This window comes from Novosphingobium sp., assembly GCF_027486195.1.
Classification (GTDB): domain Bacteria; phylum Pseudomonadota; class Alphaproteobacteria; order Sphingomonadales; family Sphingomonadaceae; genus Novosphingobium.
In genome coordinates this window covers 57672-106239 of sequence record NZ_JAIXPP010000060.1, presented here as the reverse complement: position 1 = coordinate 106239, position 48568 = coordinate 57672, and the positions used below count along the sequence as shown (strand labels likewise).

Here is a 48568-nt window from a genome sequence, read left to right as displayed (position 1 = left end):
GCGGCGGACGTGCAGATCGTGCCGGACGCGCACGAGGCGGGCAAGACCCACGCGCCGATCATGTTCACCACCGACATGGCGATCAAGCAGGACCCGGCGTTCCGCGCCATCGCGCTGCGTTTCAAGGACAAGCCCGAGCTCTATGCCGATGCCTTCGCCCGCGCGTGGTTCAAGCTGACCCACCGCGATATGGGGCCGAAGACGCACTATATCGGCATGGATGTGCCGGCACAGACCTTCACCTGGCAGGACCCGCTGCCGGCTGATGGCCACCCGCTGATCGGCGCGGCGGAAATCGCGATGCTCAAGAGCAAGGTACTGGGCGCAGGCGTGACCCCGGCGCAACTGGTGCGCACGGCGTGGGCTTCGGCCTCCACGTGGCGCGGATCGGATCTTCGCGGCGGCGCCAATGGTGCGCGCATCCGCCTTGCGCCGCAGAAGGACTGGGCGGTGAACGATCCGGCGGAACTTGCCAAGGTGCTTGCCGCGCTGGAAAAGGTGCGGGCGGACTACAACCGCACCGCGCCGGGTGGCCGCACCGTCAGCATGGCGGATCTGATCGTGCTGGCGGGCAATGCCGTAGTCGAGCAGGCAGCGGGCAAGGCCGGTGTTGCGCTTGAGTTGCCGTTCACGCCGGGCCGGGTCGATGCCACGCAGGAGCAGACCGATCCTGCCGCCTTTGCGCCGATGGAGCCGAAGTCTGACGGCTTCCGCAACTATCAGGGCGCGGATGCGTGGCAGTCTCCGGCTGAGGCGCTGGTCGACAAGGCCAGCCTGCTGGGGCTGACCGTGCCGGAAATGACCGTGCTGGTAGGCGGGCTGCGCGTGCTCGATGCCAATGCGGGCGGATCGAACGCGGGCGAGTTTACGGGCCGTCTCGGCACGCTCTCGAACGATTTCTTCGTCAACCTGCTGAGCATGGACACCGTGTGGAGCAAGGCGGGTGCCGCCTATGAAGGCCGCGACCGGACGAGCGGCGCGCTGAAGTGGACCGCGACGCCGGTGGACCTGATCTTCGGCTCGAACTCCGAACTGCGCGCGGTGGCCGAAGCCTATGCCAGCGAAGATGCGCGCGAGCAGTTCGTGCGTGATTTCGCCAAGGCCTGGACCAAGGTGATGAACGCCGACCGTTCGTAAACTTGTGATGTGAAGGAAAGGGCCGGGGCGCAGGCAGCGCCTCGGCCCTTTCTTGTTTCAGGCGTTCGGGCGGTTGGCGAGGAGGTTGTCCACCACGCTAGGATCGGCAAGCGTGGAGGTATCGCCAAGGTTGCCGACGTCGTTCTCGCCGATCTTGCGCAAGATGCGGCGCATGATCTTGCCGGAACGGGTCTTGGGCAGGCCGGGGTCGAACTGGATCACATCGGGCGTGGCGATGGGGCCGATTTCATGGCGGACCCACTGGACGAGCTCCTTGCGCAGCGCCTCATCCGGCTCGACATCGGCGTTGGTCGTGACGAAGGCGTAGATGCCCTGGCCCTTGATCTCGTGCGGCATGCCCACGACTGCGGCTTCGGCAACCTTGGGGTGGGCGACGAGCGCGCTCTCGATTTCGGCAGTGCCCATGCGGTGGCCGCTGACGTTGATCACATCATCAATGCGCCCGGTGATCCAGTAATAGCCGTCCTCGTCGCGGCGGCAGCCGTCGCCGGTGAAGTAGTATCCGGGGAAGGTGGTGAAGTAGGTCTGGAAGAAGCGCTCGTGATCGCCCCAGACGGTGCGCATCTGGCCGGGCCAGCTCTGCGTGATGACAAGGCAGCCGTCCGCCGCGCCTTCGAGGAGCTGGCCCTCGCCAGTGAGGAGTGCAGGCGCCACGCCGAACATGGGCTGCGTGGCCGAGCCGGGCTTCAAGGCGGTCGCGCCGGGGAGCGGGGTGATCATCGCGCCGCCGGTCTCGGTCTGCCACCAGGTGTCGACGATCGGGCAGCGGCCTTCGCCGACGACCTTGTGATACCATTCCCAGGCTTCGGGATTGATGGGTTCGCCCACCGAGCCTAGCAAGCGCAGCGACTGGCGGCTGGTCTTCTTCACCCACTCGTCGCCCTCGCGCATGAGGGCGCGCAGCGCGGTGGGGGCGCCGTAGAAGATCTCGACGCCGAACTTGTCGACCACCTGCCAGAAGCGGCTGGGATCGGGGAAGTTGGGCACGCCTTCGAACATCACGGTCGTCGCGCCGTTGAGTAGCGGGCCGTAGACGACATAGCTGTGGCCGGTGACCCAGCCCACGTCGGCCGCACACCAGTAGATCTGGGCAGAACCATCAGACTTGGGCCGATAATCGAAGACGTACTCGTGCGTCATCGAGGCCCAGACCGAGTAGCCCCCGGTGGTGTGGAGCACGCCCTTGGGCTTGCCGGTCGAGCCCGAGGTATAGAGGATGAACAGCGGGTCTTCCGCGCTCATCTCTTCGGGCGGGCAGTCCACGGATTGCTGCGCGGTGGCGCTGGCCCAGTCCACATCGCGGCCTTCGACCACTGGCACATCGGCGCCGGTGTGCTTGAGGACGATGACTGTATCGACGCCGGGGCACTGCTCCAGCGCTTCATCGACATTGGCCTTGAGCGGCACGTGCTTGCCGCCGCGCAGGCCTTCGTCCGCCGTGATGACAAGGCGGCTGTCGCAATCGCTGATGCGGCCAGCGAGGGCATCGGGCGAGAAGCCCGCGAAGACGATCGAGTGGATCGCGCCGATCCGCGCGCAGGCGAGCATGGCGACGGCGGCTTCGGGCACCATCGGCAGGTAGATCGTCACGCGCGAGCCGCGCACGACGCCGCGGGATTTGAGCAGATTGGCGAAGCGGCAGACGCTCTCGTGCAGTTCGCGGTAGGTGATGCGGCGGTCGGGGGTGTCCGGCGAATCCGGCTCCCACAGGATGGCGATCTGGTCGCCGCGCTCCGCGAGATGGCGGTCGAGGCAATTGGCAGCGAGGTTGAGCGTGCCGTCCTCGAACCACCTGATGCCGAAATCAGCCTCGTGGAAGCTCGCCGTGCTGACCTTGGTGAAGGGCTTGATCCAGTCAAGCCGCGCCGCTTCATCGCGCCAGAAAGCGTCTGGTTCAGCCAGCGAACGCGCATGCATCGTCTGATAGCGCGCTTCGTCGATCAGGGCGGAGGAGGCCCAGTTCTCGGGGACCGGATAGATGGTCTGGCTCATGGGGCGTCCTCTCGGCTGGTTTGGTTTGACGCCGTATAAGACTGAATCGGCGGGGTTTGCCAAGCCTTGAAATAGCCCCTCCGACCCGCCTGAGCCGGGCCACCTCCCCGAGACAAGCTCGAAGGAGGGATGGGCGGTCAGTGTGCTCCGGCCATGGCGGTGAGGAACATCAGGACGACGGGGTGCGGCTCGATTGTCGCCAACTGGGCCTTCACCGATGCGAAGGCTTCGTCTGCGGCGCTGAGGGCGAACTCGATATCGGCCTCGGTCATCGCGGCACAGAAGAACATGTTGTGCCAGGGGTGAACGTAGACCCCGCGCTTCAGCATCGCCTCGCCCCACGCGAAGCCGATGCGGTAGTCGGGGTCGCCCTCGAACAGGATCTGCGGCATCTGGACGGGGCCGGTCTGGCGCAGGGCAAAGCCGTGCTTCGCGGCGAGCGCATCGAGGCCTTCGCGCCATAGCGTGCCGAGGCGGATCGAGTTTTCGAGGTAATCGGTCTCGCGCAGGATCTTGAGCGTCTCGACCCCTGCGGCCATGGGCACGGCGGCGAACCAGAACGAGCCGGTGACGTAGATCTGGCCCGCACCCTCGCGGCAGCGGTCGTTGCCGAGCAGGGCGGAAATCGGGTGTCCGTTGGCGAAGGATTTGCCCCAGCAGCTCATGTCCGGCCGGACGCCGACGAGTTCCCAGCTGCAATCGCGGATCAGGCGGAAGCCTGCGCGCACATCATCGACGATGAGCATCGCGCCGGTTTCGTCGCAGAGTTCGCGGGCGCGCTTGGCATAGGCCGGATCGGGAAGCGCCTGATCGATGAAGGCATCGTGCTTGAAGGGCGAGGCGAAAATGGCGGCGAGATCGTCGCCTGCTTCGGCGACGGCGGCTTCGAGGCTGGCGATGTCGTTGAACTGATATTTCGAGATGAACGCGCGTTCTTCCGGCACGATCCCGGCCGGCATCGGCGTGCACCACGGGGCCGCGCCGTGATAGGCACCGTCCGCCACGAGAATGCGGCGCTTGCCCGTCTGCGCGCGGGCGGTGGTCATCGCCATGGTGGTCGCATCGGTGCCGTTCTTGCAGAACATCGCCCAATCGGCGTGGCTGACCATGCCGACCAATGCTTCGGCTAGCTCGACGAAGTGCGCGCTCGGGCCGGTCATCGTATCGCCAAGCGCGAGCTGGGCAACGGCGACGTCGTTCACGCGCATGTTGTTGTAGCCCAGCAGGTTGGGGCCATAGGCGCACATGAAATCGAGGTAGCGGTTGCCATCGACGTCCCAGATATAGGCGCCTTCACCCTTGCTGAAAAACTGTGGGTAGCTTTCGGGCATGAGCGTGGTCGCCTCGTGGCCGTACATGCCGTTCGGCACGACTTTCAGGGCGCGTTTGCGCAGAGCTTTGTCGGCGGCGTTCGTGGTCATCGGGCTCTCCCTCGTATGGTTCAGGCGGCCTGGTGCGCAGACGTGCGCAGCGGCAGGTATTCGGGCAGGAACGTGCGGGCATAGGCCTCGCGCGCGCGGCGGGCCTGCTCCTCGTAGGCGTCGGTGATCGTGCCGTGGCGGTGGACCGAAAGGGTCCAGATCGCATCGTTGATCACGAGCAGTTCGGTGAAACGTTCGATCAGATCGAGGCTGGGGGCGATCTCGAATAGCTGGCTGAGTTCGGCCATCGAGCGCTGCGCGAGTACGCGGTCGTTTTCGAGATCGCGCGCGCGAATCGTGGCGGAAAGGCCCGAACCGAGCAGGAGGCGGCGTGCGGCGGCGTGGGCGTTGTAGTGATCGCGGCCATGGCCATAGCGCGCGGCGACATAGTGCTGCCAGGTCTGGATGCCGGGGGGCAGCGGCTTGTCGAGCAGATCGACGAATTCGCGCACGTAGCGTTCGGCCAGCGCCACGAAGACTTGCCCGGCATCAGGGAAGAAATGGTAGATCGAGGGGGCAGAAAGGCCCGCTTCCTCGGCGAGGGTGTAGATGCTGATCTGCGCGGGCTCGAGCGTTTCGAGCAGGCGATCGGCGGAATCGAGGATCGCCTCGAACCGCTGCTGGCTGCGCTTCTGGCGCGGGCGGCGGATCGCTTCGGCGGAACCGGGCGCCCCCGGCCTGGGGAGAATTGTGACCATGCAGCGAAGCCTAGCGCCGAATTTGCGCGGTTCAACCCAAATTCAAATAAAAATCCGAATTTAAGTCAAATTCGGCTTGACGCTGCTGCGGAATGGGGGAAGCTTTGCGTCATGGGGATCAGGGCTCGCGCCTGTGCGCTGCGGAGCCGAAGCGGGGGGAATGATTATGCGTCGGGCCAAAGTGAAGCAGTGCCTCGGGATCATTCTGGCGGGAAGTGCGCTGACGCTGGCCATGCCGGCCTTTGCGGAGGAAACCGCGCCGCCTGCAAAGGATGCGGGTATTGCCGAGATTGTCGTTACAGCGCAGCGCCGCGCGCAGAACGTGCAGGACGTGCCGATCGCGATCGCGGCGATCAGCGGGGATGCGCTGAGCGAGACCGGCATCCGCGATCCGCGCGACCTCACGCTGCTGGTGCCGAGCCTTTCGATGCAGGCGGGGACGGCGGCCTCGACCACATCGCTGTTCATTCGCGGCGTGGGCATCGGCGATTTCAATTCCAACACCACGGGCGCAGTCGGCGTCTATGTCGACGACGTGTTCCTTGGTGCGAACGCGGGCAAGCTGTTCAACGTGTTCGATTCCGACGGGATCGAAGTGCTGAAAGGGCCGCAGGGCACGCTTTATGGCCGCAACACCACGGCAGGCGCGATCCGCTTTGCGAGCCGCAAGCCGACCGACGACCTGAGCGGCGATTTCTCCGCGCTTTATGGCCGGTTCAATGAAGTGCAGCTGGAAGGCGGCATTGGCGGGCCGATTGCCAAGGATCTGCTCAAGGTGCGCGTGGCGGGGTTCCTGAACCGGCGTGACGGGACGACGCTGAACCGTGTGACTGGCAACAACGTCAACAACATCAACCTCTGGGCGCTACGCGGGATTGCCGATTTCACACCCGCGCCCAATGTGCTGCTGCGGCTTTCGGTGCACGGCGGCAACAACACCGGCGGGGCGCGGCAGTTCCAGCATCGCGGGCAAGGCGTTGATTTCTTCGGCAACCCGTCATTCCTGCCCGATGGCACGCCGACTGACGCGTTCGGCTACGCGGACACCGACAAGAACGTCTATGCCGGTGACTACAATGTCGAAGGCAAGGAGCGCATTGGCGTATTCGGCGCCTCGCTGCTGGGGCAGGTCGATTTCGGCGGGGTCCAGCTGACCTCGATCACTGCCTACGAGCAGGTGAACCGCGCGACGCTGGAAGATACCGACGCCAGCCCCAACGACTTCGTGGTCGCCTACTACGAAGACCGCCCGCGCCAGTGGAGCGAGGAGCTGCGCCTGCAATCGACGGGCGAGCGCAAACTCAACTGGATCGTCGGCGCGTACTATTTCCACGACACGCTGGCGACCGACAGCAGCTTCGATCTGCTGCGCAGCTTGCGCGATCCCGGCGATCTGCTCGGCACGTTCGATCCGGTCAATTCGCTGGGGCTGCTGCGCTATCCCTATACGCAGCGGACGCGCAGCTTCGCGCTGTTCGGCCAGGCGGATTACAAGCTGACCGACAAGCTGACCGCCACAGTTGGCCTGCGTTGGTCGAACGACCGGATCAACATGGATTACCACAGCCTGTTCGATGCGGTGGGCGGGGTGGTGCCAGTGAAGGCCTACTCGGACGTGACCCTGCCGCTGCTCGATTTCAACGGCACCAAGACCTTCCGCGATCTCTCCTGGCGCGCGGCGCTCAACTACAAGACCGGCGATACGCTGGTCTATGCCTCGTTCTCCAAGGGCTACAACAGCGGCGGGTTCGCGGGCGGGGCCTCGACCGATGCGCTGCAGCTTACGCCGTTCAATTCGGAGAAGCTCTATGCCTATGAAGTGGGGCTGAAGACCGAATTCCTCGACCGGAAGGTCCGCTTCAACACCTCGGCATTCTATTACGACTACCGCGATCTGCAGGTTTTCGTGTTCGATCTGACCGGACCCATCCCGGTGCAGCGCAAGCTCAATGCGGGCAATGCGGAGATCTACGGGCTGGAGGCGGAACTCACCGTGCGTCCGACGCGCAATCTGGATCTGTTCGGTGCGGCAACCTTCATGCACAGCGAATACAAGAAGTTCGCCGCGCTGGGCGGGGTGAGCTATTCGGGCAACCGGCTGGTCAATGCCCCCCGGTTTGCATTTTCGGGCGGAATCAACCTGACGGTGCCGCTGGCCGGAGGGTCGGCGATCAAGGCGCGGGTGGACGGGACATACGTGTCCTCGATCGCGCTGTTCCCGGACAATGCGGCGAGCACCGAAGTGAAGGGCAACGGCAGGATCAACGCGCGGCTGGCGTGGCAATCGCCGTCCAAGACCTATGAGGCGGCGCTTTGGGTGAAGAACCTCAATTCGGCGCGGGTGATATCCTCAATTGCGCCAGTGATCACGCAGGACCAGATCAACTACAACGATCCGCGAACCTTCGGGATCCAATTGATCGCGCACTTCTGATCTGCGCGGCGAGCTTAGAAAAAGGCGGCAATTCCTGATGCTTGACGTACATGGCTGGCTTGAGAAGTTCGGCGCGGCGCTGGCCGCCGGGGATGGCGCGGCGGTGGCGGGCCTGTTCCTGCCCGATGGCCTGTGGCGCGATTACCTGGCGCTCGGCTGGACGCTGGCGACGCATGAAGGGACTGCGGCGATCACCGCCTTCGCAAGCGCACGGGCACAGGATTCCGGCATCGGCGGCTTTGCCAGCGATGCGGCCACCGGGGCGAGCGAAGGCTTCATCAGCTTCGAGACGGCGCTGGGCCGGGGCGAAGGCTATGTGCGGCTGGTGGGCGAGCAGTGCTTCACGCTGCTGACGGCGCTCAAGGAACTCAAGGGCTTCGAGGAACCGCTGCGCGGGCGGCGCCATTCGGGTGTGGTGGACGAAACCGGCCAGCGCACCTGGGAAGACGTGCGCCATGACGATGTCGAGCAGTGGAACGAGAGCAATCCGCCCTATGTGCTGGTGATCGGCGCAGGGCAGGGCGGCCTTGCGCTGGGCGCGCGGCTCAAGATGCTGGGCGTGCCGTGCCTGCTGGTCGACAAGTACCCGCGCGTGGGCGACCAATGGCGTTCGCGCTACAAGTCGCTGCTGCTGCATGATCCGGTGTGGTACGACCACATGCCCTACGTGCCGTTCCCGGATCATTGGCCGGTCTACACGCCCAAGCAGAAGATGGGCGACTGGCTGGAATACTACGCCGGGATCATGGAACTGGGGATCTGGACCAGCACCGAATGCAAGGGAATTTCCCGCGATCCTGCCACGGGCAAGTGGCGGGTGGAGCTGCTGCGCGACGGGAAGCCGGTGACGCTTGTGCCCGAACATCTGGTGATGGCGGTGGGTAATGCGGGCTTTGCGGTCACGCCGGAACTTCCGGGACAGGAAAGCTTCAAGGGCCACCAATTCCATTCGAGCGAGCATCCGGGCGGCGAAGGGCTTGAGGGCCAGCGCGTGGTCGTCGTCGGCGCCAACAACTCCGCGCATGATATATGCGCCGATCTGGTGAGCCATGGCGCCGAGCCGGTGATGATCCAGCGTTCCTCCACGCTGATCGTGCGGCAATCGAACATGGAGACGCTGCTGGCCGGTGCCTATTCGCAGCAGGCGTTCGATTCCGGACTCGTTACCGACAAGGCGGACCTGATCAGTGCGTCAGTGCCGCTGCGGCTTGCCGAGAAGGTCAACAGGGCGACGTGGGATGCGCTGCAGGTTTCGGAAGCGCCGTTCTACCAGCGGCTCACCGACGCGGGATTCCAGGTCGATTTCGGGCCGGACGGCACGGGCATCGCGATGAAGTTCCAGCGTACTTCGTCAGGCTATTATGTCGATGTCGGCGCTTCGGAAATGGTGGCTGACGGGCGGATCAAAGTGCGTTCCGGCGTCACCATCGAGCGCATCGATGAAGACGGGCTGGTGCTCTCTGACGGCAGCCATGAACGTGCCGACCGCATCATCTACGCAACCGGCTTCGGCGATATGAAGCAGTGGGTGGCGCGCCTTATCAATCCCGAGGTTGCCGAGCGCATCGGCAAGACCTGGGGCTATGGCTCGGGCTTCCCGGGCGACGAAGGCCCGTGGGAAGGCGAGATGAAGAACCTGTGGAAGCCGACGCCCGAACCGGGACTGTGGTTCATGGCCGGAAATCTCGCGATGGCGCGCAGTTACTCGCAGTACCTTGGGCTGCAGCTGAAGGCGCGGTACGAGGAACTGCCGGTCGAGCCTTACGTCCCCGCCTGAAGCCGGGGGCGCGCCGCCAACGCGCCTCCGATCATCACGAGGCCGAGAACGACCGCGGCTGAACACGCGAGCAGCACGGTATCGATCCCCTGCGCCTCGATCATCATGCCCGCTGCCGTGGGCAGGATCGCTGCACCCATAAGCTGCGCCGAGGCGGCGAAGGGTAGGCTGCGGCGGGTCGGATCGGCCTCAAGCAGGAAGCCGGTGAGCGCGGGGGAGAGGAGCATCCACACGAAGCCGTAGCCGACGATGAGGCTCCAGCCTGCGGCACCGTCTGCACCGCGCAGGAACAACAAGGCGACGATGAGGATCAGGGCGAGGCCGGTGCCGACCGCCTTCGCCCCGGCATGCCCGCGCTCGCCCACGGCAATGGCGACCAGCGCGCCCGCCATCTGCCCGACCATCGAAGCGGTGAGCATCGGCGCGATGCGTTCGGGCGCGATGCCGCGCGCTTCGAGCCAGAGGCCCATGTAGGCCCAGATCCCGATGACCGCGCCGACCAGCAATGCTGAGGCGCCGAGGCCGATCCAGCCGGAAAGCGGGATGGCACCCTTGCTGGCGGCGCTCTCGGCATGGGCGGCGGGGGCGAGCCGCGACGGCACGAGCGGCAGTGCAAGCGCGGTGAGCGCGGCGATCACGGCGAGGGCGTGTTGGACATCAGCCGCCGAACCGGGGGAGGCGGCGCTCGCGAACCATTGCAGGATGGCGTACTGGCTGGCGGACTGAAGGAACAGGAACGCGGCCGCTGCGGCGTTGAGGCCCCTGGACTTCGCGATGGCACCGGCCGCGACGCCGACCAGCAGGCCGCCGCCCGCTCCCGACACTGCGCGGACCAGCAGCAGCGGGATTGCGTCCGGGAGCAGGTTTGCTGCGATGGTAATGGCGATGCCGATCAGCGCGACCATGCGCGCCGGCGTCCGCCCCAGTAACGCGATCCCGCCCGCACTGCCCAGCGCGATGGCGGCGATCTCTATGGCCGCGAGGAGGCCAAGGCTGGCCTCGCCGATCCGGCCTTCATGGACATAGCTGCCATAAAGCAGCGGCTGGACGCCAAGCACGAGGAGCCCTGCTGCACCGATCAGGAGGCAGGCGCCGAGGGAGATGCGGGTGGGTGCGGGGCCGGTAGTTTCCTTGTGCGCCGCCATTCCATGCCCTCGATGATCCAATAATTATCCGGTTTATTGGGCAGGGGGCAACCCGAGTCAAGCGCGGGGGGGCGCCGCGACCGAAGCGGCTCCTCGTGATGGAACTGGAGGCGCTGAGGGCGAACCCTTCCGCAGACACTCAGGCATCACTCGCTTGGCGGTGGCCCGCTCAAGCCTCTTGTAATCGGTTGCGCAACCACGCAGACCGTACTCGTCATCTGGTGCGGTCGCTGCACCGCCTCGGCAGGAGTTTTCATTGACCCTCAGTCGCCGCGATCTGCACCGCATCCTTCTCGGCACCGGAGCGGCGGCGCTTGTGCCGGGGCTTGCGCGCAGCAGCCTTGTCCAGGCGGCCGAGGCGGCCGGTTCCGATCCGCTTGCGCTGGTCGACCCCGAACTGCGCGCGGCGGCGCGCGCGATGCTCGCGCAGAAATTTCCGCCGATGACGCGTGAGGCTCTGCCGGCAATGCGCGCCGCTTGGGCGCCGCCGCCGCTGCTTGCCGCGCCCGAGGTCACGCTCCAGACGATTCCCGGACCGGCGGGCGCGCCGCCCGTCGCGATCGAACTGATTGTGCCGGAGGCATCGGGCAAGCCAAGGCCGGCGATCGTGCATATCCACGGCGGCGGAATGATTTCCGGGCGCGCCCGCAACCTGACCGCGTTCTGCCAAACACTTGCGGCGGAATTCGGCGCGGTCGTGGTCAATGTCGATTATCGCCTGTCGCCGGAAACGCCGTTCCCGGGCCCGGTACTCGACAACTACGCCGCGCTCGAATGGCTTGCGGACAATGCGCAGAGTTTGGGTGTCGATCCGGCGCGCATCGCCGTGATGGGCGAAAGCGCCGGTGGCGGGCTGGCCGCGATGGTCGCGCTGATGGCCCGGGATCGCGGCAAGGTGGCGCTGTGTCAGGCCGTTCTGATCTATCCCATGCTCGATGATCGCACCGGTTCGACCCGCAAGGTGCCGCCGCATATCGGAACGATTGGTTGGTCGGCTGAGGCCAATCGGTTCGGCTGGTCGGCGTTTCTGGGCGTACCGGCGGGATCGGACACGGCGCCCGCCGGCAGCGTTCCCGCACGGGAGAGCAAGCTGGCAGGCCTTGCCCCCACCTTCATCGGCGTCGGCGCGCTCGATCTGTTTGTCGACGAGGATATCGCGTTTGGCGGGCGCCTTATCGCGGCAGGGGTGAAAACGCGGATCCATGTCACGCCCGGCGCATGGCATGCCTTCGATTTCGTCGTGCCGGAAGCGCGCGTGGCGCGGGAAATCACTGCGGCGTGGAAAGCGGAATTGCGCGCTGCCTTCGCGGCTTAGCGCGCGAGATTCCGGTCGAAGAATTTCAGGATTACGGCGTAGGCCTCGCGCGATTCGGGCATGTCCGGCTTGTAGAAGAAGCCGTGGAACAGGCCTTCCCACACATGCAATTCCGCCGGAACGCCGAGCGCGACGAGGCGGGTGTGGGTCTTGACCGCCGAACTCAGCTCGAACCCGCGCGTTGCGGTGAGGATCAGAGTCGGCGGGAACAGGCGCAGCACGGCATCGGATGAGCCGGGCGAGACGAGCGGGTCCTTGGGGTCCGCGTCCTTGAAATAGGGCAGGGCGGTCCATGTCGGCGGGGTGGTGGTGGGCCATGCCGGGGCAGGGCGCGCCTCGCCCACGGCGGCGGTCATGTAATCGGCATCGCCGCCGAAGCCGTTGGACGAACTGGTGAGGCCTGCGCAGAAGATGCCAGCCGCACCGGGGCGGGGCAGGCCGTGCTTCTGAAACCATGCCAGGGACATGCCGGTGAGCATCCCGCCGGCCGAGCAGCCATAGATGCCGATCTGCTCCGGGCGGTGGGATTTGAGCAGTTCGCGATAGACCAACGCCACGTCCTCGCTTGCAGCGGGGAACGTGTGGTCCGGGCCCTGCCTGTAATCGACCGAGACGACCCGCACTTTGCCGAGCGCGGCAACGGGAATGGCTTCGAGCTCTGCGCAGCCGGGGAAGCAGCCCATGAAGCCGCCGCCGTGCAGGTTGATCAGCACGCGGCGGGCATTGCGCGGGGCGATCCCGGCCTTGGGAGCATAGTCGAACACGCGCACCCCGCCGATGCGGTGCTCGCGCATGGTGGTGGCAAACGCCGCCTTCGCTTCGGCGAGGTAGGGTTCCATGAACACCGGCACACCCCCCACCTGCTTCACTTTCTCGGCGTTCTGCATGTCGTGCAGATGGTCGGCCATGTACTGCTTTGCCTCGGGGCTGAGCATTGACGAGACCGGCACGGCCATTGCGGGCACGTGAACCGTGCCGTCTGCATCCACGGTAACCTTGGGCGGCGCATCCGCTGCGATAGCCGCCTGCGGGACGGTCAGTGCCGCGACGGCCAGCAAGAGCGCGCCAGCCAACCGCATCGCGCGGGCGCAGATGGGAAACATCGGGCTGATCATGGCGCGGGTTCTCTCCTGATGATCCGCGGCGAGGACTTCGCGCCTGCCGTCCCGATCCTGGCACTTGCGTAATCGATTGCAATTGTGACCGCAAGGTGTAAGAAGGTAATCGATTGCGCGCGAGTGTGTGCGCCAATGACCGCGCCAGAGATTGCGGCAAAGCTAGAGGGATTTAGGGTGACGTTCACACGCAGATCGTTCGGCCTTGCTGCTGCTAGCGCCGCCGCGCTGACAGCCATGCCGCTGCGGACCCTTGCGGCTTCGGCCGCGCCGGTGGACGATCCGCTACGGATGGTCGATCCTGAACTGCGCGAAGGCGCAAGGATGATCCTGGCCCGGCCGCTGCCCGATCCGCTTGATCCTGCCGCGATCCGGGCGATGCGGCTGAAGACCCCGCCACCACCGCCGCCGCTCGCATCCCCGGCCATCGATCTGCGGCGCATTCCCGGGGCGCCTGGGCATCCCGAGGTGCCGATCGCGGTGATCGGTGCGCGCCCTGGCGAAGCGCCACGTCCGGCGGTGCTGCATATCCACGGCGGCGGATTCATTGTTGGCCGGATGACGGACACGTTCCCGGCTTCCCAGCGCGTTGCAGAGGAAATGGGCTGCGTGGTGGTGGAGGTTGATTACCGGCTTTCGCCCGAGACCGCATTCCCCGGACCACTCGAGGATTGCCATGCCGCGCTGGTCTGGCTTCACGCAAATGCAGCCGCGCTGGGCGTGGATCCGGCGCGAATTGCGGTCATGGGTGAGAGCGCGGGCGGCGGCCTTGCGGCCATGGTGGCCATCGCCGCGCGCGACCGCCGCAGCGTGCCGCTGTGCTATCAAGTGCTGATTTACCCGATGCTCGATGATCGCACCGGCAGCACGCGCCGGGTGCCGCCGTTCATCGGCACGATCGGCTGGAACGAGGTGGGCAACCGGGTCGGCTGGGCCAGTCTGCTTGGCCAGCCCGCCGGCGGTGCATCGGTGCCGCCGGGCTCGGTTCCCGCACGGATCGGCAGCTTTGCCGGTCTGCCCCCGGCGTTCATCGGCGTGGGTGCGATCGATCTCTTTGTCCAGGAAGACGTGGCCTACGCGCAGGCACTGATCGCGGCCGGCGTGCCGACGCAGTTGTTGGTCATTCCGGGCGCCTACCACGGCTTCGATTTCATCGCGCCCGCCTCGCGCGCCGCGCGCACCTTCACTGCATCGTGGAAGGCGGCGCTGGCCGCCGCCTTCCAGCCCGCGTCCGTCAGAACCTGAAGCAAACACTCGCCCCAAAGTGCGAGCAGGCAACGGTTTGACACTCGTTGCACAATCGATTACGCAAATATCCAAGAACGAGGGAGGATACCATGAAGCCCAATCACCATCGCAACCAACTGCGCGCGTGCCTCACCGGTGCCGCCGCCACCATCGCCATGATGTCCGCTGTGTCTGTCCATGCGCAGGAGGCGGCCCCGCAGGCCAGCGAAGCGGCCGGCTCTGACGAAATCATCGTCACCGCGCTCAAGTCCGGCTCGCTCAAGCTCGATCAGGTGCCGATCGCGATCCAGGCATTCGGTGGCGACACGCTCAAGCAGCGCAATGTGCGCGATGGATCGGATCTGATCCAGCTCATCCCCGGTGCCTCGCAGGCGCAGGAAATCGGCGCGGGCTACCGCATCTTTTCGTTCCGTGGCTCGGGCGCGGGCGGCCCCATCGGCGATGGCCTGATCGGCTACTACCTCGATGATACCCCGTTCGGCGTGCCCAACAACCAGGCCGCGCCGCCGGTGCAGTACTTCGATATCGACCGGATCGAGGTGCTGCGCGGACCGCAGGGCACGCTTTATGGCCTCGGCTCGTCAGCGGGCACGATCATCTATCGCACCAAGAACCCCGATCTCGAAAAGATCACCGTTGCGGGCGAGGCGGAGCTTTCCAAGACGGGCGATGCCGGTGATCCCAACTACCGCGGTGCCGCCGCTATCTCGGTCCCGCTGATCGAGGGCAAGCTCGGCCTGCGCGTCAGCGGAGGCTACGATCGCCGCGCGGGCTATGCGGATATCTATTCGGGCGCGCCGACCGGCACCCCGCGCGAGAAGGACGCCAACGACGTCACCTCGAAGGACATTCAGGCGGTTCTGCTGTGGAAGCCCGATGCGCTCACCACCGTGCGCCTGCGCGGCTGGTACTTCAGCACCGATCAGAACTACCTCAATGTCATCAACTCGGTGAAGCCGCCCTTCGCCTCGTTCCAGGGCGACGTGGTGGGCTATGATCGCCGCCGCGCCTGGTATCTTTCCAACACGATCACCCGCGATATCGGTGATCTCACGCTCACCAACGCGACCTCGTATCAGAAGTCGCTGCCCGGCGGTTTTCAGGTCGGCCTCAATCTCGGCGCGCCGCTTGGCATTGGCACGCTGATCAACGGGGGCGATGCGCGCAACTTCGTCAACGAACTGCGCCTTGCCACCAACAAGGGCGGGCCGTTCAAGGGCGTGGCTGGCGTGTTCTATCAGAACGCACGGAGCCTCTATACTTTCAACCTCAACTTCCCCGCCTTCGCGCTGAGCGGCCAGACCGTGACCAAGACCGAGAACGCAGCGCTGTTTTCCGAGGCCAGCTACGAGCTGTTTGACGGCAAGCTCGTCCCGCTGGTCGGCCTGCGCTATTTCAAGGACAAGCGCACCGCGGATTCGATTTCCAACGGCGTTCCCGTATCGATCAAGGCAACGCCCGACGCTGTGACCTGGCGCGCCAACCTGGCGTACTATCCGGTGCCGAACTGGACGGTGTTCTTCAACGCCGGAACCGGTTTCCGCAGCGGCATCCTGCAATCGCAGGCCCAGGCCGATGCGGTGATCGCGGACGGCGTGCCCAGCGGGCTCTCGCTCACGCCCGACAAGCTGCGCAACCTCGAGATCGGCACCAAGGGCACGCTGTTCGATGGCGCGCTCCGCCTCGCGGTAAGCCTCTACGATATCAAGTACACGAACATCCAGAGCGCCTTCAACACGTCGATCGGCCTTGCCGCCTTCGCCAATCTGGGTGACGGCAAGGCAAAGGGCATCGATCTCGAAGCGACCTGGCGCACGCCGATCAAGGGGCTGACGCTCAACATGATCGGCAACATCAACGATTCCAAGTTCACCAAGGTGATCCCCGCCTTCAACGGCGCGGATCCCCGGATTGCCAATGGCAAGCGCCTGCTCAACACGCCGACCCATAACTTCCGGCTCGATGCGACCTACGAGACGAACGTCGGCAAGTACGAAATGTTCGTCACCGGATCGGCGACCACGGTCGGCCGCTTCCGGCTCGGCGATGCCACAGTGAACGAGATCAACCCCTATCAGCTGTTCCAGGCGAGCATCGGCCTGCGCCGCGATCGCTACGAGCTGCGCCTCTTCGCGGACAACCTTTCCGACGAGCGCGGGCCGACCTCGGCCAATGGTCCCACGCTGCTGGCTGGGCCGCGCCCGCGCACCATCGGGGTCACGTTCCGCCTCAACACCAACTGATCTGGCGGTGGCTGCGCCCGGTTTCCCTTGTGGAGCCGGGCGCTGTCCTGCCAAACGTTCACAAGGCGGAAAAACGATGGCCCAAAGCACTGCACGGGCAGGGGGGTTTGATCGCCGCAGCCTGATCAAGGGCGCAGGGCTTGCGGCGGGGTTATCGCTCGCCCCGGGCACTTCCGCCGCTGCAGCGGCCATGCCTCAAGAGGACGCGGCCTTGTCCACCGATCCCGCCGCCGTCACCGCGCGCACCACTGCGGGCCTGATCCGCGGCTATCGCCAGGGCGGCGTTCATATGTTCAAGGGCGTGCCTTATGGCGCGCCGACCGGCGGGGCCAACCGCTTCCGCCCACCCCGGCCACCTGCGCCATGGCAGGGTGTAAGGTCTGCGTTGCATTACGGCCCGATCGCCCCGCAGGACAAGGGCATGGGCCGCTTCCACGATGAGGAAGCTTTCATCTTCCGCTGGAACGATGCCGTGGCGGACGAGGACTGCTTGCGGCTCAACGTCTGGACGCCGGCGCTTGATGCGGGGCGGCGTCCGGTGCTCGTCTGGCTTCACGGGGGTGGTTTCGCGGCGGGGTCGGGCCACGATATCCCGGCCTTCGACGGCGAGAACCTTGCCCGAACCGGCGATGCCGTTGTCGTCACGCTCAATCACCGGCTCAATCTGCTCGGCTTCCTCGATCTCTCCGCATGGGGCCCGGATTTTGCCGAGAGTGGCAATCTTGGCATGCTCGATATCGTAGCCGCGCTGCGCTGGGTGAAGGACAACATCGGCGTGTTCGGCGGCGATCCGGACCGGGTGACGATCTTCGGCCAATCGGGTGGCGGGGCCAAGGTTTCGGCGCTGATGGCGATGCCGGCGGCGCGCGGCCTCTATCACCGCGCTGCGATCCTCAGCGGATCGTTCGCCGGGTTCAATACGCCTGCGCGCAGCGCCCGGCTCAGCGCGCTGCTGCTGGCGGAACTGGGGGTGGGGAGCGGCGAGATCGCCAAGCTTCAGGCGCTCCCTTATGCCGACTTGCGCGCTGCGGCAGATCGCGTTGCCGCGCGGATCAACCCGCCCTTCGACGGATTCGTCGATGTGCGCCGGATTCCGCAGATCCTCGATTATGCGCCGGTGATCGATGGCCGCACGATCCTTGCCGATCCAGCTGGTCCGGCTTTGCCCGCCACCGATCCGGCGGTTCCGCTGATCATCGGCTCCACGCTCAATGAATTCGTGACCGGCATCAACCAGCCGGACAGCGACGCCATGGACGAGGCAGCACTGCGGGCCCGGGTCGACCGGTTCCTGCCCGGCCGCGCCGACGCCGTGATCCGCGCCTTCCGCGCCGCGACACCCGCAGCAAAACCGTTCGACCTGTGGTCGCGCATCGCCACCGCGCCGATCCGGCAGGCGGTGATCGATCAGGCCGCGCGCCGCCTTGCTGCAGGAGCGCAGCGCACGCACTTGTTCTGGTTTGCATGGCGGACTCCCGTGCTCGATGGCCGTCCGCGTGCATTCCACTGCCTCGATATTCCGTTCTGGTTCGATAACGCAGCACGCTGCGCTTCGATGACGGGCGGCGGGCCTGAAGCGCAGGACCTGGCAGCGCGCATGTCGCGCACGCTGGTTGCCTTTGCCGCGGGCGGCGTGCCCGATGGCGCGGGCCTCCCGCCATGGCGTCCGGTTGCGCCCGGCGATTTCCCCTCGCTCCGGCTGGACGCAAGCCCCGCGCTCATTGGCGAGATCGATGCGGCCGAACGCGCCAGCCTGCGCTGAGCGCCCCCATTGGCCGCCCGCAGCGGTCTGTGTAAGCTGCGCCGCGTGCGGCTCGCAGGGTTTTGCCCGGTAGGCGATGTCCGGATACAAAGGGTCACATGGTCAGCGTCAAGAATATCAAGGAGTTTGCCGAACTCGCCGGGGTCTCCACCGCCACCGCTTCGCGCGCGCTGACGGGATCGGGCCGGGTGAGTGAGGAAACGCGCAAGCGCATCGCCGCGCTTGCCGAAAAGCTCGGCTACCAGCCCAATGTCGCCGCGCGCAACTTGCGCACGCAGCGCACCATGACGATCGGCGTGCTGGTGCCGCTGGGGCATGAGGCGCTGCAGCACTTGTCCGATCCGTTCTTCAACACGATGACCGGGTTTCTCGCCGATGCCTTTGCCGAGCGGGGATATGACCTGCTGCTCTCGCGCGTGCTCCCGCGCAACGATCGCTGGATCGATCGGTTCATCGGCAGCGGGCGTGTCGATGGCATTGTCGTGGTCGGCCAGTCGGATCAGGTTCATGTGATCGAGACGGTCTCGCGCCGCTATATGCCGATGGTGGTCTGGGGTGGCCATTCACCAGGCCAGCATCATTGCTCGATCGGTTCGGACAACCGGCTCGGCGGGCGCATGGCCGCGCTGCACCTGATCGAGCGGGGCTGCCGGCGGATTGCCTATGCCGGGCCGGTCGAGGGGAGCGAGTTCGGAGACCGCGTCGAGGGTGCGCGCGGTGCGGTGCAGGAAGCCGGGCTCGAAGGCCTGACCGCGATCCCCACGCATTTCGAACCCGATGCGGCCTACGCTGATTTGCGCCAGAAGCTCGGCGCGCTGCCTGAAATGCCCGACGGGATCGTTGCTGGGTCTGACGTCACCGCGATCAGCGTGATCCGTGCGCTGAGAGATCTGGGCCGCAGTGTGCCCGATGATGTGCGCGTGATCGGGTATGACGGCCTGCCGATCGGGGAGCACATGGCGCCGCCGCTTTCGACGATCGACCAGCAGTTGCGGCACGGTGCGGACTTGATCACCCAGACCCTTCTGCGCCGGATTGCCGGCGAGGAGACGGCCTCCCAGCAGATCGAGCCGCAACTGATCGTGCGCGGTTCGACCTAGCGTTCAACTCGCGCCGATGCGCCGTCGAGTTCGATCCTGAAGAACGGAGCCGGGTATCCCGCAAAGTGGGCGCGGCGCTGTGTGGCATCCTCCAGAATTGCCGGATCGGCGAGGCCGGGATAGTCGGCAAATCCAATGACCGAGAGGTCGTCCAGCACCCACCAGCTGTATTCCTGCGCAGGCGCTTCGGCGGGGGTCGCCGCGACGAGACCCGATCCGTTGAGCAGGGTGAACGGCCCGAGTGGCGATGGCGCAACGGCGCCGTAAAGACCGCTCGGCGCAGGCGGGGCGTCGTCTGCAAAGACTTTGGCCTGGGTGGACCAGAACAGGTAGTAGCGGCCCGCCACGCAGCGCATGTGCGGACGCTCCAGCTCGTTGTTGAGGCCTGACGCGTCGATCACCGGCCGGCGCAGCCGCCAGCTGCCCGCCGGATCAGCCTCAGCCACGCCGATGACCCCTGTCCAGCGCGAGGCGGCGCGGGCGGAAGACCCGGTGAAGAAAAGATAGGCCCGCCCCGTTGCCGGATCGCGGAACCAGGCAGGGTCCCGAAAGCCCAGGATCTCCCCTGCGCGCCCCTCGGTCTGGTTCGCGGGGAGGTAGTGCTGGCCATCTGCAACAATCGATTCCGCAAGCGCGCTCCAGTGGGACAGATTGAACGCACCGTCCGTGTGGGCAAAACGGCAACTGGCCTGAAACAGGCGCTGCTCGAAGCTGGGGCTGGAAAGCCCGCAGCGCCCTGCTGCAGTGAAAAACACCGTGAGCGACGAGCCTGCTGCATCCAACACGGCAGAGCCGGACCATTCGCGGCTTCCGGGGGTGAAGCCTTCGGGAAAGACCGGACCATGTAGTGTCCAGACACCGTCCTTCCCAGACAGGAGATGGATACGCGCGACGGCATGGCGCGCGTCCGGATCCGCAGCTGCCGGAGCGGTCAGCACCATCCATAGCGATGCGCCGTCAAAGCGCGGCAATCGGCCATCCGGATACTCGATCGGCCACATGTCCCAGAGGTCATGGCCGGTGATCCGCGCAGCCACTTCGTGCGTGAACGCCGGGATCGTATTGTCAGGCCCCTGGTCAAGCAAGGCAAGATCGGCCGAGGTCCAGCGCCGGTCGAAAACGCTGGATCGCGGGGCGGGCGCTGCATCAGGATCCTGGACCTTCGGTGCCGTCATCAAATGTCCCTCATGCTGCCGACCAGCAAGGCACCTTGCCCGCAAATCCTTGCAAACAGGCGCTTCCCCGAAAATGCCGACCAGAAACGTGCTGGCCATGCCGTAGCGGGCAGTGTATGAAAGAGCAATCGATTACGCAATGATCAGTTTGCCGTGCTCAGCCATTCTCCTTAAGCCGCGCGCTGCGCACTATGCCGGTGGCGGGGCGGGCAGCTTCGCTTCATGATGATTGCGCTAGGCACCGGTGCCCGCACGCCGGGGAGCGGGCACGCAACAAGGATTGGGAGAGTGCCATGGATGGGCCAATCAACCGCAGGCAGGTGCTGCTCGGGAGCGGTGCGCTGCTGATGCCCGCGCCCGCCTTTGCGGCACGCGCCGCACTCCGGATCCCGGCCGGCGGCGGTCCGCTCCCGCCCGAATGGACCGCAGCAGAGACCATCGCCTTGTGGGCTGCCGCGCCGCCCGGTGCGCCCGCCACGCCCCCGGTCCACTCAGCCACGCTTGATCCGGCCTTCATCACCGGCGTCGCCCGGCCTGAGCTCAGGGTGTTCCGCCCGGCGCAAAGCAACGGCCGCGCGCTGCTGGTGATCCCAGGCGGAGCCTACACCTTCATCTCGATCCGCAACGAAGGAACCGATGTCGCCCGCGTGATGACCGCGCGCGGCTACACGGTGTTCGTGCTTGTCTATCGTCTACCGGGCGAAGGCTGGGCAAACCGTTCCGACGTGCCATTGCAAGACGCGCAGCGGGCTATGCGCGTGATCCGCTTCGGCGCTGCGGGTTTCGGAATTGATCCGGCGACAGTCGCGGTTCTTGGTTTTTCCGCAGGGGGGCACCTTGCGGCTTCGCTGATCACCGCCGCCGCCGAACCGGTCTATGCCCCGCGTGATGCAGCCGATGCGCTCGATGCGCGCCCCTGCTGTGCGGGCCTGATCTATCCGGTCATCGCGGCAACGCCGCCGCACACGCATCTGCTTTCGGCGCAGCGCCTGCTGGGGCCTCAGCCCACGGAAGAGGTGATTGTCAGCCGATCGCCCGCACGCCATGTCGATATGGCGACACCGCCGACATTCCTTGTCCACGCGATTGATGACGAGGCCGTACCTTACGAGAACACGATGCTTTTCTTCGACGCGCTGCGAGCGGCACGGCGTCCGGCAGAACTGCATCTTTTCGAGGAAGGCGGGCATGGCTTCGGCATCGGTCCCGCGAATGCCCCGGCCGGTCAATGGCCGGCCCTTTTCGCGGCATTTCTTGATCGCCATGGCTCACAGCTTGCGGCCTGAGTGCGAGGAGTGGCGCACAGCGATCAGTGTTGCTCACCGGGTTCAGGGAAGCAGCAAAGGCATCCGGCTGTTGCATGCAGGTAAAATTGGTCGGGGAGACAAGATTCGAACTTGCGACCCTCTGCTCCCAAAGCAGATGCGCTACCAGGCTGCGCTACTCCCCGACTGGGCCCCCCTAGAACATGCGGTGGCGGTGCGGCAAGGCGCAATCGAGTTTCCCGCGACCGTTCGGGGATAGGGAGCCTTGGTATTTCACCTTAGTACTGGCATATTCTATAACAGTTCCGCCCCGGGGGCAAAGTGGCGGACGAGCGGGAGCAGGTCGGTCTATGGCGGAGTTTTTCAAGCGACTGCGGTGTATGGTTGGCAAGCATTCGCCGTCGCGGCGTTCGGTGCGGTATGAAGGGCATCTCAAGATCGGGCCTTGCAAGTATTGCGGCCGGCAGCTCGAGAAGGGCGGGGATGGGCGCTGGGTCACCCGTCACCTGACCAGCAGCGCTGGCAAGCCCAAGGTCATCGAGGAGGATTGAGCCGGGTGGTTGACCTTCAGAGGGCGCGCGCCCAATTGGCTAGCGGGTAATACCGACCCTGAGCCAAGAGGAGCGATCATGACCACCTGGACTTCCACCGACCCCATGACCGGCGATGTGCTGTGGCAGGGTGAGGATGCGGACGTCGATGCTGCGGTCTTGGCAGCCCGCGCGGCGCAGGGCGGCTGGGCACTGCGCCCGCTGGCGGAACGCATCGCTATTGCAGAGCGCTATGCCGAAGTGGTGAAGGCGAATGCCGAGGATTTTGCCCGGGTCATTGCGCGCGAGACGGGCAAGCCCCTGTGGGAAGCCCGCACCGAAGTCGGCACGGTGGCGGCGAAGGTTGCCATTTCGATCACCGCGCAGGCCGAGCGGGCCGGTGAGCGGTTCGGCGAGGCAGCCGGCGTGCCGCAGGCGCTGCGGCACAAGCCGCATGGCGTGCTGGCGGTGCTGGGTCCCTACAATTTCCCCGCGCACTTGCCCAACGGCCATATCGTGCCGGCGCTGCTGGCGGGCAACGCCGTGGTGTTCAAGCCATCCGAACTGACCCCGGCCTCGGGCGCCTATATGGCAGGGCTATGGGCTGAAGCAGGTCTGCCCGAAGGCGTGCTGGTGGTGACGCAGGGCCGCGCCGATACCGGCCGCGCGCTGGCCGCCCATCCTGAGCTCGACGGGCTGCTGTTCACGGGGTCCTCGAACACCGGCCTCGCGCTGCATCAGGCCTTTGCCGCGCGGCCGGACCGCATCCTCGCGATCGAGACCGGCGGCAACAATCCGCTGATTGCATGGGACCTTGCGGAAAGCGACGTGGATGCTGCGGCCTCGCTGGTGCTGCAATCGGCGTTCCTTTCGGCAGGGCAGCGCTGCACCTGTGCGCGGCGGCTGATCGTGGGGCCGGACGGCGATGCGCTGATCGCTGTGGTTGCTGCCATGGCTGACCGGATCATTGCGGGCGGGCCGTTCGACGAACCGGCGCCGTTCATGGGCCCGGTGGTCGATATGAACGCTGCGGCCCGTGTCGAGCGGGCGTGGGACGCGCTGGTGGCGATGGGCGGAAAAGTGATCCGCCCGCTGGTGCGCCTGCGCGCAGGCACACCGCTGCTTTCGCCTGCGATGATCGACGTCACCGGCCTTGCCGTGCCCGACGAGGAAATCTTCGGTCCCGTGCTGCAGGTGATCCGCGTGGCCGATTTCGATGCAGCGATGGCGGCGGCCAACGCGACGCGTTTCGGCCTTGCCGCCAGCCTGATCGGCGGCGACGAGGCGCTCTACCGCAGGTTCTGGGCTGCTTCGCGCGCTGGGGTCGTCAACTGGAACCGGCCGACCAACGGCGCGGCGTCCTCCGCTCCGTTCGGCGGCGTGGGGGTTTCGGGCAACCACCGCCCGAGCGCCTATTACGCGGCGGATTACTGCGCGTGGCCAGTGGCAAGTCTGGAAAGCCCGGCGATCGCCGCGGCAGCGCTGACGGGGCTGCGCGGGTAGCACCACAATCCGGGGTGAGGAGGACGCTGCCAGCACACCTCAAGCGCACTTCAGGTTGGTGGGCCCGGCAGGATTCGAACCCGCGACCTAGCCGTTATGAGCGGCCAGCTCTAACCGCTGAGCTACAGGCCCACCTTGATCGTCCGGTTAATGCGCTGCCGGGCGAATGGCAAGCGCGGCTCAGACCTCTACGCCGGCGATGATATCGGCCACGCCGGCAGGACGGATCTGGCGCTGTTTGAGATAGGTGAAGACGGCGCGCCACCAGTCGTAGAGCTGATCGAGGCCGTCCGCATCGCGCACATAGGGCGTGAGGCCGGGGCGCAGCGAGGGGCTGTGGAAGGAAAACACGAGTACCGGCAGTCCATCGTCGAGTGCGATGTCGATACCCTTGATCGCTTCCTCGATGCTCACGCCTTCCGGGGTCAGCGGGATGCGTTCGAGCATCGCCATGCGAGCAAGCAGGCCGCGCAGCTTGGGCATGCGCCACAGCATGGGATAGAGCATCGGGCCTTGCTGGCGCAGCATGCCCCAGAACACGGTGGTGAGCGGCAACTCCATCAGGCCGCCGGGCTTGTCGACCCACCACGGCACGACCGGGTGCTCGGTGAAGTTGGGGCCGCCGGTGGAGCTGTAGTCGAAACGGGCGCGAACCGAGGTGTCGATCGCGAGCCCGGCTTGCGAGAGGATCCCGGCGCTGGCAGGCCCGACGCCATACCGGCCGGCGCGGTAGATCAACGGGGCCTTGCCGAAGGCGCGCTCGATCGTGTCGTTCAACGTGTTGAACTTCGCCGCTTCCAGCTCCGGCGCAAGATTGCCCGCGTAGCTGTTGAAGACGTTCACTTCCTCGTCGTGCGGCGGGCTTACCCAGGGATGGAGCTGGACGCCGATTTCGGCACGCCCGGCAGCAACGGCCTCACCCAGCGCCTCGACCGCGGCGGGATCGGTCGCGATCGGGTAGTCGATCAGGTAGATCGGGGCGACGCCCACGCCTTCGCAAAACTGCTGGAAGCGGGCGAGGCGCGGAACGTGGCTGAGCCCGTGGCCGGTGCGTCCGAGCGGCTGCGTCCAGTCGAACTCTTCCTCGGTATCGACGGTGACGATGAAGCGCTGGCCGAAAGCGGGCGCGAAGCGCACGTGCTGCCTCGCACCCGGCACATCGAGAATGTTCGGCTGAGCCACGCCTGCTACGGTTCCCTTAGCCGGTCTGGTTACCGACGACACCCTTGTGGCTAGGTGTATGACGTGCGGTGGTCAAGAGTGGGAGAGTTACATCCACACTTGCCTCTTCGCGCACCATGAGGCCGCCGGCCGCGCGCAGCTCCGCCCCGCACAGGCGCAGCGCAAAGCTGCTGCCGAGCATGCCGCCGGGGCTGGCGAGACTATCGGCGACGAGCGGCGCGCTTTCGCTCGCGGCGGCGAGCGAGGCGGGAAACGGAAGCCGCAGGCGCACCGCATAGCCCTGCGGGCCGGCGCCGACGCTGAGCGACAGGGCCATGCGCTCACCCGGTGCCGCAGCGCTCGCAATCAGGGACAGCAGTCGCCAGAGCGTGCGCTCAAGCTCGTCCGGCTGCACTGCGACGGGCAGCGGACCATCGGGGAGATCGTGTGACAGCACGGCTTCGCGCGGGGCGAGCAGGGGATCGAGCTGGGCGATCAGCCGGGTGAGCAGCGCGGTGAGATCGGTCTCCCCCTCGGCTGGTGCGCCGGCGGGAGCGGGGGCGGTTTCGAGCAGGGCGAGCCGCTCCACATCCTCGAACCCCGCCAGCATGCGGGCGGCATCCGAAGCGATGCCGGCGGCAAGGCTGCGGTACTGGTGCGGCGTGGGGCCGAGCAGTTGCTGCTGGATCAGTTCGGCAAAGCCCTGGATCGCATTGATGGGCGTGCGCAGTTCATGCAGCATTTGCCGCAGCCGATCCGTGCTGCGCTGCGCCGCATCATCGGCAGCGGTGGACAGGGCGGCGACAGGGGGCGCGGGCGGGCGGCGCAGGCGGGCATTCCAGCCAAGAAAATGCCCGCTATCGGGAGCGAAGCCGGGAACGGCATCGATGCGCCATGGCCCTGCGACCGGGACGGGTCCTTCGAGTTCCAGCCGACCGCCGATTACCGGCAGGCGCGCCCGCGCCGCGCCGAGCGTGCCGGGATCGCAAGTGACCGGCGCATCGGGATCGGCCGCGAAGGGTCGCAGCCCGACGAGTGCAGCGGCGAAGGGCGCAGCGGCGGGGGGTGTGCTGGCGGCGATCACCGTGCCGTCGGTATCGAGCGCGATGTCGATCGCGGTAATGGCAGGCGGCGCCGGGGGCGGCTCGTCCGTGAAGGGCAGGCGGCTCTGCATTGCGGCCTGCAGGGCGCCGCATTCGATCGGGGCACCGGCCGGGAGATCGCGCGCGCGGCGGAAGGCTTCGATGCGGGCGATGATCGCACCGATGCCCTCACCCGCCTGAGGGGATGCTGCCTCACTGATCGGCGGGACGGCCGCGATCGGCGGGAGCGGCACGAGGCGCACCGCAGGCTCCTGCTGCTGTGCGAAACTGGGCGGCAGGGGCAGCGCGAAATCGGTCACGCCCAGCCGGGCCAGTAACCTTTCTACCTCGGGCCCCAGATCGCGGCGATGGCGCAGGAACCCGCGCGCCTGCACCGGAAGATCGGGAATGAGCCGGAGCCAATCCCGTTCCGCGAGGCGGGCCGAGATCATCGCGGCCAGTGCCACTTTGGGACCAGCTTCGGCAAAATGTTCGACCAGGATTGGTGAACGCAGGCCTGCAGCGGCAATAAGGGATGCACTCGCAGGTTCGCCCAGCATCGCGGTGATCGAATCAAGCCGGGTGAGCGCGGCGACATGCTGCTCTGTCCAGCGCTCGGCCGGGGTGCGGCCGAGGATGTCCAGCAACTGGCGCATTTGCGTGGCGACCGCACCCGGCCCGGCCGCGACAGTGCGCAGCACGGTTTCGAGGCGATCGTCGACAATCATGCGTTCTCCAAGCAGAGGGCAATGCGCGCAGGCGCGCCCGTGGTGGTTACCGGGACCCTAACAAAATGCGGGTGGGCTGGAAGGGGTCTGTTGATTGCGTTGCATTGTGGGACGATTGCGATATTAAACAACAAAATTATCGACAGCAGCCGCACAAGGTGTGGAAAGTTACCAAGATTGGCCGGACAGCCCTCTGCATGCAGCCTAATGTGCGGGTGTGGCAAGGGGCGGAGTTAACCAATTGATCCGAACACGATGCATCCGAGCGCACGCAGGATAAACAGAGAACCATGGCAACTCTCGACGGGATCGATCGGCGTCTGCTCGCCGAACTGCAGGATGAAGGGCGAGTGACCAATGTCGAGCTGGCGCAGCGCGTCGGCCTGACCGCGCCGCCCTGCCTGCGGCGGGTGCGCGCGCTTGAGGAAGCGGGCGTGATCCGGGGCTATCATGCCGAGCTTGACCCCTCGAAGCTGGGCTTTGCCATCACCGTTTTTGCGCTGGTGAGCCTGAAGAGCCAGGCCGAGGAATCGCTGCGCCAGTTCGAGGAGCACATGCGCACTCTGCCCGAAGTGCGCGAGTGCCACATGCTGAATGGCGAGATCGACTTCATCCTGAAGATCGTGAGCCGCGATCTGCAGAGCTTTCAGGAATTCCTCACCAGCAAGCTGACGCCCGCGCCCAACGTGGCGAGCGTGAAGACCTCGCTGACGATCCGCACGGCCAAGCAACTGCCGGGTGTGCCGCTGGACGACTGATCAGCGCGGGGGCCACGCAGCCTGCATTTCGGTGATCAGGGGATTAGGCAAACCCGATTTGCAACGTTAGCATTCCGGTTTCGTGAGATCACAACCGGAGAATGCCGCACATGCGCCGTGCCCTGCTTGCAACAACAGCACTGCTTGCCGCCCTGATGACCGCAACCGCAGTGCAAGGGCGGGAACCGCCGCGCCTGCTGCAGCATCCGAGCCTTTCGGCGACCGACATTGCCTTCGATTATGCCGGCGCGATCTGGACCGTGCCCCGGACCGGCGGGGCCGCGCGCGTGCTGGTGACGGGGCAGGGCGACAACAGCCGTCCGGTGTTTTCGCCCGATGGCACGATGATCGCGTTTACCGGCCGGTTTGACGGCAATCGCGATGTCTATGTGGTGCCGGCCGCAGGCGGCGTGCCGCGCCGGTTGACCTGGCACCCGGGGCCCGATGTCGCGCTCGGCTGGTCGGCCGATGGCAAGAGCATCCTCTTTCGCTCCGCGCGCGAGACGGCGCGCGATCTGCAGCGCTTCTACCTCGTGCCGGTGGGCGGCGGTGATCCCCGCCCGGTGCCGCTGCCTTCGGGCGACGACGGCGCGCTGAGCGCGGATGGCAGCCATATCGCCTATACCCCGTTCAGCCAGTGGCAGCCGGCATGGAAGCAGTATCGCGGCGGGCAGACTGACCGCATCTGGATCGCGGACCTCAAGGACAGTTCGGTCGTCAGTATCCCGCGCGAGAATTCGAACGATCGCAATCCGATGTTCGTTGGCGATGACGTCTATTTCCTGTCCGATCGTGACGGGCCGCGCACGCTTTATCGCTATGCCGGCAAGGGCGGCGCGGTCACCCAGGTGATCCGCAACGACCGGGGGTTCGACATGGCCTCGGCCTCGGCGGGGCCGGGCGGGATCGTTATCGACCATTTCGGCAAGATCGAGGTCTATGAGTTTGCCACCGGCGCGGTTTCTCGGCCCGCGATCACGATCGGGGCGGAGGCGCCTTCGCTGCGGCCCCATGTCAAGGATCTCGATGCGGGCGACATCGCGGCAGCGGTGCTCACGCCTTCGGGCAAGCGCATGGTGGTCGAGGCGCATGGCGAGATCATCTCGGTGCCCGCCGAGAAGGGCGATGCGCGCAATCTGACCCAGACGCCGGGCGTTGCCGAACGCGATCCGGCGGCCTCTCCCGATGGCAAGTCGGTGGCCTATTTCAGCGACGAGAGCGGCGAATACGCGCTGCATATCCGCGCTGCGGACGGCACCGGCACGGTGCGCAAGATCGATCTCGGGACGCCGGCTTCGTATTTCTATGCGCCGCTGTGGTCGCCGGATTCGAAGCGCATCGTGTTCCATGACAAGCGGCTCAATCTGTGGCTGGTCGATCTGACGGCGGCTGCGCCCAAACCAGCGAAGATTGCGACCGACCGCTACGACAGCCCCGAGCACAATTTCGATCCGGCCTGGTCGCCCGATAGCCGCTATCTGGCCTATGCGGTGCAAGGCACCAACCACCTCCACACGATCATGATCCACACGCTTGCCACCGGCACCGCGCAGGCGCTGACGGACGGGATGAGCGATGCGGTTTCGCCCCGGTTCGACGCGGGCGGCGAGGTGCTCTACTTCATCGCCAACACCAGCCGCGGGCTGGGCGCGGGCTGGCTCGACATGTCGAGCCTTGGGCGCGCGAGCGACGGCGCGGTCTATGCGGCGGTGCTGAAGAAGGACGGGGCCGCGCCTACGGCTCCGCAGAGTGACGAGGAAAGCGGGGCGGATGCCAAGGCTGGCGACAAGCCGGCCAAGGCAGACGATGCGAAGGCCGTCAAGGACAGCAAGGACGCCAAGGCTGCTGCCGCGCCTAAGCCGGTGCAGATCGATTTTGCCGGGCTCGACCAGCGCATCGTCGCGCTTGATCTTCCCGTGGCGCACTATGTCGGGCTGTTTGCGGCCGAGGCCGGGACGGTGCTGGCCCTCACTGCGCCGGTTGTTTTCACCGATCACGACCTGATCGACGAAAGCGATGCGCCGGTTCCGGTCTCGGTTGTCCGCTACGACACCAAGGCGCGCAAGCCCGCGACCATCGTCGACGGGGCCGATTCCGGTTCGCTGTCTGTCTCGGCAGATGGCAAGAAGCTGCTCTTCGCGCGGCGGGGGCAGCGCTTCCTTGCCTCGACCGGCGCGCCTTCGGAGGGCGACAAGCCGGCAGCGGTGAAGTTCGCGGCCTCGATCTCGGTCGATCCGATGGCCGAATTGCGCCAGATGTATCACGAAGTGTGGCGGATCGAGCGGGATTTCCTCTACGATCCCAAGGCGCACGGCCTCGATCTTGCGCGGGCGGAGAAGCTCTATGCGCCGTTCCTGGCGGGGCTGGGCAGCCGCGCCGAACTGAACGCGTTGTTCGAGGAGATGACGGGGCACATCGGCGTTGGCCATACGTTCGTGAACGGCGGCGAAGGGCCGAAGCAGAATGCGGTGAGCACCGGCCTGCTCGGGGCCGATTTCGAACAGGTGGCAGGGCATTACCGCTTCCGCACGGTGCTGAAGGGCGAAAGCTGGAACCCCGGATTGCAGGCGCCGCTGGCGCAGCCCGGTGCCGAGGTGAAGGCCGGAGAGTATCTGCTGGCAATCAACGGCCGCCCGGTCGATCCGGCAAACGAAGTCTACAAGGGCTTCGAGGGGCTGGCCGGCAGGCAGACCGTGCTGACGGTGGGGCCGAACCCGGACGGGACTGGTTCCCGAACGGTCAAGGTCGTGCCCATCGCGCGCGATATTCCGCTGCGCCTGCACAGCTGGATGGAAGCCAACCGGCAGCTGGTCGACAAGCTTTCAGGCGGCAAGCTGGGCTATGTCTATCTGCCCGACACCGCGGGCGGCGGTTTCACGAACTTCAACCGCTACTACTTTGCGCAGGTCGGCAAGCAGGGAATGATCATCGACGAGCGCTTCAATCACGGCGGGGATATTGCCGACTACATCGTCGATCAGTTGAAGCGCACCCCGCAGATGGTCAATTCGACCCGCGAGGGTGAGCCGATGGTGGAGCCTGCGCAGGCGATCTTCGGGCCCAAGGTCATGCTGATCAACGAGATGTCGGGTTCGGGCGGCGATGCGCTGCCGTGGCTGTTCCGCAAGGCGGGCGTGGGGACGCTGGTCGGCACGCGCACCTGGGGCGGGCTGGTCGGCATCGGCGGTTATCCGGTGCTGATGGACGGCGGCATGGTCACCGCGCCGCGCTGGGCGATCTATGGCACGGGCGGGCAGTGGGAAGTCGAGAACATCGGCATCCCGCCGGATGTTGAAGTCGTGCAGGATCCGGCGCAACAGCGGCTGGGTCATGATCCGCAGCTTGAAGCCGGTGTTCGCATCGCGCTCGAGGCCCTCGCCAAATCGCCACCGCCGACGTTTGTCCAGCCTGCCGCGCCGGACAAGAAGCCGGTTCTGCCGGACAGTCTGGACTAACAATCTACGTAGAATGCCGGATTTACCGGGAAAGCATGACCGCCGGGCTGTTTCATGGCCCGTCGGTCGCAGGATTGGCGCAATTGCGCGCGTTGCACAGCCCTGCCCGGGCTGCGCCGCAGCCTTGCCGCTGCAAGGAAATTTAACCCTTATCCGCTAACCCGCCTCGCAACGGATTGGACTGCACCCGCCGTACCTCGCGCTCAGAATTGCTGGCGAGAGGCGGTCGGCGGGGTGCACGCGGGGAACCAGAATGGTTGAAATCGTCAAGGTCGGCGGCGAATTGCTGGTCAATACCCAGGTTGCGGGCTTTCAGGAAATGCCCTCGATCACCGGGCTTTCGGGCGGCGGCTTCGTGGCGACCTGGACCGACTATTCGGGCGTGAGCGGCCTCGGCGTGGCCAAGGCGCAGCTCTACAGCGCGGCGGGCACCAAGGTGGGCGGCGAGTTTGCGGTGGCCAGCGGCGCGGCGACCGATCAGTCGTTCCCCACGGTATCGAGCCTTGCAGGCGGCGGGTTCGTGGTGACCTGGACCGAAGCGGGTATCCAATCGGACTACAAGATTAAGGCGCAAGTCTACAGTGCGAGCGGAGCGGTGATGACGCCGGCCTTCCTCGTCAACAGCACGACTTGGACGCAGCAGGGCGGCAATAACCTGCCCGGCAACCACAACCCCACGATAACCGGCCTTTCCGGCGGCGGTTTCGTGGTGACCTGGCAGGACTATGCGGGGTCCGCTGGCGATGCGAGCGGCGCGGGGATCCTCTCGCAGCTCTACAGCGCGGCGGGCGTGCCAGTGGGCGGCGCGGCTCGGGTCAATACCCAGACTACCGGCGACCAGACCCAGCCGACGGTGACCAGCCTTGCGGGCGGCGGCTATGTCGTGACGTGGATGGACGGCACTGCGTCTGGCACGGCGATGAAGGCGCAGCTCTTCAGCGCGGCGGGCGCGAAGATCGGCGGCGAAATCGCGGTCGATGCCAAACTGCTCAATGATCAGTCGTTGCCGGTGGTCACGGGGCTGGCGACCGGCGGCTTCGTCGTGGCGTGGCAGGATTCGAACCCGGCAATCGGTCAGCCCGATACGCTGATCCGCGCGCAGGTGTTCAGCGCGGCGGGGGCCAAGGTGGGCGGATCGCTCGTTGTCAGCGATACGAGCGCAGGCGAGCGCGACTTCCCGGCGATCGCGGGCCTGCCCAATGGCGGCTTCGTGGTGACGTGGCAGCACTTTGTCAGCCCCACGAACAGCGACATCAAGGCGCAGGTCTTCGATGGCGACGGCACCAAGCTGGGCGGCGAAATGCTGATCAACACGGTGACGGCGGGCTATCAGGAGCGCCCGGTGATCACCAGCGTGACCGGGGACGGCTTCGTCATCGCGTGGGGCGATGGCAGCGGCCTTGGCGGCGATGCCGATGGCACCAGCATCAAGGCGCAGCTCTACACCTACGGCATCTACAACGTGATCACCGGCACCGACGGGATCGACGCGATGACCGGCGCGACCAGCGACGACCACCTGATCGGCCTTGCGAGCAACGATACGCTGACGGGCCTTGGCGGCAACGACCTGCTCGATGGCGGCACGGGCAGCGACACGATGATCGGCGGGCTCGGCGATGATATCTACGTCGTCGACGTCGCCGGCGATGTGGTGACCGAGCTCGCCGGGCAGGGCACCGACACGGTGCAGACGAAGCTGGCGAGCTATCTGCTGGGCAACAATGTCGAGAACCTGACCTTTACCGACAATGCCGCGCATACCGGCGTCGGCAATGCGCTGAACAATGTGCTCACGGGCGGCGGCGGCGCGGACAATCTCAATGGCGGGGCGGGTGCGGACCGCATGGTCGGCGGGCTGGGTAACGACACCTACACCGTCGACAATAGCGGCGACACGACGATCGAGGCTGCGGGCGGGGGGACCGATACGGTATCTGCCTCGATCAGCTGGACGCTGGCGGCCAATGTCGAGAACCTGGTGCTTTCGGGCACGGCCGCGATCAACGGCACCGGCAATGACGATGCAAACTCGCTGAACGGCAACAGCGGCGCCAACGTGCTGACGGGGCTTGGCGGGAACGACACGCTCAACGGCGGTGCGGGTGCCGATACCATGATCGGCGGCCTGGGCAACGATACCTACGTTGTCGACAATGCGGGCGACGTGACCACCGAGGCGGCGGGCGAGGGGACTGATGGCGTCTCGTCCTCGATCAGCTGGACGCTGGCGGCCAATGTCGAGAACCTGACGCTGTCCGGCTCGGCGGCGATCAATGGCACCGGCAACACCGATGCCAACGTGATCAATGGCAACAGCGCGGCCAACGTGCTCACCGGGCTGGGCGGCAACGATACGCTGAATGGCGGCGCAGGCGCGGATACGATGGTCGGCGGGCTGGGCGATGACAGCTATGTCGTCGACAACGCGGGCGATGTGGTGACCGAACTCGCGGGGCAGGGCACCGACATCGTCATGTCCTCGATCACTTGGACGCTGGGCGCCAATCTCGAGAACCTGACGCTTTCGGGCAGCGCGGCGATCAATGCCACGGGCAACACCGATGCCAACGTGCTCGTCGGCAATTCGGGCGCGAACACGCTGACGGGCCTTGGCGGCAACGATACGCTGAATGGCGGAGCGGGCAGCGACACGATGATCGGCGGGCTCGGCGATGATGCCTATACCGTCGATTCAACCGGCGATGTGGTGACCGAGCTGGTCGGCGAGGGCACCGATGTCGTGCAGACGACGCTTTCGAGCTATACGCTGGTGGCGAATGTCGAGAACCTGACGTTCACGAATTCCTCCGCGCATACCGGCACCGGCAATGCGCTGGCCAACGTGATCACCGGCAATGCCGGCAACGATACGCTGAACGGCGGCGCGGGGGCGGATACGCTGCTGGGCGGTTTCGGCAACGACAGCTATGTGGTTGACGATGCAGGCGACGCGGTGACCGAATTCGCCGCGCAGGGCACCGACCTGGTCACGGCCTCGGTCAGCTATACGATCTCCGCCAATGTCGAGAACCTGACGCTTTCGGGCACAGCGGCGATCAACGGCACCGGCAATACCGATGCCAACGTGCTGACCGGCAACAGCGGCGCGAACGTGCTCACTGGCCTCGGCGGCAACGATACGCTGAATGGCGGGGCGGGCAACGACACCATGATCGGCGGGCTGGGCGACGACATCTATGTCGTCGACGCGGCGGGCGATGTGGTGACCGAACTGGTCGGCGATGGCACGGATACGGTGCAGACCACGCTGGCGAGCCATACCTTGGCGGCGAACGTCGAGCGGTTGACCTTCACCAGCGGCTCCTCGCACACCGGCATCGGCAACGCGCTGGCCAACGTGATCACCGGGAATACCGGCAACGACGTACTCGATGGCGGCGCGGGCGCGGATACGCTGATCGGCGGCGCGGGGAACGACAGCTATGTCGTCGACAACGCGGGCGATGTGACCACCGAGCTGGCGGCGCAAGGGACCGATCTCGTCACCGCCTCGATCAGCTGGACGCTGGCCGCCAACATCGAAAACCTGACGCTTTCGGGCACGGCGGCGTTGAGCGGCACCGGCACCAACGAGGCCAACGTGCTGACGGGCAACAGCGGCAACAACGTGCTGACCGGCCTTGGCGGGAACGACACGCTGAACGGCGGGGCCGGCAGCGACACGATGATCGGCGGGCTGGGCGACGACATCTATGTCGTCGACGCGGCGGGCGACGTGGTAACCGAACTCGCAGGCGAGGGCACCGATACGGTGCAGACCGTGCTGGCGTCCTACACGCTGGGCGCGAATGTCGAGCGGCTGACATTCACCAATTCCTCAGCCCACACCGGCATCGGCAATGCGCTCGCCAACGTGATCACCGGCAACGGCGGTGCCGATGTGCTTGATGGCGGCGCGGGCGCCGATACCCTGATCGGCGGCAGCGGCAACGACAGCTATGTGGTGGACAACGCGCTCGACGTGACGACCGAGGCGGCGAGCGGCGGGACCGACCTCGTGACGGCATCGCTCAGCTGGACGCTTGCAGTGAACGTGGAGAACCTCACGCTTTCGGGCAGCGCGGCGATCGATGGCACCGGCAATGTGCTCGGCAACGTGCTGACCGGCAATACCGGCAACAACGTGCTTTCGGGGCTCGACGGCAATGATACGCTGACGGGCGGGCTGGGGGCTGACACGCTGCTGGGCGGGATCGGCAATGATCGGCTCGTCGGCGGTCTGGGCAACGATACGCTGAACGGCGGGACGGGGACGGACACCTTCGTGTTCGATACCGCGCCCAATGCTGCGACCAATTTCGATACGCTGCAGGACTTCACTTCGGGCACCGACAAGCTCTCGTTCAGCCGCGCCGTCTACACCGGCTTTGCGGCGACGGGGGCGATGAGCGTCGATGCGTTCTGGTCGGGCACGGGGGTGAATACGGCGCACGATGCGACCGACCGGTTCATCTACAACACCGCGACCGGGGTGTTGTGGTATGACGCGGATGGAACAGGGGCGAGCGCTGCGGTGCAAGTGGCCCAGCTGACAGGGGCACCGGCGCTGGCGTTTTCGGATTTCCTGATCGCGGTGTGAAGGGCTTTAAGCCCAACCTCGTCATTGCGAGCGTAGCGAAGCAATCCAGAGCGCCAAGCGAACCGCCCTGGATTGCTTCGCTACGCTCGCAATGACGAATTGATTGGGATGAAGCCTCATCATTCCGCCGCGATCATCCGCGCGAGGCCCGAGCGGAAGCGGAATGAGGCGAGATCGTTCTTGAGGTCGATGGTGGGCGTGAGGCTGGTGTCCATGCCGATCTGCACGGCGTTGAGGATCACGCGGTCTTCCTCGAAGGCGTGCTTCACGTCGGCCGTGAATTCTTCGGACACGGCCGCATCATCAGGCGCGAAGTTCCTCAGCTGGAACCAGAAATAGCGCGTCTGGCGGGCATTCACCGGTGTCAGGAAATTGAAGCTGTCCATGCAGAACGCGTCTGGATGCCGCGGCCTGTCATGACCGCCGGAGCCGGCCGGCACGAACACCGCCTTGATCACAGCGTTTGAGGGGTAGCGCATCTCGTAGTGCTGGTAGCGATCGGCTGGCCCCGCGAACTTCAGGAACTTGGCGTAGAACGGCGCGGGCGCGGTATCCATGAGCCAGCGCGCGGCGGTGACGCCATCAGGCGCCGAGAGGGTCTCGATCGGCACGGCGGCGCAGGACGCATCGCCGAACGAGCCGGGGTGGACCCAGGTGACATGGGTGGGATCGAGCAGGTTGTCGACCACATAGAGGTAGTGGCAATCGACCTGCATCATCGGCCCGCGATTGTAGCCCCAATCGGGCGAGCCCCACTGGGGGATCTCGACGATTGTCGCCGGGTCCGCCTTGGTCGGATCGCCCATCCAGATCCACACGAGACCATAGCGCTCGGCGAGCGGAAAGCTGCGCACGCAGGCCTTGGGCAGCACTGATTGAGTCGGGGCCGCGATGCAGGTGCCGGCGGTATCGAAGGCGAGGCCGTGATAGCCGCAGACCAGCGTATCGCCCTCGCGCCGACCCATCGAAAGCGGCAGCTTGCGGTGCGGGCAGGCATCTTCGAGCGCGACGGGCTGGCCGTCCTCGGCGCGGAACAGCACCACCCGTTCGCCCAGAATTTCCAGCGAGGTCAGCGCATCGGTGATCGCATCGGCCCAGTCTGCGACATACCACGCGTTCCTGAGCCAGCCTTCGGCGCCGAGGCCGCTGCTGCCTCCTCGGCTCACCCTTTGGCTTCCGCCGCCTGTTCGTGGTGGCGGATCACTTCCTGGATGATGAAGCGCAGGAACTTCTCGCTGAATTCGGGATCGAGCTTGGCATCGACCGCCAGCGCGCGCAGGCGGGCAATCTGGCGCTCCTCGCGCGCGATGTCGCTGGCCGGGAGCTGATGCGCCGCCTTGTAAGCGCCGACCGCCTGGGTGATGCGGAATCGCTCGGCCAGAATATGGATCATCGCCGCGTCGATATTGTCGATGCTCTGGCGGTAGCCGGCCAGAACCGGGTCTTCGCTCATCCCAAATCTCCGTTCACCTGCCCCGCCTCAAGGGGGCTGATGCCCACTGTGGCACAAGTTGCATCTTGCCAAGCGCCGGTGGGCAGGCCAAGCGAACGGGCGATGACTGCATCCATCCACTCGCTCCCCCGTCGCGCCGAGCCATCGCTGCAGCCGCTTATGGCGCTCGTGGCCGAAGGTATGAACAGTGTCAACGAAGTGATCCTCGGCCGGATGCAATCGCGCATCCCGCTGATCCCGGCACTCGCTGGCCATCTCATCGCCGGCGGCGGCAAGCGCATGCGCCCGATGTTGACCCTCGCGAGCGCTTCACTGCTGGGATACGGGGGCAGCCGCCACTACAAACTGGCTGCGACGGTGGAATTCATCCACACCGCCACCCTGCTGCACGATGATGTGGTCGATGGGTCGGACATGCGGCGCGGCAAGAAGGCCGCCAACATCATCTATGGCAACCCGGCCACGGTGCTTGTCGGCGATTTCCTGTTCAGCCGCAGTTTCGAACTGATGGTCGAGGATGGCAGCCTCAAGGTTCTGAAAATCCTCTCGAATGCCTCCGCCGTTATCGCCGAGGGCGAGGTCGACCAACTCGTCGCGCAGCGGCAGGTGGAGACGAGCGAGGAACGCTACCTCGCGATCATCAACGCCAAGACCGCCGCGCTGTTTGCCGCGGCCTGCCGCATCGCCGCCGTGGTGGCGGAGCGCAACGAGGCCGACGAGCTGGCGCTCGATTCGTATGGCCGCAATCTCGGCATCGCGTTCCAGCTGGCGGATGATGCGATCGACTACGACTCGGACGCCTCCGAAATGGGCAAGGACCAGGGCGACGACTTCCGCGAGGGCAAGATGACCCTGCCGGTGATCCTCGCCTACGCACGCGGCTCGACCGAGGAGCGCACCTTCTGGCAGGAAGCGATTGCCGGAGACCGCAACAGCGATGCCGATCTGGCCCACGCCATTGCGCTGATCCGCAAACACGAGGCGGTGAACGCGACCCGCGAACGCGCGCGGCACTATGCCCAGCGCGCGATCGACGCGATTGCCAAGTTTCCGGCCGGGGCGGCCAAGGCGGCGATGACCGAAGCGGCGGAGTTTGCGGTCGCGCGGCGGTATTGAGCGACGCTAGCTGGCTGCGGATTCGGGGAAGCGCGTGCCGAAAGGCTCACCCGGCAGGCGGGCCGCATTCGCGACGAAGCTGACGGTGTGATAGGCGCCGCAGAGTGCGAAGATCTCGAGCTGCTGTTCCTTCGTCCAAGCGGCGGTGAAAGCGGCGTGGAGCGTATCATCCATCCGTCCATCGCGGCACAGCGCGTCGATTGCGGCGAGCAGGCCGGCCTCGGTTTCACTCCACAGCGCAGGGTCGATTGCGGCGGCAGTCGTCGCGGCGATCTGTTCTGGCGAAAGGCGCGCAGCCTTGGCGAAGTAGCTGACGTGGACGCCCCACTCGTACTCGCATCGCCGGTTTGCAGTCGTGCGCAGGATGACGATCTCGCGCATGCGCAGCGGCAGCGGGCTTTCCCGGTCGAGCAGGTTCGGCACGCCCTTGCGCAGAAAGCGCACGCTGTTGGCGAAGGTGCGGAACAGCGAGAGGATATAGCCGTCCTGCTGCGGATACCCTGCCAGGATTGCGGCAACTTCCGGAGGATAAGGCGCGGCAAGCGGGGCGAGCTGGTTGGTCATGACGCGTTCCTTCTGCTACAGGATCGATAGCGGATGTATGCTACAAAAAATGTAGCGTCAAGCAGGAGAGCGTACGTGGCCAAGCTGCCCGGAATGCCGGTCAGGGGATCGCAGACCGGGCGGCCGATCATGGTGCTGCTCGATGTGCTGGGGCAGCGCTGGACGCTGCGCCTGCTGTGGGAGTTGGGACAAGGCCCGGCGACGTTCCGGGCACTGCGGACGCGCTGCGACGACGTTTCACCGACTCTGCTCAACCAGCGCCTCAAGGATCTGCGCGAACTGGCGCTGATCGCGCAGGGCGAGGCGGGCTATGCGCTGACCGAGCACGGCATGGCGCTGGCGCGGCGGCTGGCCACGCTCGACGGGTGGGCCAACGAATGGGCAGCGATGCTGGAGTCGCGCGGCGATTGAGCCGGGGGGCTATCCCCTGACCTCGTCATTGCGAGCGTAGCGAAGCAATCCAGAGCGCAGTTCCCCGCCGCTCTGGATTGCTTCGCTACGCTCGCAATGACGAAGTGCTGCCCCTCACCCCATCGGGTACATGATCTCGCGGCTCACCGCGTTGACGGCCTTCATCGCTTCATCCGGCAGGACCAGATCGGCCGCCGCGAAGATCGGGGCGCATTGTTCCTCGGTCGTCACGCCGACGATGGTCGAGGCGACGAAATCGTGCTGCTTTGACCAGGCGACCGCGAAAGTCACCGGATCAAGTCCATGTTCCGCCGCGATCGCGGCGAAGCGCTCGGCGGATTCGATCGACTTCTCGTTCACGAAGCGGCGGGCCATGCTGGCTTGGCGGCCGCCCATTTCGAGGTACTTCGAGAAGCGCGCGCCGTCGGGCCGGGCGCCGCCGCTGTACTTGCAGGCGAGCACGCCGCCGCCGATGGGCGAATAGGGGATGAGGCTCACGCCTTCCTTGCGGCAGACCTGCGCCAGTTCATCTTCGAAGCGGCGGTTGTTGAGGCTGAAATTGTTCTGGATCGTGTGATAGCGCGCCGCGCCGACGGCCTTGGCCGCCTCGATTGATTTCATCAGGCCCCACGAGGTTTCGTTCGAGCAACCGAGCACGCGCACCTTGCCCGCGCGGACGAGTTCGTCGAGCACTTCCATCGTCTCTTCATAAGGCGTGTCGTGATCGGGCCAGTGGGTCTGGTAGAGGTCGATGTAATCGGTGCCGAGCTTGGTGAGGCTGTCCTCCACCGCCTTGATGATGTTGTGCCGGTCGAGCGCGGTCATGCCATTGCGCTTGGGGCTCTTGAACCAGACGTGGCTGGGGCCGGAGACCTTGGTGGCCATGATGATCGCATCGCGCGGCTTGGTTTTCATCCACTTGCCGACGATTTCCTCGGTGCGGCCGACCCACTTCGCATCGGGTGGCACGGGATAACCTTCCGCCGTATCGTAGAAGTTGATGCCGGCATCGTAGCTCATGTCGAGGATGCGAAGGGCGGTGGCCTCATCGGCTTGGCTGCCGAAGGTCATCGTGCCCATGCAGATATCGGAAACAACGATGGCGGATGTGCCGAGGCGGCGGTGTTGCATGTTTGGCGTGCTCCAGAAGTTTGGGTGAAGGTGGCGCTGGGCTGCGGGCCGGTCAAGCCGCGCGGGTGCTAGCGAAAGTGTGAATGGGTCAGTGCGGGCGCTTGCCGATCAGCCACCACACGGCGCTGGCGGCGAGCAGCGCGGCGGCGGCAATGAGGGCGGCGATCACCGTGCCGCCGGCGAGTATGCTCGTGAGGAGCGCGACGAGAATTTCGATGCTGGTCCTCATGGGCAGCGCCCTAGCATGGATTGCAGGGGCCGAAGAGGGTGCTTAGGGCAAAGCGTGTGAGTGACCTTCCGATCCATGCCGTTTTGCCACAGTTGCTGGATGCCTTGCGCGCCAGCCCATCGGCCGTGCTGATTGCGCCGCCGGGGGCGGGCAAGACGACGGCAGTGGCGCCCGCGCTGATCCGCGAGCCGTGGTGCAGTGGGCAGGTGATCGTGCTGAGCCCACGGCGCGTGGCAGCGCGGGCGGCAGCGGAGCGCATGGCCGAACTGATGGGGGAGCAGGCGGGCGAGACTGTCGGCTATGTCACCCGGCTTGATGCCAAGCGATCGGCCAAGACGCGGATCGTGGTGATGACCGAGGCGATCTTCGTTTCCGCGTTGCTGGGTGATCCGGAGTTGGCGGGCGTTTCGGCGGTGCTGTTCGACGAGGCGCACGAGCGCGGACTGGGTAGCGATCTGGCGCTGGCGCTGGCTATCGAGGCGCAGGGCGTGCTGCGCGATGATCTGCGGCTGGTGGTAATGTCTGCCACATTGGACGGCGCGCGGTTTGCGCGGCTGCTGGGTAATTGCCCGGTGGTGGAAAGCGAGGGCAAGGCGCATCCGCTGGCGATCCGCTGGCTGGGCTCGCGGCCCGATCTGAAGCCGGAGCAGGCGGCGGCCAGCGCGGTGGTGCAGGCGTGGAGCGAGGAAGACGGCGATGTGCTCGCGTTCCTGCCCGGCGTCGCTCAGATCGAACGGTGCGCGGTCTTGCTGGCGGAGCGGCTGCCGCAGGCGCTGGTGCTGCCGCTGCATGGGCAGGTGGAGCCGGCAGGGCAGCGCGCGGCGATCCGGCGTGATCCGCAAGGGCGGCGGCGGGTGGTGCTGGCAACAAGCATTGCCGAAACCTCGCTGACCTTGGACGGCGTGCGGATTGTCGTCGATGCAGGGCTTTCGCGGCGGTCGGAGTTCGACAAGGCAGCGGGCGTCTCGCGGCTGGTGACAGTGCGGGCGAGCCAGGCCTCGGCAGCGCAGCGCGCTGGCCGCGCGGCGCGGCAGGGGCCGGGCGTGGCCTATCGTTTGTGGGAAGAAGCAGGCCATGCGGGGCGCGAGGCGTTCGATCCGCCGGAAATCCTGACCAGCGACCTGACGCCCTTGGCGCTGACTTTGGCGCAATGGGGCGCGGGTGATCCGGCGGAGATGGCGTGGATCGATCCGCCGCCTGCGGCTGCGATGGCGGCGGCGCGCGGGGCACTAGCGGCGCTTGGGGCGCTCGACGGCGAAGACAGGATCACACCGCATGGGCAGGCAATGGCCTCGCTGCCGATGGAGCCGGCCCTGGCGCATATGCTGCTCTATGCGGCGGCGCGCGGGCAGGCGGAGGACGCAGCGCGGTTGGCGCTGCTGCTGCAGGAGCGCGGGCTGGGCGGGCGCGGCGAGGACCTTGCTGCGCGGCTGGAGCGCTGGGGGCGCGAGCGTGGGGGCCGTGCAGAAGCGTCGCGCAAGTTGGCGGCGCGCTGGGCCAAGGCGGCTGAGCGCGCTGCGCAGGAGCTGGGCGCGGAGCGGGGGCAGGATGTGCCGCTGGGGGTGCTGCTGGCAGAAGCCTTCCCGGACCGGATCGCGCGGGCGCGCGGCGGGAGCGGGGAGGAGTGGCTGGCTTCGGGCGGGCGCGGCTACCGGCTCGATCCGGCGAGTTCGCTGGTCCGCGCCGCGTGGCTGGTGATCGGCGATGCGCAGGGCGAGGCAAAGGGCGCGCGGATCACGGCGGCGCTCGCGCTGGAGGAGTCTGACGTGACCCGTCATCTCGCGCACCGGATCGAGGCGCGGCATGCGCTGGCGTGGAATGCCGCCGAGGCCCGTATCGAGGCGCGGCTGGAGCGGCGACTGGGGGCCGTCGTGCTGGCGCGGGTGCCCGATCCTTCGCCGCCAGCGCAGGCGGTGCTTGCCTTGCTGCTGGAGCGGCTGCGGGCCGAAGGGCTTGGGCTACTGCCGCTGGGCGAGAAGGCCTTGGCGCTGATCGAGCGGGCGCGCTACGCGGGGCTGGCGGAATTGGCTGCAGAGGCGCTGCTGGCCGAGGCTGAGGACTGGCTGGGGCCGCTGCTGGCAGGGCGGCGGGATTTCCAGATCGGTGCGGGCAAGCTCCACGAAGCGCTGCTGGGCCGGCTCGACTGGAATGCGCGGAGCACGCTCGACCGGCTGGCACCGGCGGAGTTCACCTCGCCCGCCGGGACGAGCCACGCGATCGATTATGCGCACGAGGGCGGGCCGGCGGTGGAACTCAGGGTGCAGGCGCTGTTCGGGCTCGACCGGCATCCGATGATCGGTGACCCGCCACGGCCACTGCTGCTTTCGCTTACCTCGCCGGGGCAGAAGCCGATCCAGACGACGGCGGACCTACCCGGCTTCTGGCGCGGTTCGTGGCGCGATGTGGTGAAGGATATGAAGGGGCGCTACCCCAAGCACCGCTGGCCGGAAGCGCCGTGGGAGGAGGAGGCGAGCCTGCGGACGAAGAACGCGTTTCAGGCGGGGAAGCGGTGAGGTTTGTGTCTGGTCGCTCTGGATCCCCGCCTGCGCGGGGATGACGATCCGTTGGGGACTGGCCCTGCTTCCTTCGTCATCCCCGCGCAGGCGGGGACCCAGAGCCGCAAACACCGTGTTTAGGGCCATCGCGCACTTGATTTCAAAGCCGATTCGTGGCCAAGGGAACGCCATGACTGCTCGCATCTATCAGCGCCCGAAGAATGCCATGCAATCGGGCAGGTCGCGCACCGACCAGTGGGTTCTCGAATTCGCGCCGGCCGAGGCGCGCAAGCCCGATCCGCTGATGGGCTGGGCCGGCTCCGGCGATACGCAGGTGCAAGTGGTGCTGACGTTCGGCTCTGCTGACGAGGCCAAGGCCTATGCCGACAAGTACGGCATTGCCGCGCATGTCAGCCCGGTGCCGCCGAAGCGGCTCAAGCTGCAGAGCTACGCGGACAACTTCCGCTAGGTTCTTGGTTGCCTGCGCGGGATTGCATTTTCCGGCGAGCCCCGCCATATGCGCGGCGGGAGTCGGGCGGACGTTTGCTGTCGCCAACTTGGTCAGGTCCGGAAGGAAGCAGCCACAACGATGTGCGGCGGGTCGCCCGGCTCCTTCAATCCAATCTGCAGTCTCGCCAAAACTTCGCTCACCCTGAGCCTGTCGAAGGGTGTTGGTGCGACAGTTATGCTTGATGCTTCGACAAGCTCAGCATGAGCGGGTTGGGGATAGGATCTAGCTTATTCCCCCTCCGAAATCCCCCGCATCCGTGAGCGCGCTGCGTTTCGCGATCCTGTGGCGGGCACCGTGCCGCTGACCTGGCCAAGGCCGAAGGGCACCATGTTGGCGTAGATCGTCTCGCTGCCGTGTTCGGGCACCACGTAGGTTTCGTGGAAGATGCCGACGGTGCCGTCATTGCCGATCGCCTTGTTGAAGGCGGTCCAGGCCGGCCAGTGTTTCTGATCCCGCGCGCGGGCATAGGCTTCGAGGCTGTCGAAATCACGCCAGTATTGCAGGAGGACGATCGTGCGCAGGCTGCGCAGCATCGTTTCGGTGCCGAGAAAGCCGCTGGCAGGATTGCGGTAAAGCTCCTCCAGCATCGGGCCCATCGAACGGATCACTGGCAGCCACTTGCCGACCTTGTGGAAGTGATTGATCCGCATGCCGATCACGAAGACCACGAGGGGGCCGTGATGGGCGGCAGTCATCCTGCCGGGCGTGATGGTGCTCATGCGGGCAGGCTTCCCATTTGCAACCTGTCTGTCAATCCCCGGAGAGTTGGGGCAGGGGGCTTCGACAATCGCGGCAAGAGGGCCTAATCAGGGGCCATGGTCGATTCCACCGACATGTTTGGCGCGCCGCCAGAGGACGCGATCCGCGATGAGCCCGAGGACGAAGGTCCCTCGGCGGCGGAGCTTGAGGCGGCGGGGCAGGCCTCGATGTTCGGCGATCCGGTGCCTGCACCTGCCGCGCCTGTGGTGCGCGAGGAGCGCGCCGCGCCGCCGGTTGCGCCGCCAGCACCCGCGCCTTCCGGCCAGCCCTACCGCGTGCTGGCGCGCAAGTATCGCCCGCAGACCTTTGCCGAGCTGATCGGGCAGGACGCGATGGTCCAGACGTTGGGCAATGCGATCCGGCGCGGGCGGCTGGCGCATGCCTTTCTGATGACCGGCGTGCGCGGGGTGGGCAAGACATCGACTGCGCGCCTCATCGCGAAGGCGCTCAATTGCATCGGGCCGGACGGGCAGGGCGGGCCGACGATCGATCCTTGCGGGATTTGCGAGCCATGTGTGGCGATTGCCGAGGGACGGCATATCGACGTGATCGAGATGGACGCGGCGAGCAACACTGGCGTGGAAAGCGTTCGCGAGATCATCGAGGCGGTGCGCTATGCGGCGGTTTCGGCGCGCTACAAGATCTACATCATCGACGAAGTCCACATGCTCAGCCGTAGCGCTTTCAACGCGCTGCTCAAGACGCTGGAGGAGCCGCCTGCGCATGTGAAGTTCCTTTTCGCGACGACCGAAGTCGGTGCGCTCCCGGTGACGGTGCTTTCGCGCTGCCAGCGTTTTGACTTGCGCCGCATCCAGACGCCGGTGCTTGCGGCGCATTTCGGCAAGGTGTGCGAGGCGGAAAGCGTTTCGGCCGAGGATGAGGCGCTGGCGATGATCGCGGCGGCGGCGGAAGGTTCGGTGCGCGACGGGCTCTCGATCCTCGATCAGGCGATCAGCCATGCCGATATGGCGGGCGGCGGTGAGGTTACGGCTGCGCAAGTGCGCGAGATGCTGGGCCTGGCCGACAAGACCATGCAGCGCCGTCTGTTCAGCGCCATGATCGGCGGCAAGGGCGATGGCGTGCTCGAGGAAGTGGCGAGCCAGTTTGCGCTGGGGATCGAGCCTACCGCGATGATGCGCGCGCAGCTCGATCTCGTCCACAAAGTGACGGTGACGCAGATTTCGGGCGCGGCCGATGCGCGCTCTTCAGAAGAACGCGAGGCGCTGGAAGGCTGGGCGAAGCGGCTCGGCGCGGGGGCGCTGCACCGGCTGTGGCAATTGCTGCTCAAGGGTTATGAGGAAGTGCGCGGCGCGCCCGATCCGCTGGTGGCGGCGCAGATGGCGCTGCTGCGTGTGATGCACGCGGCTGACCTTCCCGATCCGGGCGGGTTGATCAAGCAACTGGAGGCCTTTGTGGCCAATCCGCCGGCCATGCAGACGGCGGCGTCTGCGGCTGGTTCGTCCGCGCCGGTTGCCGCTGCACCGCTGAGTGCAGAGGCGATTGCCGCCCGGATTTCAGGGCAATGGGCCCATCTGGTCGAGCAGGTCGAGCAGATCTCGCCGCTGATCGGCTCTGCCATGCGGCTTTCGGTGCGGGTGGTTTCGCTCGCGCCGGGCCACCTAGTCTATGCGCTGGCACCGGGGATTCCGGGCGATCCGACGACCGATATGCGGCGCGGGCTGGAAGGCGCAACCGGCGGGTCCTGGCGGGTGGAGCGCAGTGCTGATCTGGCCGGCGCGATGCCGAGCCTTGAGGAAGCGCGGGCCGCCGCAGCAGCGCTTGAAGAGGCGGCCTTGCGCGAAGACCCTCTGGTGCGCGCCGCATTCGCTGCATTTCCGGGGGCTGAAATGATCGATGAAAGCGCTATATCGGCGCAAACACGGAAACCTTGGAGCAAACGCGCATGAAGTCGATGGAAGAGATGATCCAGGCCGCGCAGGCCGCCGCCCAGACCATCCAGAAGCAGATGGAAGATGCGCAAGGCAAGCTCGACCAGATCGAGGTTGAGGGCGTGGCCGGCGGCGGGCTCGTGAGGATCAAGGCTTCGGCCAAGGGCCGCGTGATCGGCGTGGCGATCGACGACAGCCTGATGGACAAGGCCGAGAAAGGCATTCTCGAAGACCTGATCGCGGCCGCCTTCAATGATTGCCGCCAGCGGGCCGATGCCGCCGCCGCGGAAGAAATGCAGAAGGTGCAGATGGCGGCGGGCATCCCGCCGGGCTTCAAGCTGCCGTTCTGAGCGGGCGCTCTGCCGCGCGCCCTGCGCGCGGTGGTCTGGCGCCCGGGGGACACAGGCGCTATGTCGAATGTTCATAATATTGGAACGGGCCGCCGGTTCTGGCCGGTGTTCCCCATAAAGGTCGTTTTCCCCTGAGCGCATTTGTTCTGCTTGCTGCCGCCGTGATGGCGAACGCCCCGCCTGCCGATGTCCAACCGGCCGCTGCTGCTGTGGCTGCGGCGCCAAGCCAGCCCGCTGCGCCGCCGGCTACCAGGCCAGCCACCACCACGCCGGACGAGCTTCCCCCGCTGCCGGGCGAGATCGTCGTGTCCGGTTCGATCAAGGCGCCATCGGAAGACCCGCTCGCGAAGGTCAACGAGAAGAGCTACGATGTGCTGCAATCGGTGGACGATGCGTTCGTCGGGCCTGTTGCGTCGGGCTATCAGAAGGCCGTGCCGCGCCCGGCGCGCATGGCGCTGCGCAATTTCATCCGCAATTTGCGCGAGCCGGTCGTGGCGGTCGCTTACCTGCTTGAATTCAAACCCGGCAAGGCGTTCGAGACGGTGGGGCGGTTCGGCATCAATTCGACGATAGGCCTTGGCGGCACGATCGACGTGGCGCGCAGCAAGCCGTTCAACCTGCCCTATCGCCAGAACGGCCTTGCCAATGTGCTGGGCTATTACGGCGTGGGGCCGGGGCCCTATCTCTTCCTCCCGCTGGTCGGGCCGACGACCGTGCGCGACCTGTTCGGCCTTGTCGTGGACAGGCTCGCGCTGCCGCTGGCGGTGGGCGCGCCGTTCAACAAGGCCTGGTATGCGATCCCGATCAACATCGTGGACTCGCTCGATTATCGCAACGAGGCGGACGCGGATTTCACGCGGCTGCGCAAGGCGGCCGATCCCTATTCGACTTATCGACGGGTCTACCTGCAATCGCGCTTTGATCAGATCGAAGCCTTGCACGGGCGCGGTCCGCTCGCGAAGGGCCAGACCCGCTATGGCCCGTTCGCGCGGCCAGTGGGCGCGGCGGCTGCCCCGGTATCGGCGGCAGAGCAGCGGGTGATCGAGCAGGATGACGCGGCGGCGGACGCGGCCGTGACAGAAGCGCAACCTGCGGCGCCAGCTGCCGAGCCAGCACCGTCTCCGCCGCCCGCCGCGCCGGCGCCGCCTCCGCCGCCCGTGTTCATCTCGCAGCCGGTGGTGCAGCCACTTCCCTGAGGGAGCCGGTGGTACATCTGCTTTGTGCGGACGTGATCACAGCGTTTCGGGAATGGAGACGAGGCGGCCTCATGCCCCCTCATCCACAACCCCGGCACAACGGGCCATTGCGGGCAGGGGGGCGGGCTCCCATATTCACTTTCAAGAGAACCTGCCGTTCTCTCTCCCAGCGGCAGGGCGAATGGAATTGAAGCTATGACACAGTATCCCTTGCTTCCCCTGCGCGACATTGTCGTGTTTCCCGGCATGGTCGTGCCGCTGTTCGTCGGCCGCGAGAAGTCGGTCTCCGCGCTCGAGGTGGCCATGGCGGGCTCGAAGGAAATCTTCCTGCTCGCCCAGCTCGATCCGGGCTGCGACGATCCGGACCGCGATGACTTGTATGACACCGGCGTGATCGCCACGGTGCTCCAGCTGCTTAAGCTGCCCGATGGCACGGTGCGCGTGCTCGTCGAAGGGCAGCAGCGCGCCGAACTGAAAGCGCTGACCGTCCAGACCGCCAACGAAGGCGAACTGGTACTGGCCGAAGTCGAACTGGTTGAGCCTGCCGAAGTCTCCGGCCCCGAAATTGCCGGCACGATGCGCTCGGTGGTTGAGCAGTTTGGCGAATATGCCAAGCTTTCCAAGAAGCTGCCGCAGGATGCCGGTTCGCAGCTCGGCGATATCGAGGACGCCGGGAAGCTGGCCGATGCGGTCGCGGCGAACCTTGCCGCGCGCGTGGCGGAAAAGCAGGCCGTGCTGGCCGAGGGCGATCCCTTGAAGCGGCTCGAGATGGTGCTCTCCTTCATGGAGGGCGAAC

36 protein-coding genes, 2 tRNA genes and 1 other RNA gene (1 of these 39 running past the window's edge) are annotated in these 48568 nt (G+C 66.2%); 23 read left to right on the top strand and 16 right to left on the bottom strand.

All coding sequences use genetic code 11. The features are described from left to right. On the top strand, positions 1-1137 hold a 1137-nt coding region (locus Q0071_RS12110), incomplete at its 5' end, for a peroxidase family protein (RefSeq protein ID WP_366886446.1). Between the two features lie 57 nt (positions 1138-1194). Here Q0071_RS12110 and acs read toward each other — a convergent pair. The 3 genes from acs to Q0071_RS12095 form a co-directional block, all read right to left on the bottom strand. Continuing rightward, on the bottom strand, positions 1195-3150 hold the full coding sequence (gene acs, locus Q0071_RS12105) for an acetate--CoA ligase (RefSeq protein WP_298169433.1): 1956 nt from the start codon (positions 3148-3150) through the stop codon (positions 1195-1197). 137 nt (positions 3151-3287) lie between these two features. Further along, a complete protein-coding gene (locus Q0071_RS12100; RefSeq protein WP_298169430.1) occupies positions 3288-4571 on the bottom strand; it encodes an aminotransferase class III-fold pyridoxal phosphate-dependent enzyme in 1284 nt (427 codons plus the stop codon). 20 nt (positions 4572-4591) lie between these two features. After that, positions 4592-5269 (bottom strand): TetR/AcrR family transcriptional regulator, encoded by a 678-nt coding sequence (locus Q0071_RS12095; protein ID WP_298169427.1) that lies wholly within the window; start codon positions 5267-5269, stop codon positions 4592-4594. A gap of 160 nt (positions 5270-5429) precedes the next feature. Between Q0071_RS12095 and Q0071_RS12090 the strand changes: the two genes are divergently transcribed. Then, positions 5430-7703 (top strand): TonB-dependent receptor, encoded by a 2274-nt coding sequence (locus Q0071_RS12090; protein WP_298169424.1) that lies wholly within the window; start codon positions 5430-5432, stop codon positions 7701-7703. A 37-nt stretch (positions 7704-7740) separates the two neighbouring features. Then, positions 7741-9480, top strand: a complete 1740-nt coding sequence (locus Q0071_RS12085) for an NAD(P)/FAD-dependent oxidoreductase (RefSeq protein ID WP_298169421.1) — start codon at positions 7741-7743, stop codon at positions 9478-9480. Here Q0071_RS12085 and Q0071_RS12080 read toward each other — a convergent pair. After that, entirely contained in the window at positions 9465-10625 is a 1161-nt protein-coding gene (locus Q0071_RS12080) for a hypothetical protein (RefSeq protein WP_298169418.1), read from the bottom strand. The two genes, Q0071_RS12085 and Q0071_RS12080, sit on opposite strands and share 16 nt — an antisense overlap. 256 nt (positions 10626-10881) lie before the next feature. Here Q0071_RS12080 and Q0071_RS12075 point away from each other — a divergent pair, with 256 nt between their 5' ends. After that, the gene (locus tag Q0071_RS12075) at positions 10882-11940 is read left to right on the top strand and encodes an alpha/beta hydrolase (RefSeq protein ID WP_298169416.1); all 1059 of its coding nucleotides are present in this window, start codon (positions 10882-10884) and stop codon (positions 11938-11940) included. Here Q0071_RS12075 and Q0071_RS12070 read toward each other — a convergent pair. Then, positions 11937-13055 carry an alpha/beta hydrolase gene (locus Q0071_RS12070; protein ID WP_298169413.1) on the bottom strand — a complete coding sequence of 373 codons (1119 nt, stop codon included), beginning with the start codon at positions 13053-13055 and terminating at the stop codon, positions 11937-11939. The two genes, Q0071_RS12075 and Q0071_RS12070, sit on opposite strands and share 4 nt — an antisense overlap. Before the next feature lie 177 nt (positions 13056-13232). Between Q0071_RS12070 and Q0071_RS12065 the strand changes: the two genes are divergently transcribed. The 4 genes from Q0071_RS12065 to Q0071_RS12050 all read left to right on the top strand — a co-directional run bounded on the left by Q0071_RS12065 (position 13233) and on the right by Q0071_RS12050 (position 19408). Continuing rightward, positions 13233-14300: an alpha/beta hydrolase gene (locus tag Q0071_RS12065; protein ID WP_298169411.1), complete on the top strand. Its 1068-nt coding sequence runs from the start codon at positions 13233-13235 to the stop codon at positions 14298-14300. Positions 14301-14392: 92 nt separating this feature from the next. After that, a complete protein-coding gene (locus Q0071_RS12060) occupies positions 14393-16546 on the top strand; it encodes a TonB-dependent receptor (RefSeq protein ID WP_298169409.1) in 2154 nt (717 codons plus the stop codon). 76 nt (positions 16547-16622) lie between these two features. Further along, positions 16623-18308: a carboxylesterase family protein gene (locus tag Q0071_RS12055; RefSeq protein WP_298169407.1), complete on the top strand. Its 1686-nt coding sequence runs from the start codon at positions 16623-16625 to the stop codon at positions 18306-18308. Between the two features lie 98 nt (positions 18309-18406). Continuing rightward, complete coding sequence (locus Q0071_RS12050) at positions 18407-19408, top strand: LacI family DNA-binding transcriptional regulator (RefSeq protein WP_298169405.1); 1002 nt, start codon at positions 18407-18409, stop codon at positions 19406-19408. Here Q0071_RS12050 and Q0071_RS12045 read toward each other — a convergent pair. Beyond that, a complete protein-coding gene (locus Q0071_RS12045) occupies positions 19405-20583 on the bottom strand; it encodes a glycoside hydrolase family 68 protein (RefSeq protein ID WP_298169403.1) in 1179 nt (392 codons plus the stop codon). The genes Q0071_RS12050 and Q0071_RS12045 overlap by 4 nt on opposite strands. 293 nt (positions 20584-20876) lie before the next feature. Between Q0071_RS12045 and Q0071_RS12040 the strand changes: the two genes are divergently transcribed. Continuing rightward, on the top strand, positions 20877-21869 hold the full coding sequence (locus Q0071_RS12040) for an alpha/beta hydrolase (RefSeq protein WP_298169401.1): 993 nt from the start codon (positions 20877-20879) through the stop codon (positions 21867-21869). Between the two features lie 87 nt (positions 21870-21956). On the opposite strand, the gene Q0071_RS12035 is transcribed toward Q0071_RS12040, so the two are convergent. Continuing rightward, a tRNA-Pro gene (locus Q0071_RS12035) sits at positions 21957-22033 on the bottom strand. Positions 22034-22261: 228 nt separating this feature from the next. On the opposite strand from Q0071_RS12035, the gene Q0071_RS12030 reads away from it, so the two are divergent. Beyond that, positions 22262-22399, top strand: a complete 138-nt coding sequence (locus tag Q0071_RS12030) for a hypothetical protein (RefSeq protein ID WP_298169399.1) — start codon at positions 22262-22264, stop codon at positions 22397-22399. Positions 22400-22477: 78 nt separating this feature from the next. Then, the gene (gene astD / locus Q0071_RS12025; protein ID WP_298169397.1) at positions 22478-23881 is read left to right on the top strand and encodes a succinylglutamate-semialdehyde dehydrogenase; all 1404 of its coding nucleotides are present in this window, start codon (positions 22478-22480) and stop codon (positions 23879-23881) included. 56 nt (positions 23882-23937) lie between these two features. Here astD and Q0071_RS12020 read toward each other — a convergent pair. The 3 genes from Q0071_RS12020 to Q0071_RS12010 all read right to left on the bottom strand — a co-directional run bounded on the left by Q0071_RS12020 (position 23938) and on the right by Q0071_RS12010 (position 26852). Beyond that, positions 23938-24013, bottom strand: a tRNA-Ile gene (locus Q0071_RS12020). 48 nt (positions 24014-24061) lie between these two features. Beyond that, positions 24062-25063 (bottom strand): polysaccharide deacetylase family protein, encoded by a 1002-nt coding sequence (locus Q0071_RS12015; RefSeq protein WP_298169394.1) that lies wholly within the window; start codon positions 25061-25063, stop codon positions 24062-24064. 16 nt (positions 25064-25079) lie between these two features. Beyond that, entirely contained in the window at positions 25080-26852 is a 1773-nt protein-coding gene (locus Q0071_RS12010) for a histidine kinase dimerization/phospho-acceptor domain-containing protein (protein WP_298169393.1), read from the bottom strand. Positions 26853-27142: 290 nt separating this feature from the next. Here Q0071_RS12010 and Q0071_RS12005 point away from each other — a divergent pair, with 290 nt between their 5' ends. The 3 genes from Q0071_RS12005 (at position 27143) to Q0071_RS11995 (ending at position 35668) form a co-directional block, all read left to right on the top strand. After that, on the top strand, positions 27143-27610 hold the full coding sequence (locus tag Q0071_RS12005) for an Lrp/AsnC family transcriptional regulator (RefSeq protein WP_054122293.1): 468 nt from the start codon (positions 27143-27145) through the stop codon (positions 27608-27610). 155 nt (positions 27611-27765) lie between these two features. Beyond that, on the top strand, positions 27766-31065 hold the full coding sequence (locus Q0071_RS12000) for a S41 family peptidase (RefSeq protein WP_298169392.1): 3300 nt from the start codon (positions 27766-27768) through the stop codon (positions 31063-31065). Between the two features lie 253 nt (positions 31066-31318). After that, a complete protein-coding gene (locus tag Q0071_RS11995) occupies positions 31319-35668 on the top strand; it encodes a calcium-binding protein (RefSeq protein ID WP_298169391.1) in 4350 nt (1449 codons plus the stop codon). Positions 35669-35787: 119 nt separating this feature from the next. Here Q0071_RS11995 and Q0071_RS11990 read toward each other — a convergent pair whose 3' ends face one another. Further along, on the bottom strand, positions 35788-36834 hold the full coding sequence (locus tag Q0071_RS11990) for an aromatic ring-hydroxylating dioxygenase subunit alpha (protein ID WP_298169390.1): 1047 nt from the start codon (positions 36832-36834) through the stop codon (positions 35788-35790). After that, on the bottom strand, positions 36831-37121 hold the full coding sequence (locus Q0071_RS11985) for a chorismate mutase (protein ID WP_298169389.1): 291 nt from the start codon (positions 37119-37121) through the stop codon (positions 36831-36833). Before Q0071_RS11985 ends, Q0071_RS11990 begins: the two co-directional genes overlap by 4 nt. A gap of 102 nt (positions 37122-37223) precedes the next feature. Here Q0071_RS11985 and Q0071_RS11980 point away from each other — a divergent pair, with 102 nt between their 5' ends. Further along, complete coding sequence (locus Q0071_RS11980; RefSeq protein WP_298169388.1) at positions 37224-38237, top strand: polyprenyl synthetase family protein; 1014 nt, start codon at positions 37224-37226, stop codon at positions 38235-38237. Positions 38238-38243: 6 nt separating this feature from the next. Here Q0071_RS11980 and Q0071_RS11975 read toward each other — a convergent pair whose 3' ends face one another. After that, positions 38244-38801 carry a carboxymuconolactone decarboxylase family protein gene (locus tag Q0071_RS11975; protein ID WP_298169385.1) on the bottom strand — a complete coding sequence of 186 codons (558 nt, stop codon included), beginning with the start codon at positions 38799-38801 and terminating at the stop codon, positions 38244-38246. Between the two features lie 75 nt (positions 38802-38876). On the opposite strand from Q0071_RS11975, the gene Q0071_RS11970 reads away from it, so the two are divergent. Then, positions 38877-39212 (top strand): helix-turn-helix domain-containing protein, encoded by a 336-nt coding sequence (locus Q0071_RS11970; RefSeq protein WP_298169382.1) that lies wholly within the window; start codon positions 38877-38879, stop codon positions 39210-39212. A 114-nt stretch (positions 39213-39326) separates the two neighbouring features. Here Q0071_RS11970 and Q0071_RS11965 read toward each other — a convergent pair whose 3' ends face one another. Both Q0071_RS11965 and Q0071_RS11960 read right to left on the bottom strand, forming a co-directional pair. Then, complete coding sequence (locus Q0071_RS11965) at positions 39327-40343, bottom strand: aldo/keto reductase (protein ID WP_298169379.1); 1017 nt, start codon at positions 40341-40343, stop codon at positions 39327-39329. Positions 40344-40431: 88 nt separating this feature from the next. Further along, complete coding sequence (locus Q0071_RS11960) at positions 40432-40572, bottom strand: hypothetical protein (protein ID WP_298169376.1); 141 nt, start codon at positions 40570-40572, stop codon at positions 40432-40434. 56 nt (positions 40573-40628) lie between these two features. Between Q0071_RS11960 and hrpB the strand changes: the two genes are divergently transcribed. The 3 genes from hrpB (at position 40629) to ffs (ending at position 43686) form a co-directional block, all read left to right on the top strand. Further along, positions 40629-43085: an ATP-dependent helicase HrpB gene (gene hrpB, locus Q0071_RS11955; RefSeq protein ID WP_298169373.1), complete on the top strand. Its 2457-nt coding sequence runs from the start codon at positions 40629-40631 to the stop codon at positions 43083-43085. Between the two features lie 172 nt (positions 43086-43257). Continuing rightward, positions 43258-43536 (top strand): ETC complex I subunit, encoded by a 279-nt coding sequence (locus Q0071_RS11950; protein WP_298169370.1) that lies wholly within the window; start codon positions 43258-43260, stop codon positions 43534-43536. Between the two features lie 55 nt (positions 43537-43591). Continuing rightward, positions 43592-43686: signal recognition particle sRNA small type (gene ffs / locus Q0071_RS11945), an RNA gene on the top strand. Positions 43687-43805: 119 nt separating this feature from the next. On the opposite strand, the gene Q0071_RS11940 is transcribed toward ffs, so the two are convergent. Next, a complete protein-coding gene (locus tag Q0071_RS11940) occupies positions 43806-44297 on the bottom strand; it encodes a DUF4188 domain-containing protein (RefSeq protein WP_298169367.1) in 492 nt (163 codons plus the stop codon). 96 nt (positions 44298-44393) lie between these two features. Between Q0071_RS11940 and Q0071_RS11935 the strand changes: the two genes are divergently transcribed. The 4 genes from Q0071_RS11935 to lon form a co-directional block, all read left to right on the top strand. After that, entirely contained in the window at positions 44394-46244 is a 1851-nt protein-coding gene (locus Q0071_RS11935; RefSeq protein WP_298169364.1) for a DNA polymerase III subunit gamma/tau, read from the top strand. Continuing rightward, positions 46241-46576: a YbaB/EbfC family nucleoid-associated protein gene (locus tag Q0071_RS11930; RefSeq protein ID WP_292948216.1), complete on the top strand. Its 336-nt coding sequence runs from the start codon at positions 46241-46243 to the stop codon at positions 46574-46576. Before Q0071_RS11935 ends, Q0071_RS11930 begins: the two co-directional genes overlap by 4 nt. Positions 46577-46740: 164 nt before the next feature. Further along, positions 46741-47772 carry a VacJ family lipoprotein gene (locus tag Q0071_RS11925; RefSeq protein WP_298169357.1) on the top strand — a complete coding sequence of 344 codons (1032 nt, stop codon included), beginning with the start codon at positions 46741-46743 and terminating at the stop codon, positions 47770-47772. 195 nt (positions 47773-47967) lie between these two features. Then, on the top strand, positions 47968-48568 hold the beginning of the coding sequence (gene lon, locus Q0071_RS11920) for an endopeptidase La (protein WP_298169355.1). It continues 1805 nt past the right edge of the window; 601 of the gene's 2406 nt are visible here — the first part of the coding sequence; its start codon is at positions 47968-47970; its stop codon lies off the right edge, out of view.

Coding starts and splice junctions, on each gene's coding strand:
- Q0071_RS11935 (WP_298169364.1), top strand. CDS start 44,394: ATGGTCGATTCCACCGACATGTTTGGCGCGCCGCCAGAGGACGCGATC.
- Q0071_RS12100 (WP_298169430.1), bottom strand. CDS start 4,571: ATGACCACGAACGCCGCCGACAAAGCTCTGCGCAAACGCGCCCTGAAA.
- Q0071_RS11925 (WP_298169357.1), top strand. CDS start 46,741: ATGGCGAACGCCCCGCCTGCCGATGTCCAACCGGCCGCTGCTGCTGTG.
- Q0071_RS12095 (WP_298169427.1), bottom strand. CDS start 5,269: ATGGTCACAATTCTCCCCAGGCCGGGGGCGCCCGGTTCCGCCGAAGCG.
- Q0071_RS12000 (WP_298169392.1), top strand. CDS start 27,766: ATGACCGCAACCGCAGTGCAAGGGCGGGAACCGCCGCGCCTGCTGCAG.
- Q0071_RS11950 (WP_298169370.1), top strand. CDS start 43,258: ATGACTGCTCGCATCTATCAGCGCCCGAAGAATGCCATGCAATCGGGC.
- Q0071_RS11980 (WP_298169388.1), top strand. CDS start 37,224: ATGACTGCATCCATCCACTCGCTCCCCCGTCGCGCCGAGCCATCGCTG.
- Q0071_RS12085 (WP_298169421.1), top strand. CDS start 7,741: ATGCTTGACGTACATGGCTGGCTTGAGAAGTTCGGCGCGGCGCTGGCC.
- Q0071_RS11975 (WP_298169385.1), bottom strand. CDS start 38,801: ATGACCAACCAGCTCGCCCCGCTTGCCGCGCCTTATCCTCCGGAAGTT.
- Q0071_RS11995 (WP_298169391.1), top strand. CDS start 31,319: ATGGTTGAAATCGTCAAGGTCGGCGGCGAATTGCTGGTCAATACCCAG.
- Q0071_RS11940 (WP_298169367.1), bottom strand. CDS start 44,297: ATGAGCACCATCACGCCCGGCAGGATGACTGCCGCCCATCACGGCCCC.
- Q0071_RS11960 (WP_298169376.1), bottom strand. CDS start 40,572: ATGAGGACCAGCATCGAAATTCTCGTCGCGCTCCTCACGAGCATACTC.
- Q0071_RS11985 (WP_298169389.1), bottom strand. CDS start 37,121: ATGAGCGAAGACCCGGTTCTGGCCGGCTACCGCCAGAGCATCGACAAT.
- Q0071_RS12045 (WP_298169403.1), bottom strand. CDS start 20,583: ATGACGGCACCGAAGGTCCAGGATCCTGATGCAGCGCCCGCCCCGCGA.
- Q0071_RS12010 (WP_298169393.1), bottom strand. CDS start 26,852: ATGATTGTCGACGATCGCCTCGAAACCGTGCTGCGCACTGTCGCGGCC.
- Q0071_RS11965 (WP_298169379.1), bottom strand. CDS start 40,343: ATGCAACACCGCCGCCTCGGCACATCCGCCATCGTTGTTTCCGATATC.
- Q0071_RS11930 (WP_292948216.1), top strand. CDS start 46,241: ATGAAGTCGATGGAAGAGATGATCCAGGCCGCGCAGGCCGCCGCCCAG.
- Q0071_RS12090 (WP_298169424.1), top strand. CDS start 5,430: ATGATTATGCGTCGGGCCAAAGTGAAGCAGTGCCTCGGGATCATTCTG.
- Q0071_RS12060 (WP_298169409.1), top strand. CDS start 14,393: ATGAAGCCCAATCACCATCGCAACCAACTGCGCGCGTGCCTCACCGGT.
- Q0071_RS12050 (WP_298169405.1), top strand. CDS start 18,407: ATGGTCAGCGTCAAGAATATCAAGGAGTTTGCCGAACTCGCCGGGGTC.
- Q0071_RS12040 (WP_298169401.1), top strand. CDS start 20,877: ATGGATGGGCCAATCAACCGCAGGCAGGTGCTGCTCGGGAGCGGTGCG.
- astD (WP_298169397.1), top strand. CDS start 22,478: ATGACCACCTGGACTTCCACCGACCCCATGACCGGCGATGTGCTGTGG.
- Q0071_RS12070 (WP_298169413.1), bottom strand. CDS start 13,055: ATGATCAGCCCGATGTTTCCCATCTGCGCCCGCGCGATGCGGTTGGCT.
- acs (WP_298169433.1), bottom strand. CDS start 3,150: ATGAGCCAGACCATCTATCCGGTCCCCGAGAACTGGGCCTCCTCCGCC.
- Q0071_RS12055 (WP_298169407.1), top strand. CDS start 16,623: ATGGCCCAAAGCACTGCACGGGCAGGGGGGTTTGATCGCCGCAGCCTG.
- Q0071_RS12080 (WP_298169418.1), bottom strand. CDS start 10,625: ATGGCGGCGCACAAGGAAACTACCGGCCCCGCACCCACCCGCATCTCC.
- Q0071_RS12005 (WP_054122293.1), top strand. CDS start 27,143: ATGGCAACTCTCGACGGGATCGATCGGCGTCTGCTCGCCGAACTGCAG.